54 protein-coding genes (1 of these 54 only partly in view) are annotated in these 55,412 nt (G+C 71.4%); 24 read left to right on the top strand and 30 right to left on the bottom strand.

Annotation, left to right across the window (positions count from 1 at the left end; all coding sequences use genetic code 11):
- The first annotated feature begins 501 nt into the window (after positions 1 to 501).
- The 3 genes from ITJ59_RS17090 (at position 502) to ITJ59_RS17100 (ending at position 5,574) form a co-directional block, all read left to right on the top strand.
- A complete protein-coding gene (locus tag ITJ59_RS17090; RefSeq protein ID WP_228511783.1) occupies positions 502 to 1,053 on the top strand; it encodes a hypothetical protein in 552 nt (183 codons plus the stop codon).
- A gap of 87 nt (positions 1,054 to 1,140) precedes the next feature.
- Positions 1,141 to 4,635, top strand: coding sequence for a TM0106 family RecB-like putative nuclease (locus ITJ59_RS17095; RefSeq protein WP_194652503.1), 3,495 nt, complete (start codon positions 1,141 to 1,143; stop codon positions 4,633 to 4,635).
- A gap of 198 nt (positions 4,636 to 4,833) precedes the next feature.
- Entirely contained in the window at positions 4,834 to 5,574 is a 741-nt protein-coding gene (locus ITJ59_RS17100; RefSeq protein WP_194652505.1) for a nuclease-related domain-containing protein, read from the top strand.
- Positions 5,575 to 5,678: 104 nt separating this feature from the next.
- On the opposite strand, the gene ITJ59_RS17105 is transcribed toward ITJ59_RS17100, so the two are convergent.
- The 3 genes from ITJ59_RS17105 to ITJ59_RS17115 form a co-directional block, all read right to left on the bottom strand.
- The gene (locus ITJ59_RS17105) at positions 5,679 to 6,101 is read right to left on the bottom strand and encodes an SseB family protein (protein WP_194652506.1); all 423 of its coding nucleotides are present in this window, start codon (positions 6,099 to 6,101) and stop codon (positions 5,679 to 5,681) included.
- Positions 6,102 to 6,205: 104 nt separating this feature from the next.
- A complete protein-coding gene (locus tag ITJ59_RS17110; protein ID WP_194652508.1) occupies positions 6,206 to 7,009 on the bottom strand; it encodes an SDR family oxidoreductase in 804 nt (267 codons plus the stop codon).
- A gap of 144 nt (positions 7,010 to 7,153) precedes the next feature.
- Entirely contained in the window at positions 7,154 to 7,933 is a 780-nt protein-coding gene (locus ITJ59_RS17115) for an HNH endonuclease family protein (RefSeq protein ID WP_194652510.1), read from the bottom strand.
- Positions 7,934 to 8,090: 157 nt separating this feature from the next.
- Here ITJ59_RS17115 and ITJ59_RS17120 point away from each other — a divergent pair, with 157 nt between their 5' ends.
- A complete protein-coding gene (locus ITJ59_RS17120) occupies positions 8,091 to 8,870 on the top strand; it encodes an aldo/keto reductase (RefSeq protein ID WP_228511785.1) in 780 nt (259 codons plus the stop codon).
- A gap of 68 nt (positions 8,871 to 8,938) precedes the next feature.
- Here ITJ59_RS17120 and ITJ59_RS17125 read toward each other — a convergent pair whose 3' ends face one another.
- Positions 8,939 to 12,355 (bottom strand): SNF2-related protein, encoded by a 3,417-nt coding sequence (locus ITJ59_RS17125; RefSeq protein WP_194652512.1) that lies wholly within the window; start codon positions 12,353 to 12,355, stop codon positions 8,939 to 8,941.
- Positions 12,356 to 12,482: 127 nt separating this feature from the next.
- On the opposite strand from ITJ59_RS17125, the gene ITJ59_RS17130 reads away from it, so the two are divergent.
- On the top strand, positions 12,483 to 12,680 hold the full coding sequence (locus tag ITJ59_RS17130) for a hypothetical protein (protein WP_194652513.1): 198 nt from the start codon (positions 12,483 to 12,485) through the stop codon (positions 12,678 to 12,680).
- Here the strand turns inward: ITJ59_RS17130 and ITJ59_RS17135 are convergent.
- Positions 12,677 to 14,110 carry an amino acid permease gene (locus tag ITJ59_RS17135; RefSeq protein ID WP_194652514.1) on the bottom strand — a complete coding sequence of 478 codons (1,434 nt, stop codon included), beginning with the start codon at positions 14,108 to 14,110 and terminating at the stop codon, positions 12,677 to 12,679. The two genes, ITJ59_RS17130 and ITJ59_RS17135, sit on opposite strands and share 4 nt — an antisense overlap.
- A 165-nt stretch (positions 14,111 to 14,275) precedes the next feature.
- Between ITJ59_RS17135 and ITJ59_RS17140 the strand changes: the two genes are divergently transcribed.
- Complete coding sequence (locus ITJ59_RS17140) at positions 14,276 to 14,767, top strand: DUF427 domain-containing protein (RefSeq protein WP_194652515.1); 492 nt, start codon at positions 14,276 to 14,278, stop codon at positions 14,765 to 14,767.
- Positions 14,768 to 14,863: 96 nt separating this feature from the next.
- Here the strand turns inward: ITJ59_RS17140 and ITJ59_RS17145 are convergent, their stop codons facing one another.
- Positions 14,864 to 15,199, bottom strand: coding sequence for a hypothetical protein (locus ITJ59_RS17145; RefSeq protein ID WP_194652517.1), 336 nt, complete (start codon positions 15,197 to 15,199; stop codon positions 14,864 to 14,866).
- A gap of 114 nt (positions 15,200 to 15,313) precedes the next feature.
- On the opposite strand from ITJ59_RS17145, the gene ITJ59_RS17150 reads away from it, so the two are divergent.
- The 3 genes from ITJ59_RS17150 to ITJ59_RS17160 all read left to right on the top strand — a co-directional run bounded on the left by ITJ59_RS17150 (position 15,314) and on the right by ITJ59_RS17160 (position 16,929).
- On the top strand, positions 15,314 to 15,694 hold the full coding sequence (locus ITJ59_RS17150; RefSeq protein ID WP_194652519.1) for a hypothetical protein: 381 nt from the start codon (positions 15,314 to 15,316) through the stop codon (positions 15,692 to 15,694).
- Positions 15,695 to 15,858: 164 nt separating this feature from the next.
- Complete coding sequence (locus tag ITJ59_RS17155; RefSeq protein ID WP_194652521.1) at positions 15,859 to 16,179, top strand: hypothetical protein; 321 nt, start codon at positions 15,859 to 15,861, stop codon at positions 16,177 to 16,179.
- Between the two features lie 324 nt (positions 16,180 to 16,503).
- Positions 16,504 to 16,929 carry a hypothetical protein gene (locus ITJ59_RS17160; RefSeq protein ID WP_194652522.1) on the top strand — a complete coding sequence of 142 codons (426 nt, stop codon included), beginning with the start codon at positions 16,504 to 16,506 and terminating at the stop codon, positions 16,927 to 16,929.
- 4 nt (positions 16,930 to 16,933) lie between these two features.
- Here ITJ59_RS17160 and ITJ59_RS17165 read toward each other — a convergent pair whose 3' ends face one another.
- The 5 genes from ITJ59_RS17165 to ITJ59_RS17185 all read right to left on the bottom strand — a co-directional run bounded on the left by ITJ59_RS17165 (position 16,934) and on the right by ITJ59_RS17185 (position 22,043).
- Positions 16,934 to 17,554, bottom strand: coding sequence for a hypothetical protein (locus tag ITJ59_RS17165; protein ID WP_194652524.1), 621 nt, complete (start codon positions 17,552 to 17,554; stop codon positions 16,934 to 16,936).
- Positions 17,555 to 17,812: 258 nt separating this feature from the next.
- Positions 17,813 to 19,267 (bottom strand): APC family permease, encoded by a 1,455-nt coding sequence (locus ITJ59_RS17170; protein WP_194652526.1) that lies wholly within the window; start codon positions 19,265 to 19,267, stop codon positions 17,813 to 17,815.
- Positions 19,268 to 19,363: 96 nt separating this feature from the next.
- On the bottom strand, positions 19,364 to 19,978 hold the full coding sequence (locus ITJ59_RS17175) for a uracil-DNA glycosylase (RefSeq protein WP_194652527.1): 615 nt from the start codon (positions 19,976 to 19,978) through the stop codon (positions 19,364 to 19,366).
- Position 19,979: 1 nt separating this feature from the next.
- Positions 19,980 to 21,197 (bottom strand): glycosyltransferase, encoded by a 1,218-nt coding sequence (locus ITJ59_RS17180; RefSeq protein WP_194652529.1) that lies wholly within the window; start codon positions 21,195 to 21,197, stop codon positions 19,980 to 19,982.
- A 9-nt stretch (positions 21,198 to 21,206) separates the two neighbouring features.
- Complete coding sequence (locus ITJ59_RS17185; RefSeq protein WP_194652530.1) at positions 21,207 to 22,043, bottom strand: DUF429 domain-containing protein; 837 nt, start codon at positions 22,041 to 22,043, stop codon at positions 21,207 to 21,209.
- Positions 22,044 to 22,075: 32 nt separating this feature from the next.
- Between ITJ59_RS17185 and ligD the strand changes: the two genes are divergently transcribed.
- Positions 22,076 to 23,095 carry a non-homologous end-joining DNA ligase gene (gene ligD, locus ITJ59_RS17190; RefSeq protein WP_194652532.1) on the top strand — a complete coding sequence of 340 codons (1,020 nt, stop codon included), beginning with the start codon at positions 22,076 to 22,078 and terminating at the stop codon, positions 23,093 to 23,095.
- A gap of 23 nt (positions 23,096 to 23,118) precedes the next feature.
- Here ligD and ITJ59_RS17195 read toward each other — a convergent pair whose 3' ends face one another.
- The 3 genes from ITJ59_RS17195 to ITJ59_RS17205 form a co-directional block, all read right to left on the bottom strand.
- The gene (locus ITJ59_RS17195) at positions 23,119 to 23,262 is read right to left on the bottom strand and encodes a hypothetical protein (RefSeq protein ID WP_194652533.1); all 144 of its coding nucleotides are present in this window, start codon (positions 23,260 to 23,262) and stop codon (positions 23,119 to 23,121) included.
- Positions 23,259 to 23,420 carry a hypothetical protein gene (locus ITJ59_RS17200; protein WP_159573681.1) on the bottom strand — a complete coding sequence of 54 codons (162 nt, stop codon included), beginning with the start codon at positions 23,418 to 23,420 and terminating at the stop codon, positions 23,259 to 23,261. Before ITJ59_RS17200 ends, ITJ59_RS17195 begins: the two co-directional genes overlap by 4 nt.
- Positions 23,421 to 23,558: 138 nt before the next feature.
- Positions 23,559 to 24,602, bottom strand: coding sequence for an ATP-dependent DNA ligase (locus ITJ59_RS17205; RefSeq protein ID WP_194652535.1), 1,044 nt, complete (start codon positions 24,600 to 24,602; stop codon positions 23,559 to 23,561).
- Positions 24,603 to 24,703: 101 nt separating this feature from the next.
- Between ITJ59_RS17205 and ITJ59_RS17210 the strand changes: the two genes are divergently transcribed.
- The gene (locus ITJ59_RS17210) at positions 24,704 to 25,762 is read left to right on the top strand and encodes an MBL fold metallo-hydrolase (protein ID WP_194652536.1); all 1,059 of its coding nucleotides are present in this window, start codon (positions 24,704 to 24,706) and stop codon (positions 25,760 to 25,762) included.
- A 4-nt stretch (positions 25,763 to 25,766) separates the two neighbouring features.
- Here the strand turns inward: ITJ59_RS17210 and ITJ59_RS17215 are convergent, their stop codons facing one another.
- The 4 genes from ITJ59_RS17215 to ITJ59_RS17230 all read right to left on the bottom strand — a co-directional run bounded on the left by ITJ59_RS17215 (position 25,767) and on the right by ITJ59_RS17230 (position 30,966).
- Complete coding sequence (locus tag ITJ59_RS17215) at positions 25,767 to 26,399, bottom strand: FMN-dependent NADH-azoreductase (RefSeq protein ID WP_194652537.1); 633 nt, start codon at positions 26,397 to 26,399, stop codon at positions 25,767 to 25,769.
- A gap of 142 nt (positions 26,400 to 26,541) precedes the next feature.
- Positions 26,542 to 28,125: a putative Ig domain-containing protein gene (locus ITJ59_RS17220; protein WP_194652538.1), complete on the bottom strand. Its 1,584-nt coding sequence runs from the start codon at positions 28,123 to 28,125 to the stop codon at positions 26,542 to 26,544.
- Between the two features lie 220 nt (positions 28,126 to 28,345).
- Complete coding sequence (locus ITJ59_RS17225) at positions 28,346 to 29,890, bottom strand: putative Ig domain-containing protein (RefSeq protein WP_194652539.1); 1,545 nt, start codon at positions 29,888 to 29,890, stop codon at positions 28,346 to 28,348.
- A gap of 173 nt (positions 29,891 to 30,063) precedes the next feature.
- Positions 30,064 to 30,966 (bottom strand): LysR substrate-binding domain-containing protein, encoded by a 903-nt coding sequence (locus ITJ59_RS17230; protein ID WP_194652540.1) that lies wholly within the window; start codon positions 30,964 to 30,966, stop codon positions 30,064 to 30,066.
- Positions 30,967 to 31,071: 105 nt separating this feature from the next.
- On the opposite strand from ITJ59_RS17230, the gene ITJ59_RS17235 reads away from it, so the two are divergent.
- The 3 genes from ITJ59_RS17235 to ITJ59_RS17245 all read left to right on the top strand — a co-directional run bounded on the left by ITJ59_RS17235 (position 31,072) and on the right by ITJ59_RS17245 (position 35,834).
- Positions 31,072 to 34,542, top strand: coding sequence for a proline dehydrogenase family protein (locus ITJ59_RS17235; protein WP_194652541.1), 3,471 nt, complete (start codon positions 31,072 to 31,074; stop codon positions 34,540 to 34,542).
- A gap of 654 nt (positions 34,543 to 35,196) precedes the next feature.
- On the top strand, positions 35,197 to 35,637 hold the full coding sequence (locus tag ITJ59_RS17240; RefSeq protein ID WP_194652542.1) for a VOC family protein: 441 nt from the start codon (positions 35,197 to 35,199) through the stop codon (positions 35,635 to 35,637).
- A 32-nt stretch (positions 35,638 to 35,669) separates the two neighbouring features.
- Positions 35,670 to 35,834, top strand: a complete 165-nt coding sequence (locus ITJ59_RS17245; RefSeq protein ID WP_194652543.1) for a hypothetical protein — start codon at positions 35,670 to 35,672, stop codon at positions 35,832 to 35,834.
- Positions 35,835 to 35,934: 100 nt separating this feature from the next.
- On the opposite strand, the gene ITJ59_RS17250 is transcribed toward ITJ59_RS17245, so the two are convergent.
- Both ITJ59_RS17250 and ITJ59_RS17255 read right to left on the bottom strand, forming a co-directional pair.
- Positions 35,935 to 36,378, bottom strand: coding sequence for an acyl-CoA thioesterase (locus ITJ59_RS17250; RefSeq protein WP_194652544.1), 444 nt, complete (start codon positions 36,376 to 36,378; stop codon positions 35,935 to 35,937).
- On the bottom strand, positions 36,375 to 36,983 hold the full coding sequence (locus tag ITJ59_RS17255; protein WP_194652545.1) for a QsdR family transcriptional regulator: 609 nt from the start codon (positions 36,981 to 36,983) through the stop codon (positions 36,375 to 36,377). Before ITJ59_RS17255 ends, ITJ59_RS17250 begins: the two co-directional genes overlap by 4 nt.
- 47 nt (positions 36,984 to 37,030) lie before the next feature.
- Here ITJ59_RS17255 and ITJ59_RS17260 point away from each other — a divergent pair, with 47 nt between their 5' ends.
- Positions 37,031 to 38,224 carry an acyl-CoA dehydrogenase family protein gene (locus ITJ59_RS17260; protein ID WP_194652546.1) on the top strand — a complete coding sequence of 398 codons (1,194 nt, stop codon included), beginning with the start codon at positions 37,031 to 37,033 and terminating at the stop codon, positions 38,222 to 38,224.
- Positions 38,225 to 38,331: 107 nt separating this feature from the next.
- On the opposite strand, the gene ITJ59_RS17265 is transcribed toward ITJ59_RS17260, so the two are convergent.
- Complete coding sequence (locus ITJ59_RS17265) at positions 38,332 to 40,398, bottom strand: S9 family peptidase (protein WP_194652547.1); 2,067 nt, start codon at positions 40,396 to 40,398, stop codon at positions 38,332 to 38,334.
- Entirely contained in the window at positions 40,395 to 41,291 is an 897-nt protein-coding gene (locus ITJ59_RS17270; RefSeq protein ID WP_194652548.1) for a patatin-like phospholipase family protein, read from the bottom strand. Before ITJ59_RS17270 ends, ITJ59_RS17265 begins: the two co-directional genes overlap by 4 nt.
- Before the next feature lie 113 nt (positions 41,292 to 41,404).
- Here ITJ59_RS17270 and ITJ59_RS17275 point away from each other — a divergent pair, with 113 nt between their 5' ends.
- Positions 41,405 to 42,214: a hypothetical protein gene (locus ITJ59_RS17275; protein WP_194652549.1), complete on the top strand. Its 810-nt coding sequence runs from the start codon at positions 41,405 to 41,407 to the stop codon at positions 42,212 to 42,214.
- 41 nt (positions 42,215 to 42,255) lie between these two features.
- A complete protein-coding gene (locus ITJ59_RS17280; protein WP_017886573.1) occupies positions 42,256 to 42,441 on the top strand; it encodes a hypothetical protein in 186 nt (61 codons plus the stop codon).
- 70 nt (positions 42,442 to 42,511) lie between these two features.
- Here ITJ59_RS17280 and ITJ59_RS17285 read toward each other — a convergent pair whose 3' ends face one another.
- Together ITJ59_RS17285 and ITJ59_RS17290 are read right to left on the bottom strand one after the other, a co-directional pair.
- Positions 42,512 to 43,543 carry an NADPH:quinone reductase gene (locus tag ITJ59_RS17285; RefSeq protein WP_194652550.1) on the bottom strand — a complete coding sequence of 344 codons (1,032 nt, stop codon included), beginning with the start codon at positions 43,541 to 43,543 and terminating at the stop codon, positions 42,512 to 42,514.
- A gap of 102 nt (positions 43,544 to 43,645) precedes the next feature.
- On the bottom strand, positions 43,646 to 44,008 hold the full coding sequence (locus ITJ59_RS17290) for a winged helix-turn-helix transcriptional regulator (protein ID WP_194652551.1): 363 nt from the start codon (positions 44,006 to 44,008) through the stop codon (positions 43,646 to 43,648).
- A gap of 106 nt (positions 44,009 to 44,114) precedes the next feature.
- On the opposite strand from ITJ59_RS17290, the gene ITJ59_RS17295 reads away from it, so the two are divergent.
- Positions 44,115 to 44,762, top strand: coding sequence for an NAD(P)-dependent oxidoreductase (locus tag ITJ59_RS17295; RefSeq protein WP_194652552.1), 648 nt, complete (start codon positions 44,115 to 44,117; stop codon positions 44,760 to 44,762).
- A 105-nt stretch (positions 44,763 to 44,867) separates the two neighbouring features.
- Here the strand turns inward: ITJ59_RS17295 and ITJ59_RS17300 are convergent, their stop codons facing one another.
- The gene (locus ITJ59_RS17300) at positions 44,868 to 46,190 is read right to left on the bottom strand and encodes an MFS transporter (protein WP_194652553.1); all 1,323 of its coding nucleotides are present in this window, start codon (positions 46,188 to 46,190) and stop codon (positions 44,868 to 44,870) included.
- 124 nt (positions 46,191 to 46,314) lie between these two features.
- On the opposite strand from ITJ59_RS17300, the gene ITJ59_RS17305 reads away from it, so the two are divergent.
- Complete coding sequence (locus tag ITJ59_RS17305) at positions 46,315 to 47,172, top strand: LysR substrate-binding domain-containing protein (protein WP_194652554.1); 858 nt, start codon at positions 46,315 to 46,317, stop codon at positions 47,170 to 47,172.
- 272 nt (positions 47,173 to 47,444) lie between these two features.
- Here the strand turns inward: ITJ59_RS17305 and ITJ59_RS17310 are convergent, their stop codons facing one another.
- Complete coding sequence (locus ITJ59_RS17310) at positions 47,445 to 48,491, bottom strand: hypothetical protein (protein ID WP_194652555.1); 1,047 nt, start codon at positions 48,489 to 48,491, stop codon at positions 47,445 to 47,447.
- Between the two features lie 155 nt (positions 48,492 to 48,646).
- Between ITJ59_RS17310 and ITJ59_RS17315 the strand changes: the two genes are divergently transcribed.
- The gene (locus ITJ59_RS17315; protein ID WP_194652556.1) at positions 48,647 to 49,615 is read left to right on the top strand and encodes an aldo/keto reductase; all 969 of its coding nucleotides are present in this window, start codon (positions 48,647 to 48,649) and stop codon (positions 49,613 to 49,615) included.
- Between the two features lie 83 nt (positions 49,616 to 49,698).
- Here ITJ59_RS17315 and ITJ59_RS17320 read toward each other — a convergent pair whose 3' ends face one another.
- Entirely contained in the window at positions 49,699 to 50,334 is a 636-nt protein-coding gene (locus ITJ59_RS17320) for an NADPH-dependent F420 reductase (RefSeq protein WP_194652557.1), read from the bottom strand.
- Positions 50,335 to 50,410: 76 nt separating this feature from the next.
- Here ITJ59_RS17320 and ITJ59_RS17325 point away from each other — a divergent pair, with 76 nt between their 5' ends.
- From ITJ59_RS17325 to ITJ59_RS17340, 4 genes are all read left to right on the top strand, one after another.
- A complete protein-coding gene (locus ITJ59_RS17325; protein ID WP_194652558.1) occupies positions 50,411 to 50,707 on the top strand; it encodes a GNAT family N-acetyltransferase in 297 nt (98 codons plus the stop codon).
- A gap of 22 nt (positions 50,708 to 50,729) precedes the next feature.
- Positions 50,730 to 51,191, top strand: a complete 462-nt coding sequence (locus ITJ59_RS17330; RefSeq protein ID WP_194652559.1) for a VOC family protein — start codon at positions 50,730 to 50,732, stop codon at positions 51,189 to 51,191.
- An 82-nt stretch (positions 51,192 to 51,273) separates the two neighbouring features.
- Positions 51,274 to 51,744 (top strand): MarR family winged helix-turn-helix transcriptional regulator, encoded by a 471-nt coding sequence (locus ITJ59_RS17335; protein WP_194652560.1) that lies wholly within the window; start codon positions 51,274 to 51,276, stop codon positions 51,742 to 51,744.
- Positions 51,741 to 52,250, top strand: a complete 510-nt coding sequence (locus ITJ59_RS17340; protein ID WP_194652561.1) for a metallophosphoesterase family protein — start codon at positions 51,741 to 51,743, stop codon at positions 52,248 to 52,250. The genes ITJ59_RS17335 and ITJ59_RS17340 overlap by 4 nt, the downstream gene beginning before the upstream one ends.
- Before the next feature lie 89 nt (positions 52,251 to 52,339).
- On the opposite strand, the gene thiD is transcribed toward ITJ59_RS17340, so the two are convergent.
- The 3 genes in view from thiD to thiM are tightly spaced (each overlapping or abutting the next) and all read right to left on the bottom strand, a layout consistent with a single transcriptional unit that may run on beyond the window.
- Complete coding sequence (gene thiD / locus ITJ59_RS17345) at positions 52,340 to 53,938, bottom strand: bifunctional hydroxymethylpyrimidine kinase/phosphomethylpyrimidine kinase (RefSeq protein ID WP_194652562.1); 1,599 nt, start codon at positions 53,936 to 53,938, stop codon at positions 52,340 to 52,342.
- Positions 53,935 to 54,666 (bottom strand): thiamine phosphate synthase, encoded by a 732-nt coding sequence (gene thiE, locus ITJ59_RS17350; protein ID WP_194652563.1) that lies wholly within the window; start codon positions 54,664 to 54,666, stop codon positions 53,935 to 53,937. The genes thiD and thiE overlap by 4 nt, the downstream gene beginning before the upstream one ends.
- Positions 54,663 to 55,412, bottom strand: the 3' portion of a protein-coding gene (gene thiM, locus ITJ59_RS17355) for a hydroxyethylthiazole kinase (RefSeq protein ID WP_194652564.1). 123 nt of this gene lie beyond the right edge of the window; only the last 750 of its 873 coding nucleotides appear in the window; its start codon lies beyond the right edge, outside the window — the gene reads right to left on this strand; the stop codon is at positions 54,663 to 54,665. The genes thiE and thiM overlap by 4 nt, the downstream gene beginning before the upstream one ends.

Below are 55,412 nucleotides of genomic sequence, written 5' to 3' on the forward strand. Positions count from 1 at the left end.
ACGGTCTCTGTTCGTGTGTACGGCAGCAGCCGGTCCGTCGACCAGATCCTCCCGTCATGGGCTGACGCTCTCGTGGATGGACGCGGAGCCCGGCGCGGCGTGAACTGGTTCGTCGTCGGACCGCGCGATCTGATCTCCCAGGTCGATCCGCCTCGCGAGGATCCCGAGGTGCGGTCGTCGTCGACATCCGCCCCTGCCCCCGACGGCGCAGCAGGAATTCCTGACCAACTGCTCCCAGTACACGTTCGACGAGGCCGTCCGTGCGATCCGCGGTGAGCGGGTGACGGAGACGGACGGTGCGTACTATGATCGGGCGTTCTCTGGCGTCGGCGAAGCCGTGCGAGCGTCGTTGGACCAGCGTGATCTCGCGCTCCTCCGTGCGGAGGACGACGAGGCGCGATGGCCATCGATGCTGTCCGAGCGCGGCCCCGCTTGGAAACAGGTTTGTCGAACAGCCATGTCACGGCACGACGACCTGCTCCGGTCTGGAGCGGAGGACTGATGCGCGTCGTGTCGATCGGACGAAGTGCCGGGGCGCTCGGGGCTCTCGGAGTGACGATCCAGGCAGCCGATGACTTCACGCGCATCTTCTTCGAGAGTCCGATGGCCGGCTCGTCCGCCGTGTTGGCGGGTACGAGCATCGTGCTGCTGCTGATCGGGGGCGTGCTCAGCTGGCATGGAGACCGGATCGTGTGCTGGACGCTCGGTGCCCTTGCTGTTCAGGTGGTTGGTCGCATGGCTGTCGATGTGGAACCAATGGCCGTGTACTGGTCGGTGTCGGTTGCGCACATGCTCGGGCCGGTCCTCGCGCTCGCCATCGGCGTGGTGATCGCCCGTCGGGCCGGTTTCACGGCACTGCGGCGTCTCGGGTGCATCATCGGGATCGCCGCGGGCTGCTGGATGCTCGCGAGTTGGACGCAGGTGCCGTTGCTGCTCGTTCCGCTGACGCGCGCCGTCACGGACGGCTGTCTGCTCGCCGTGGTCGCTTGGCCTGCCGTCCTCGAGGCCGGTCGGCTGGCGCGCCGCCTTTGGGACTCCGCGGAGGTGCGCTGACGCAGGCCGATGCCGTCTGACCGCGCGCGGCGCCGGTGTCGGCGGGCGGCCCTAGGCTCGCAGGGCACCAGAGAGACGGGGGAACACATGCAGATCGGCGTCGACGGGCACGTGCTGCTCAGCCCGAGTGACCTCAGCACGTGGTCGGCCTGCGAGTGGGCGTTCCTGCGCCGGCTCGACGTCAAACTCGGCCGCGGGGATGCCCTGGCCGAGCAGCACGACGACATGCTCGAGCGCACCGCCCGGCTGGGGGACCAGCACGAGCTCGACTACCTCGCGATCCTGAAGGACACGCGGAACGTCGTCGAGTTCGACCGGCCAGCCCCGCCAGACTACGCACGCGCCGCAGCCGAGGCGCGGGAGGCCTTCGCTGACGGTGCCGACGTCCTGTACCAGCCGACGTTCCACGCGGCTCCCTCTGCGGACAGCCCCGGCTTCATCGGCTTCGCGGACTTCATCATCCGCAACGACCGGGGCGAGTACGAGGTCTACGACACCAAGCTCGCCCGGCACGCCAAGATCAGCGCCCTGCTGCAGCTCGCCGCCTACGCCGAGCAGATGCAGGAACACGGCATCCCCACTGGGGCGCAGGTGCACCTGGTGCTCGGCGACCGGACGACGACCACGCACGACCTCGCCGACATCGCACCGGTGTACCGCACGCAGCGCGCCGAACTGCAGCGCGTGATCGCCGAGCGCATCGCCGCCGACGAACCACTGCGCTGGGGCGACCCGCGGTACTCCAGCTGCGGGCGCTGTGCGATCTGCTCGACCCAGGTGGCCGAGCACCGCGACCTCGTCCTCGTCGCGGGCATGCGCCTGGACCAGCGGGCGAAGCTCATCAAGCACGAGGTGCGGACGATCGACGACCTGGCGGTCCGCACCCGGGCAGTGCCGGGCTTGTCCCGCGCGACGCAGGATCGGCTGGTGCGTCAGGCGAGCCTCCAGATCGAGACGGAGACCGCCCGACGGACGGGCGCCGACGGGCCGCACCAGCCCGTGCAGCCGCGCTTCGAGGTCCTCGACGCCCGCGCACTCGACGCGATCCCGGCACCGGATCCGGGCGACGTCTTCTTCGACTTCGAAGGCGACCCGCTGCACACCGAGGACGGCGTGCACTGGGGCCTCGACTACCTGTTCGGCCTGGTCGACGACCGCGCGGAGTTCACCGCGTTCTGGGCGCACACGATCCGCGACGAGCGAATCGCGCTGGAGCAGTTCCTCGCGTTCATCGAGACCCGGCGGCAGCAGTACCCGGGCATGCACATCTACCACTACGCCGCCTACGAGCGGACGCACCTGCTGTCGCTCGCGGCCCGGCACGGGGTCGGCGAAGAGGCAGTCGACGACCTGCTGCGCGCCGGGGTCCTGGTCGACCTGTACCCGATCGTCCGCAAGGCCCTGGTCGTCGGCAGCCACAGCTACTCGATCAAGAAGCTCGAGCCGCTGTACATGGGCGACGACCTGCGCGAGAGCGACGTCACGAACGCCGCCGACAGCATCACCGCCTACGTCGACGCGATCGAGGAGCTCCGCAACGGGGATGCTGTTGCCGGCCAGCACATGCTCGACGAGGTCGCCGACTACAACGCCTACGACTGCCGCTCGACCCTGCGCTTGCGCGACTGGCTCCGCTCCCTGCGCACCGGCGACTCGGACGCAACCGACCCGGCACTCGAACTCGAGGTCCCGCCGATCCCCGTCGAGCGCGAACCCAACCCGGTGTCCGTCGCACTCGCGTCGCACCTGGAGGACGTCGACGCCCTCGACCGCACGCCCGACGAGACCGCGTTGGCGCTCGCCGCAGCCGCGATCGACTACCACCGGCGCGAGGCGAAGACCTTCTGGCAGGACCACTTCGACCGCCTGCGCAACCCGGTCGACGACTGGGCCGACACCCGCGACGTCTTCGTCGTGGAGCGTGCGTCCGTCGAGCGGGACTGGGACACGCTGCCGCGTGCCCGCTCGCAGTCGCGGGAACTCCGGTTGTCGGGGACGCTCGCGCCCGGTTCGCGGCTCCGGCCGGGAGGCACGCCCCACCTCGTCTACGACGACCCGCTTCCACCGTCGGTCATGTCTCCGGGCCCCGGGTCGAAGGGCGCGTCGTCGCGCGCCGTGATCGTGGACGTGTGGGACAACGGCGATGCCGTCGAGGTGCTCGTGAAAGAGGGACTGCCCGTCGGGGCGGAACCGCACCACGAGTTCCCGGTCGCGCTCTCGCCCTCGGCACCGCCCCGGGCGAAGCCGCAGCCCGAGGCGATCGCCGAGTGGGGCCAGGCGGTGCTCGACGCGCTGCCCTCGATGCTGCCGGACCCGGCACTCGATCTGCTCCGCCGTGTCCCGCCGCGGGGGCCGATCGTCCCGGTGCAGGGCGACGACACGGTGTCCGCCGTGGTGGCGACGCTGCTCGGCCTCGACCACTCGTACCTGGCGATCCAGGGGCCTCCCGGCACGGGCAAGACCTACGTCGGGTCGAACGTCGTCGCCCGGCTCGTCCGCGAGTACGGCTGGCGCGTCGGCGTCGTTGGGCAGTCGCACGCGACGTCGGAGAACTTCCTGTCGTCGGTCGTGAACGCCGGCGTGCCCGCGGATCGGGTCGTGAAGGTGCCGAAGTCCGGTGCGACGGAGGACGAACTCGACGCCGCCGCGTGGACTCCGGTGAAGAACGGCGCTGCCGTCGCCGCGTTCCTGTCCTCGTGCGAGGCGTCCGGCACCGGCGGCGTGGTCGGCGGGACCGCGTGGACGTTCGCGAACGCGTCGACGATCGAGCGCCGTTCCCTCGACCTGCTCGTCGTCGACGAAGCCGGACAGTTCTCGCTCGCCCCGACGATCGCTTCGTCGATCGCCGCGACCCGACTCCTGCTGCTCGGGGACCCGCAGCAGCTTCCGCAGGTGTCGCAGGGCTCGCACCCGGAGCCCGTCGACGAGTCGGCGCTGGGCTGGCTGGCGGACGGCGAGCACGTCCTGCCGCCGGAGTTCGGCTACTTCCTGGCCCGCACTCGGCGCATGGAGCCGGCGCTGACCGAGTCCGTCTCGGCGTTGTCCTACGACGGGCAGCTCGCCTCGATGGTGTCCGGTCGGCACCTCGACGGCATCGACGCGGGCGTGCACCCCGTGCCGGTCGTGCACGCGGGCAACACGACCTCGTCACCAGAGGAAGCCGCCCGCGTGGTGGCGCTCGTCGGCGACGTCGTCGGGCGGACCTGGACCGACGGCGACGGCACCAGGTCGCTGACCGACGAGGACGTCATCGTCGTCGCCCCGTACAACGCGCAGGGCACGCTGATCCGTCAGGAGCTCGACCGCGCTGGGTTCGCCGGCACCCAGGTCGGCACCGTCGACCTGTTCCAGGGCCGCGAGGCCGTGGTGTCGATCGTGTCCCTCGCAGCGTCGAGCGCGGCCGACATCCCGCGCGGTCTCGACTTCCTGCTGATGCCGAACCGGCTGAACGTGGCGATCTCGCGGGCGAAGTGGGCGGCGTACCTCGTGCACTCGCCGGCGCTCACCACGGGCTTGCCGCCGTCGATCGCCGGGTTGTCGCTGCTCTCTCGCTTCATCGAGCTCGTCGAGCCCGCTCGCTGACGACCGCGCCGGCCGCGCCGGCCGCTCCGCCGCCGCTCGGTGGCGGAGCCCGGCGTGCTGCCAGGCGAGTGACGGTCCTGGTTCAGGAAGTCCGGCGATCGTGAACCAGAACCGTCAGCGTGCCAGAGCGCCGAGCCGCACCGCCGCGGCCGTGACGCCAGAACGAGGGCTGGTCCCGACACGTGTCGTCCTGGGACGGTGGACACATGGGGGAGAACACCGCTGTTCTGGGGGCATGACCCGCTTCGTGACGAAGCACGCTCGTGGTTCAAGGGTGCCCTTGGAGAACGGCAGGTCGCTACCCAGCTCGATGCCCTCGGCTCGGAGTTCACGGTGCTGCACGCGGTACCGGTCGGGAAGAGCACGACGGACATCGACCACGTCGTCGTCGGACCGACCGGGGTGTTCTCGATCAACACGAAGAACCATTCCGGGCAGAAGGTAGGGGTCGGCGGCCGGATGCTGACGGTGAACGGGCAGCGGACACCGCACATGCATCGCGCTCTTGCCGAAGGCGAGCGAGCGACTCGCCTGTTGTCCGCCGCGGCCCGCGGACCGATCCTGGTGCAGCCCGTCCTGGTCGTCGCGGCGGCGTCGCTGAAGTTCGGCAAGACGGCCCCGGCTGTCGTGACGGTCGATCCGCGTCAGATCGGCGCCTGGATCAGGGATCTGCCACGAGTCCACTCCGACGAAGCCGTCCGGTTCCTGTCGATGCTGGCCGAGGAGCGTGGGACCTGGCATGTCGAGGCTGTCGTGGTGAACGACACCCTCCGTCACGTCCAGCGGTTCGAACGGCTCGGACGGGACATCGGTCAGGCCGCAGCACGGAAACGCCTGATGCGGCGCGCCGTCGTGGTCGCTGCGCTGGCACTTCCGGCGGGAGCGTTGCTGGGCTACTGGTGGGCGATCGCCGGTGCCGCCCTGAGCGCGAGTAGCTGAGCAGCGACCGACCTGCCGGCGCGCTTGATTGGTATGCCTATTCAAGCGTCCACCAGGTGGTGGCGGCGGCGGCCCGTGCCGTGCCGTGCCCGACGCTGCGCGAGTCAGCCGTCGCTGGTCGGGACGCTGCCCTGCACCTGCACCTGCGCCCGCATCTGGGCGAGCACGTCGGCGTGCAGGAAGTTCGCCGCCTCGGCACTCGTCGGGTCGACCACGATGCCGAAGTGCTCGGGCAGCGCCGTCACGAGCTCGGACATCGGAACCGGACGTCCTTCGGCGTCGGGCAGGCCGGCGGCGAGCTCGGCCGGGTCGGTGAACACCGGCACGAACGGCTTGTCACGGATCATGACGTGGGCGACGCTGCCGGCCTCCGGGGTGCCCGCCGGCTTCCAGGGGACCCAGGCCGCGCTGCGGAGGAACCCCGCCGGCGACGCTGCCATCCTCCGTCGCAGTTCGGCGGCCGCGGTCGGCGGGGTCTTGTCGACGCCTCTGCCGAAGGCGGATCCGTTCGTCTCGTCGTTGCTCACGCCAGCCATGCTGTCACGCTGGACGGACTCTGCGGGGCCGAACCGCGCCTCCAGGTCGACGCCCAGCGCACGCGGACGTGCGCCGGGTGTCGGAGGTGACGGACTCAGTATGCGGCCGACTGCCCACCGTCGATCGGGACGACCGTCGCGTTGACGTAGGACGCGTCGTCGGAGAGCAGGAAGGCGACGACCGCGGCGATCTCTGGAGCCTCGCCGTAGCGCTTGGAGGGGTTGACCTGGATGAACTCCTCGGCGGCCTTGCGGGGGTTCTCCGGGTCGAGCTGCTTCATCGAGTTCTCGACCATCGGGGTCCAGATGGCTCCGGGGGCGATGGCGTTGATGCGGATGCCGTACCGGCCGTACTCGACGGCGGAGTTGCGGGTCAGCCCGACGACACCGTGCTTGGCCGCGGCGTAGCCGGACTGGTTGCCGATGCCGCGGATGCCGCCGACGCTGGCGGTGTTCACGACCATGCCGCTGCCCTGCTCGCGCATGACCTTGAGCACCTTCTCGAGCCCGAGGAACACGCCCCGCAGGTTGATCGAGACGACCCTGTCGAACTCGGCGGCGGTGAACGACTCGGTCGGGTTCTGCTTGCCCTCGATGCCGGCGTTGTTGAAGAAGCCGTCGATGCGGCCGAAGTGCTCGGTGGTGGCTGCGACGTAGGCGTCGACCTGGGCCTCGTCGGACACGTCGGCGACGGTGGTCAGGACCTGGGCGTCGGGGGTGGCCTCGAGCACGGCGGCCTTCGATGCCTCGAGTCCCTGCTCGGAGACGTCGACGAGGGAGAGTGCGGCGCCCTCGGCGGCCAGGCGGACGGCAGTCGCGCGGCCGAGGCCGGAGCCGCCGCCGGTGATGAGGACGACGCGGTCGGTGAAGCGGGACGTGACGGAGTGGGTTTCGGGCATGTGGAGGCCTCCTGAGGTCTTCGACGGTGAAGGGCTCGGGGTCAGCGCGGCGCTCGTGGTGCGGCGCTGGGCAGCGAGTCCGAACGATGCGTTCGCATCGACACCCAATAGGCTACACCTGTTGCTTAGCGAAGCGTGCTCCGGTCAGCAGGCGCTCAGGATCCGCTCCATCGCGTCCCGTTCCGCCGGCGCGACCCACAGCCGGTACTTCGTCTTCACCGTGATCTGGTGCTCGACGTAGGTGCAGCGGAACGCCGTGTTCGCTGGCAGCCAGGTCGCGGCGTCACCCGAGCGCTTCTGCGAGTTCGACCGGCCGTCGACCGCGAACAGGTTCGACGGGTCGTTCGCCAACGCCTCGCGCTCGGACTGGCTCAGCTGCTGGGCGCCGGTGCGCCAGGCGTTCTCGAGCGCGACGACGTGGTCGATCTGCACGAGGGTCGAGGTCGTGTTGCCCCGCACGAAGTCGATCGTCGCCCCGGTGTACGGCGACACGAGCGTGCCCGTCATCACCTTGCACGACCCCTGGCGCACGATGTCGCTCAGATCCCGGGCGAGCACGTCGTTCCGGGTGTCGCAGTCGTTGTGGTCGACGTCGATCCACGCGCTGCCGAACTCGCCGGTGCGGTCGTACCCGGTGCCGGCGGCCTTGCCCTTGACGGGCAGCGTGGCCAGGAGCGCGCGGGCGTCCGCAGCGTCGGCGTCGGTCGACGTGCTGACGGTCGGACTGGAGGCCCGGCTCGGCTCCGGCGCGTCGCTCTCGGTGCCGATCGTGGTCGTGGCGACCGCCGTGGGCCCGGCGGCCGCGTCGGCGTCCGGTCCGAGGACGCCGCCGGCGTCGAGCGCGTAGCCGCCGACCGCGAGGGCCAGGACGACGAGGACAGAGGTGAGGCTGATGCGGGTGCGGCGGCGTCGGCGGGACGTCATGGGTGCGTGGGACTCCTGGTGGTGCGGCAGTGCGGTGGTGCGGCGCCCGGGTGGCCCGGACGATGGTGCCGGAGACCGATGATGCCGCAGACCTCGGACATCGGCGCAGACCGCCACGCTCTGAACGGTCGGACGCCGACGGCGTAGACAGGTCCGCATGACCGATTACGCGAATCCGTCCGTGTCCGTCACCGGTGGGCCGATGCCGCTCCTGGGCTTCGGCACCTGGCAGATCCCCGACGGCGAGGCACCCGCTGCCGTCGGCGAAGCACTGGCGGCCGGGTACCGCCACATCGACACCGCCACCGGCTACAGCAACCAGCGCGGTGTCGGCAAGGCCCTCGCCGGCTCCGGCCTGGCGCGCGACGACGTGTTCGTCACGACGAAGCTCCCGCCGGACAACGCCGACCGGGTGCGCGAGACGATCGAGGAGAGCCTGGACCAGCTCGGGCTCGACCACCTCGACCTGTGGCTCGTGCACTGGCCGCCGAACGGCGAGGCACGTCCCGACGTGTGGGAGCAGGTCGTCCAGGCGCAGGCCGACGGGCTCACCCGCGCCGTGGGCGTGAGCAACTACTCGCTCGCCCAGATCGACGAGCTCGTCACCGCGACCGACACCACTCCCGCCGTGAACCAGATCAAGTGGAGCCCGGTCGAGTACGACCAGACGATCGCGGACGGGCTGGCCGAGCGCGGCGTCGTCCTCGAGGGGTACAGCCCCTTCAAGGCGAGCAACCTGCAGGACCCGACGCTCCTCGACATCGCGACCGCACACGACGCCGACAGCGCCCAGGTCATCGTCGCCTGGCACGTCGCACACGGCTTCGTCGTGATCCCGAAGTCGTCGAACCCGGAGCGCATCCGGTCGAACGCCGCCGGTGCCCGCATCGAGCTGTCGGCGGACGAGGTTACGGCGATCGACGCGCTCGCCCGCTGACGCCCGTGATCGTGATCACGCTCGCCTGACCCGCAGCGCACGCCGTACTCCGCGTGCGCACCGCGGCGTCAGGCGAGCAACGAGCGGATGTCGTCGGCGGTCAGGTCGTCGGCGAACAGGGCGTCGTCGTCGATCATCGTGGCGAACAGCTCGGCCTTGCGGGCGGCGAGGGCCAGGACCTTCTCCTCGATGGTGTCCTCGGCGATGAACCGCTGCACGCTGACCGAACGGGTCTGCCCGATGCGGTGGGTCCGGTCGACGGCCTGCGACTCGGCGGCGGGGTTCCACCACGGGTCGAGCACGAACACGGTGTCCGCCTCGGTCAGGGTCAGCCCGAACCCGCCGGCCTTCAGCGAGATGAGGAACGCCGGCGCGGTGCCCTGCCGGAAGCGCTCGATCACCTGTGGGCGCTTGCGCGTCGACCCGTCGAGGTACTCGTAGCCGACGCCCCGCTCGTCCAGGGCATCGGAGACCATCCGCAGGAACGACGTGAACTGACTGAACACCAGGGCGCGTCGGCCCTCCGCCGCGAGCTGTTCGAGTTCGTCGAGCAGCAGGTCGAGCTTCGCCGAGGGGATCGGCGACGACGGCGAGCCGGCCGGACCCGACGAAGCAGACCCGACAGACACCAGCGCCGGTGACAGCGCGAGCATCCGCAGCAGCGTCAACGACCGGAACACGATCATGCGGTTCTTCGACAGGTTGTCGATCAGGTCGAGGACCTTGAGGCGCTCCCGGTTGAGCGTGCGCTCGTACAGCTCGCGGTGCGCGGGGTCGAGCGTGACGCGGACGACCTGCTCCTGCTTCGGGGGCAGGTCGGCGGCGACGGCCTGCTTCGTGCGTCGGAGCATGAGCGGACGGATCCGACGCCGGAGCTTCGCGGTGAGCTGCTGACGGGCCTCACCCCGCAGGTCGGGGGAGGCGAGCGGCTTCACGTAGTCGTCGCCGAACCGGGTCCAGGTGGACAGCAGTCCGGGCGCGACGATGTGGAACAGCGCCCAGAGGTCGGTCAGTCCGTTCTCGAGCGGGGTGCCGGTGATCGCGAACTTCACCGGTGCCTGCAGCTCGGACGCCACCCGGTGGGTCTGCGACTGCGGGTTCTTCACGAACTGCGCCTCGTCGAGCACGAGTGCCGACCACGGCAGGTCGGTCCACGCCTGCGAGTCGAGCCGGAGCAGCGCGTACGAGGTGACGACAACGTCGGCCTGTGAGGCCGTGCGGGCGACGAGGCCGGGGTCCTTCAAGGACGTCGAGGTGACGGCGGCCACCCGGAGCGACGGGGTGAACTTTGCCGCCTCGGCCACCCAGTTGCCGACGACCGAGGTCGGCGCGACGACGAGGAACGGCGGCGCGTCGGGGTCGGCTGCACGGCGGGCGGCCACCATCGCGAGGACCTGCAGGGTCTTGCCGAGCCCCATGTCGTCGGCGAGCACCCCGCCGATGCCGTGCGACGCCAGGAACGACAGCCACGCGTACCCGGCGTGCTGGTACGGCCGCAGCTCGGCGTGCACTGTCTCCGGCACCGGGACGTCGCCCGGGGGAGTCGCCCCCATCAGCGCCGCGGTGATCGCCTGCCAGCGTTCGTCGTGCGAGGTCTCGTCGGCGATCAGGTCGAACTCGGTCCACAGTCCGGCCTGCAGCGGCGTCACCTGGATCGGCTGGTCCGGCTCCCACTCGTCGAGCTCGCGGGCCTCGTCGATGAGCTCCTTGAGCCGGTCGAACGCGGGATCGGCGAGCGACAGGTACGAGTTGTCGATGAGCTTCAGGCGTCGCTGCCGGCCGGCCAGCGCCGTGAGCAGGGGCGTGAACGGGATCTGCTTGCCGTTCACACTCACGATGATGCCGAGGTCGAACCAGTCGTGCTTGTCCGACGGCATCGTCGTCACGCGGATGTGCGGCCGCCCGCTGAGCCGCTCGTAGTCGAGGCGCTCGCCCTGCACCACCGTGCGGACGCCGAGCGCTGGCAGCTCGGGCAGGAACTCGTTCGCGAACACCGCGACGTCGGCCCCGTCGATGGTGCCATCCTGGAACCAGTCCAGTCCGCCACCGGGCCCGGCAGGGCGGACGGGAGGCTCGCCCGACGTCGCGTCGGCGGCTCGCGCTGTCGACGTGGCGGGTTCCAGGGCCGCGGGCGCGTCGGCGGTCGCCGCCTCGGTGCCGGCTGGATCGTCCGCGGCGCGCAGCCCGGACAGGTCGGGGAGCGGGCCATGCAGCGAGACCGGGTCCTTGCGGCCGTCGACGTGCCAGCGCCAGTGCAGGTGCACCCGGTCGTCGGTGCGGGGCGCGCGGGCCGGCTCGAACGTCGCGGTGAGCACGAGCTCGGGCGGGGTGCGCTCGGGCAGTTCGACCGACCCGTCGGAGCTGACGAGCCCGAGGGCGCCGCGCAGCCGCAGTGACCAGTCGGCCAGGAACTCGTCGACCTCGGCCGTCGGCACGGTGATCCGAGTGCCCTCGAGGAGCATGCGGCGCTGGTCCTCGGGCACGGGCGCCGGGGTCGGTGCGAGCCCGACCATGAACTCCGGGCTCTCGCGGAACACGTACACGCCGTGGTCGCCGACCATCCGCGCAGCACCGGGGACGACGGGCCGGCCGTCGAGCACCACGCTCGCGCCGATCACCACGGCGTCGTCGTGCCGGGCGACGTCGAGCAGCACCTGGGCCTGTTCGCCGAGGATCGCCCCGCCCTCGCGCTTGCCGGTCACGAAGGCGATGTCGAGCCCTGCCGCCTGCCGGAGCAACGGCCAGAGCAGCGGGCTGCGGAAGTCGTCGAGGTGCAGCCAGTCGCTCTCACCGGGCAGCCCCGCGAGCTGGCCCGCACGGTGCAGGGCTGCGAGCTGCATGAACCACCCGTGCTGCTCGGCGCCGAGGCCCAGTCGGTTCTGCGAGTAGGGGAGCGTGCCCCAGGTCAGCTGCCCGCGTACCCAGTTGCCGGCGTCGCTCCGGGTCACGGGACGGACGCCGAGCCGCACGCTGCGGGACGGCGCCGGCAGGGACCGGCCGGCGGCGCGGGCACGAGCCGCGAGGGCCGCGGGGACCGCGTCACGCAACTCGAACTGCAGACCCATCCGCGTGCCCTGCGGGGCGACCGCCTGCTCGTCGTCACCGGCGAGGCGGGCGAGGTCGTGCCTCCAGTCCGAGGGCGGCGGAGCCGGCGCGTCCGGACGCGGGCCGGCGTTGGCGGCGAGGGCACGCGCGTTGATGGTGAGCAGCGCGGCGGCGACGTGCTTGCAATCGCCGCCCAGGGGACAGCTGCACGTGCTGCGGACCGGGCGGATGAAGTCGCCGCGGGCCATGGTCATGTCGATGCGGCACTCGTAGGGGTCGTCGGCGGTGCCGGAGACGGTCGCCGTGACGGTGCCGTCGTCGGCGTTCCAGACGGCGTCGTCCACCAAACCGGCGCGCACGACGTCGCGTGCGCGACCGAAGGTCTGCGGCCCGACGAAACGGATGACGTCGACGGCGTCGATCATCGGGGCTGCTGGCACGGGTCAATCGTGCCAGGTGCCACCGACGCTCGCTGCCGCTGGCCCGGACGGCTCACATCGGACAGGGCTACCGTCTGCGTGGACGGGCGACGACTGCTCGCCGCTCTCCACTCGATTGGACACGCTCATGCCGGACCGCTTGCGGTGGGTGCACGATTCTGCAGACCACTGGAACGTGTGGCTCGGCTCCGAGGTCGTCTGCGACGTCACCCGGACGGACCAGTTCACGGTGGACTCGCCGGACCACACGATCAACGGGGCGCACTCGTCGCTCGAGAGCGCTGCGGCGCAGGTGCAGGGCTGGGTGCGCTGGAGCGGACGCTAGGGCGTTGGTTCTTTTGTGATCCCGGGCTCGGACGTGGCCAGCTTGCTGTGCTTGCGTGAGTAGCCGAAGTAGACGCCCAGGCCGATCGCGAACCACACCGCGAACCGCACCCACGTCTCCCACTGCAGGAACGTCACGAGCCACAGCGACGCGATGACGCCGATGATCGGGATGACCGGCATGAACGGCAGCCGGAACTGCCGGTCGAGGTCGGGCTGGCGGTAGCGGAGCACGATCACCGCGGAGCAGACCACCACGAACGCGAGCAGGATCCCGATGTTCGTGAGCTCGGCGACGACGCCGATCGGCAGGACGCCGGCCAGGATCGCCGACGCGATGCCGAGGATCCAGGTCACGCGGGTCGGGACGTGGCGCTTCGGGTCGGTCTTCGAGAACCACTTCGGCATCAGGCCGTCGCGGCTCATCGAGAACCAGACGCGGCTGGCACCGAGCATGAACGTGACGAGCACCGTGACGATGCCGACGATGGCACCGATCGCGATGACGTTCGCGACGCCGCCCAGGCCGACCGAGGCGAACGCGGACGAGAACCCCGAGGCCGGGTCGATGTCGGTGTACTTCTGCATCCCGGTCAGCACCAGGGTCGCCAGCACGTACAGGACCATCGAGATGCCGAGGGACAGCAGGATCGCCTTCGGCATGTGCTTGCGGGCGTCGACCGATTCCTCGGCCGCGGTGGACATGGCGTCGTAGCCGAACACCGCGAAGAACACCGTCGCGGCGCCGGTCATCACGCCGCCGAAGCCGAACGGGAAGTACGGGGAGTAGTTCGCGCTGTTGATGTGGAACACCCCGAGCACGACGATCAGCACGACGAGCGCGACCTTGATGCCGACGGCGACGAACTCGAACCGGGCGGCGCTCCGGATGCCGCGGGTGAGCACGAACGCGGTGACCAGGCACAGGATGATCGCGAAGACGTCGACCACGTGGCCGTCGCCGGTGCCGGGGGCGCCGAGCATCCAGGCGGGCAGGTCGATGCCGAACTGGCCGACCAGGAACCCGACGTAGCCGGAGATGCCGATCGCGACCACCGCCACGATCGCCGTGTACTCGAGCAGCAGGTCCCAGCCGATGAACCACCCGACGATCTCGCCGAGGACCGCGTACCCGTAGGTGTACGCGCTGCCGGCCTTCGGGATCAGGCCGGCGAACTCGGCGTACGACAGCGCTGCGGCAGCACTCGCGACGCCGGCGACCAGGAAGCTGATGAGCACCGCGGGTCCGGCGACGCCGTTCGCGACGGTGCCGGCGAGGGTGAAGATCCCCGCGCCGATGATGCCGCCGATGCCGATCGCGGTGAGCTGCCAGAGGCCGAGGTGCCGTTTCAGGCCACCCTCGGCGCCGGTCTCGTCATCGATCGTCTCGATGGGCTTCCGTCGGAAGAGCGTTCGTGTCGTCGTCGTCACCCGCCCATGGTGCACCCTGCGGCGGCGCAGGGTTTTGCGCTCAGCGACAGTTCACGCGCCGCCGGGCCCGTGAAGTGTCGCCCACCCCGAAATGCGAGCACGCCCGCCCGCCCGCGCGTCCGCGCCCGCCAGGCCGGCCGCAGCCGTGCGGCGTAGAAAGGACCCATGCGCCATCCCACACGGATCGAACCCGGCCCCGGACAGGAATCCGTCTGGGACTACCCCCGTCCACCCGCGGTCGAACCAGTGACGGCCCGCGTGGTCGTCCGGCTCGGCGGCACGGTCGTGGCCGACACCACCGATGCCGTGCGGGTCCTCGAGACCTCGCACCCGCCGGTGTACTACCTGCCGATGGCCGATCTCGACCTCCGCCCAGCCCAGGGATCGAGCATGTGCGAGTTCAAGGGCCGGGCACGCTACTTCGACGTGGTCGGCGGGGACGGCACGGTCGCGAGCCGTGCCGCGTGGAACTACCCGACGCCCGAGCCCGGGTACGAGTCGCTGCGGGACCGCGTCGCGATCTACCCGTCGGCGATGGACTCGTGCGAGGTCGGCGGCGAGGTCGTGCAGTCGCAGGACGGCGACTTCTACGGCGGCTGGATCACGTCGGACCTCGTCGGGCCGTTCAAGGGCGCGCCCGGCACGCTCGGCTGGTGAGCCGGCCGGCGGCGCCGGGGAACGCGCTCTGCGTCGCGACCGCCCCGGCACGCGAGGGAGCGCGCGGGGCTGCCACGGGCCTCCCGGTCGACCGCGTCAGCGGTTCGCGTACGGCGACCAGAAGGGCGGTGGGAACGATCCACCGGTCGCGATCACGAGCAGCTGCCAGACGAGCATGACCAACCCGGCCGTCCCGATCACGATGCCGATCCACGACCACACCCGCACTGCGCGGCGACGACGGCCGGCGATCGTGATCGCGCGCCAGCCGCTCAGGACGCACACGACGCCGAACACCGCTCCGAGCAGCACGTGCCGGACCGTGCCCTGCGCCGGCACGATGAACCCGAGGTAGAACGCCACCGGGCTGAGCAGGACGGCGAAGGTCGCTGGGGCCGCTGGTGGTTCGTGGTCCCGAGAGGGTGCACCCATACGCCTGAATGTACCGAGCGGACCGGGTTCCGTACATGCCCGTCTGGCGGTGTCGTGCGGGTCCACCGCGCGGCGTCGCGAGCAGCAGCGTCCGGGAGCGGGCACGATGGACGCATGCGCTCCTTCGTCCGCGTCCTGCTCGGCCTGGCGCTCGTGTTCGCCGGCACGAGCCACCTCACCTTCGCGCGCGGGGAGTTCACGGCCCAGGTCCCCGACTTCGTGCCGCTGTCCGAGGACACGACCGTCCTGGCCTCGGGGGTCGCGGAGATCACCCTCGGGTCCGCGCTCGTGCTCGCGCCGAAGCCCGCTCGTCGGTTCGTCGGCACCGTCGCCGCGCTCTTCTTCACGGTGATCTTCCCGGGCAACCTGTCGCAGTGGGTGAACCGCCGCGATGCCTTCGGCCTGGACACCGACGAGAAGCGCGTCGCACGCCTGTTCGGTCAGCCGCTGCTCATCGCCGCGGCCCTCTGGTCCACGCGCGGGCGGCGGTCCTGATGGACACGTCCGCCCGGTCGGGTGCAGGGTCGGGTTCGGGTTCGGGTTCGGGTTCGGGTTCGGGTTCGGGTTCGGGTTCGGGTGTCGATCCGCTCGGGTCGGCTCCGGCACGTTTCGGACGGGAGGCCCGCCACCCCCTGGCAGACGGTCGTCGCGTCGCGGACATGGTCGCCTCCATCGCCCTGCTCCTGGTGCTCACGCTCGCCGCGCTGGCAGCGGGGTGGGGCATCAAGCTGAAGTCGCTCGCGTTCCTGTCGTGCGCGGCACCGGGGAACACGTGCAACGTCGGGCTCGGCGACTCGGTCGTGACGGTCGGGCCGATCCTGCTCGCGGTCGTGCTCGTCGCCTCGATCGTCGTGTGCGTCCTGCGGCTCGTGCGGCGGCGGGTGGCGTGGCCGGTGGTGCTCGTCGGGTTGGCCGCCGTGGTGGCCGTGTTCTTCGCGGCCGTTCTGCTCATCGAGAGCTCGGTGACGCGCGGCATCTGAGGGGCGCTGCCGTCCCGAGGTTCCGAAATCTCGGCATGTCGGCGCCCTGCTCGTCGAGATCTGGAACCTCGGCGATCAGCGTGCGGCATGTCGTGGAACCTCGCCGAGCCGGTCAGGTTCGGACTGGAGGCCCGTCCAGCGTCGTTCTCGCGCTGGTCGAACGCCAGCACGCGGTGCCCGGCGCGGACGGGGGCGCCGGGATCGCCGAAGTCGGACGGCTCGCGGCCTCAAGGCCGTCCTCCACAGGTGGCTGCGGTGGCGAGGTTGTCCACAGATGGACACGATGGCCGTCGGTGGGCGGGCCGGGTTCGCGACGCTGGAGGCATGCCTGACACCGAGATGCTCGACCGCCTGATCCAAACCCCCGTCCGAACCGACGACGACGTCGTCCAACTCGTCGCCGCCCTGGTCGACCGTCCCGTCCGACGGCAGTGCTGGGTCGTGTTCCTCGACGACCTCGGGATGTCCATCCCGTTCCTGATGCCCGTCGCCGACCTGCCCTACCAGCCGGACGAACACGTCAGCGACTTCGCGGCACTGATCTCCGACATCGTCGAGCAGCTCGGCGCCGTCGACGTCGTGTTGGCGTGGGAACGCCCGGGGATCGATCGGATGCACCCGGTCGACTGGGAGTGGGTCGACGCCTGCGCGTGCGCCCTCGACGAGCACTCGATCCGGCTCCGCGCCCAGGTCGTCGTCCACGACGGCGGAGCCGCGATGGTCGAGTTCGAGGAAGAGGTCGCCTCGTGACCGGTCAGCCCTGCGGGGCGGTGTCGGGCACGGTCTCGCCCGTCAGCCCCTCGACGACGGCCTTCGCGGCCGGCCAGGACTTCGCGTAGTGCTCCGGGTCCGAGTTGATCTGCACCGCGTGCGCCATCTGCGTCGGCGTCAACGTCTTCCAGCCGGGCACCTTGACGAGCTTCGCGTAGAACATCGACGCCGCCGTGTACGGGTCCATCCGCTGCTCGTACGTGCCCCACGCGCCGTTGTCGCGCTGCTGGAACAAGCCGCGGCTGTCCGGTCCCGCGGCGTCGCCGTGGTCCAGGTTGACCAGGCTCGACTCACCGATCGCGGTCATCACCCCGACGGCCTGCGTGTGCGGACCGATGCCGAGCGCCTTCGCCGCCCGGATCACCGCCGCGGCGTTGACCAGCCGGTCCTGACAGAACCCCGCGATCGGCCCGGCCGGCACGACCATGCCGTCGATGGTCTTCGAAGCGACCTTCGGGCACGTCGGGGTCGCATCGGCGGCGCTGGACTTCGCGATCCCCGCGATCGAGTTCACCGCGATGACGACGAGCACCACGACACCGATGCCGACGACCACGATGCCGGCGCCGAACACCGACGCGAGCGTGATGCCGACACGGCGCATGACGGGACCTCTCGACGGACGGGGCGGGGCAGGCGGAGCACGACGAGCGTACGGGCGCCGCCTGGGAACCGCACCCGCCCGATCGGGGGTCGCCACAGCGCCGTGACGGTTCCGGTTCACGAAACCCGGGGGTCGTGAACCAGAACCGTCAGCGCCCTCAGCGCTTGTTTCGTCGGCTCCTGCCCAATCCGCCGGCGGAGAGCGAGACCAGCGCGATGGCGGCGATGACGATCGTCCAGATGACGGCGGTGACGTCCATCAGGCGTCCCGGCTGTCCTGCGGCGGGTGCTGCACCTTCGTCGGTTCGGTGACCAGGCCGGTCGGCGCCTTCTCCGTCTGCTTGCGTCCGTGGGTGATCCAGGTGACGAACCAGAGGACCACGCCGAGCGCCAGCAGCGCACCGGCGATCTGGTACTGCTGCGGGTCACGGCCGGACGAGAACGGCAGCACGAGCCACAGACACGTGACGATGCCGATGACGGGGATGACCACACCGGCACGGAAGTGCTTGTGGTCGACCTTGTCGCGGCGCAGCACGAGCACCGTCAGGTTCACGACCGCGAACACGGTGAGCAGCAGGAGCGAGGTGGTGCCACCGAGGACGACCACGATCGGGGAGTCCGGGTCCAGGGACACCCAGCCGATGAGCAGGAGCGAGATGGCGGTGGTGAAGACGATCGCGTTCGAGGGGGTGCGACGGGTGGGGGAGATACGGGCCAGGAACCCGGGCAGCACGCCCTGCTTGCTCATGCCGTACAGCAGTCGCGACGCCATCATCATGTTGATCAGGGCGGTGTTGGCCACGGCGAACATCGAGATGAACGGCAGCAGGTCCGCGATCGGGAAGTCCGGCGCAGCGGTCTGCACGACGGTGACGAGCGGCGTCTCGTTGCCGGCGAGCTCACCGATCGGCACGACGGCCACGGCACAGATCGACACGAGCGTGTAGATCACCGCGGTGATGCCGAGGCCGGTGAGCATGACCTTCGGGAAGATGCGCGAGGGATCCTTCGTCTCCTCGGCCATGTTCACCGAGTCCTCGAAGCCGACCATCGCGAAGAACGCCAACGAGGTCGCCGTGGAGATCGACATGAGCAGGGTCTTGTCCTCGGGTGTCTCGAACATCACCACGCGCGAGAAGTCCGCGTTGCCGCCCGCGATCGCCCAGAAGCCGATCAGGATCACCATGACGAGACCGGACAGTTCGACCAGGGTGAGGACGACGTTCGTCTTCACGCTCTCGCTGACGCCCCGGAAGTTGATCGCCATGACCGCGAGCATGAAGCCCATCGCGATGAGCATCACCACCGTGTTCGGCAGCTCCAACCCGAAGCCGACCCCGAGGTTCGCCGCGAACGCCCGCGATGCCGTCGACGCCGACGTGATCCCGGAACACATCACGATGAAGGTGACGATGAAGGTGACGAAGTGGATGCCGAACGCCTTGTGGACGTAGAGCGCAGCACCCGCGGTCTGCGGGTACTTCGTGACGAGTTCGAGGTACGAGAACGCCGTCAGCAAGGCGACCGCGAACGCGATGAGGAAGGGGAGCCACGCCGCTCCTCCGACCTCGGCCGCGACCTGACCGGTGAGCGCGTAGACACCCGTGCCGAGGATGTCGCCGACGATGAACAGCAGCAGGAGCTTGGGACCGATGACCCTGCGGAGCTCAGGCTGCTCCTGCTTCGGGCGGTCCGTGTTGGTGGTGGTCATGCATCACCCTCTTCCGGGGGACACCACACTGTCCGCTTTCACAGGAAGCTCCCCGGTGATCGCAACATGCCCGTGAAGTGGCGGAGACGCCACCGATCACCGCGACAGGGCGTGCAGCTGCTCGGTGAACTGCTTCGCGCCGCCCTGCGCCGGGTGCCGCACCGCGGTCGCGTCGATGCCGGCCAGCGCGAGGGCTCCCTGCGCCTTCCGACCGACGGCGACGACCCGGACCCGGTCGACACCGCCGAGCGCCTCGAGCAGTGCGAGGGCGACGGGTGCTCCCGAGCGAACCTCGGCCGGACGTGGCGTGCGGTTCGTCAGCCGATCCGGTGCCGCGAACGGGTGGTGCGGGAAGATCGCCCACGCCACCGGCAGCGGGCCGCTCCAGTCGGACAGGGCCGCCTGCACGACACGCGACGAGGCCTCCCACGGGGCGGTCGGCTCCGGCGGCACGAGGTAGTCCGCGCCGAACCGTTCCGTCTCGAGCTCACGCATGCTCGTGAACGGGATCCCCGTGTTCGTCATGCCCCGCCACCCGGGTGCCTCGGCGACGAGCAGCGTGTCCGCCGTCGGCCCGAGCCGCTCCAGGTAGCGCTGCAGGTTCGCCCGTCGCAGTCGTCCCTCGGCCGACCTGACGTCGTACAGGGCCTCGGCGTCGGACTCGACGGGCACGGCGTCGAGCGCGGCCCAGAACGCGTCGAACGCCGTCACCTCACGATCCGACCCGCGACCCGCGGCCGAGCACCCGGCGGTACACGTCCTCGAGCCCCGACGCCGACCGCTCCCAGCTCAGACGCTCCGCGTGCTCCCGCCCGGCGGACGCCAGCCCGGCGGCGTACCCGGTGTCCGTCAGGATCCGCTCGATCTCGGCAGCCCACACCGACGGTTCGCGGGACTCGAGCACGACGCCCGTCTCACCGTCGACCACCGCCTCGCGGAGCCCCCCGGCAGCCGCGGCCACGACCGGCACCCCGGACGCGGAGCCCTCCAGCGCGACGAGCCCGTACGTCTCGGAGTGCGACGGCACGAGCACGGCTGCCGAGCCACGGAACAGGAACGCCAGGTCGGCGCGCGACTGCGGACCGATGAAGGTGACGCGGTCGGCGATGCCACGCGCGGCGGCGAGCCGACGCAGTTCGTCCACGTAGTCGCCTGCCTCGCTCGAGGCGTCCCCGGCGATGACCAACGTGGGACGGGCCTCGTGGCTGATGCCGGCGATCGCCTCGATGGCCAGGTCGAGCCCCTTCAACGGCTGCACGCGAGCCGCAGCGACGACGTAGGGGACGGACGCGCGACGCGCGCCGACGGCGGCGGGGCGGAAGACCGACCCGTCGACCCCCGGCGGCACGATCCAGATGTGGGAGTCGGGTCCGCCGAGCCGGGTGCGGACGGTCGAGGCCTCGGCTTCGGAGACCACGACGACCGCGTCGGACTCCCGTGCCAGCAGTTGCTCGCCCGCGATGCGCCCGGCGGACTCGGGGCGCTCGCCCTCGGACAACGGGGTCGTGGGGTCGGCGGCGATCGAGTGGAACGACTGCACGTGCGGGATGCCACGCTCACGGGCGACCGGCAGGGCCGCGGCACCGGAGAACCAGTGGTGCGAGTGCAGCACGTCGAACGGGCCGAGCTGCTCGAGCTCGTGGCGGAACGGCTCGATGAACGCGTCGTGTTCGCCCTTCGGCACCGGCTCGGCCGGACCCGCCGACAGGAACCGCAGGCACACGCCCGGCACCAGCGAGACCGAGTCCGGCTGCGTCGGCGCCGACCGTCGCGTGATGATGTCGACGTGGTGACCGCGGTCGGCGAGGGCCTCGGCCTGGTGGCGGACGACGACGTTCATGCCGCCGACCTCGCCCGAGCCGGGTTCGTCGCCGGGGGAGGTGTGCAGCGACACCAGCCCGATGTGCAGGGGTTCGCTCGTCGTGCTCACCGGTCAACCCTAGCCGCGCGTGCCCCGCTGCGACGGGCGCGCGGGCGCCACCACGACGGGCCGGCGGCCCGCCTCGTCCACCGGGTCGGACGGGAGGCTCGGGTCCGCTCCCAGGATCTGCACACGCTGGTCGCCGTGTCGCTCCCAGAACGCCGCCGTCCAGGCACACAAGGCGCCGTCGAGCAGGTCCTCGCGGTGCTTGTGCGTCGGACCGTGCAGCACCGACGGGTCGGCGAGCCGCTGTGTCAGGGGATGGGAGTCGAGCTGCAGCGGCGGGTCGAGCGGGGTCTCGCGCAGCCGACGGACCAGCTCGTCGAACGCCTCGGCGCGGCGAGCCCGGGCCTCGGCGGCGGGGATCCGGAGGTCGAGTCGCTTGTACCGGGGCCGCTCGACGTCGTACCCGAGCTCCTCCACGCCGACGAGTGTCGTGTACGGGTAGCACTCGAACATCGCCGGACCGGTCCTGGCGTGCATCGACGCCGTGTCGGACACGTACTCGACACCGAGCGCGGTGAGCCGGTCCAGCAGGCGGGCGCCGGCGCTCGCCGCAGAGGCCTGGTTCGTCGGGTTCGCCGCGACCTTCCACCGGCCGTAGCGCTGCCCGACCTGCCGTTCCGATTCGCGGATGCCGGTCGGGTTCGTCACGACGAGCGAGGCGTCGACGGCGATGAGCGACCGCGGCCCGAGGTGTTCCGCGATCCAGGTCGTGACGTCGTCGACCCCGCGGGCCCAGCCGGCGTCGGTGATCGTGCCGTCGGCCTCCATCGCGACCAGCCCGGTCTCGTTCGGGGCGCGGCTCGCGGTGCCGAGCCCCCACGCCAGGTCCACTCCGAGGTACGTGCTCACCCGTCCATCGTGCACCGAGTACCTTCCGGGGCATGGCGAGCGAGGCGACGACGGTGCGGGTACCAGGGCCCGACGGCGACCGCGAGGTCCGGATCAGCAGCCCGTCGCGGGTGCTCTGGCCTGACGCCGGTATCACCAAGCTCGACCTCGCCGAGTACCTCGTGACGGTGGGTGACGCCTTCGTCCGGGCCAACGGCGACCGGCCGATCTCGCTGCAGCGGTTCCCCGGCGGTGTCGACGGCGAGCAGTTCTTCTCGAAGAACCCGCCGAAGGGCGCTCCCGACTACGTGCGCTCGGTCACGGTGACCTACCCGAGCGGCCGGAAGCACCCGCAGCTCGTGGTCGACGAACCGGCCGTCGCGGTGTGGGCGGCGCAGATGAACACGGTGGTCTTCCACCCGTGGGCCTCACGGGCGGAGGACAGCGACCACCCGGACCAGCTCCGCATCGATCTCGACCCGCAGCCCGGCACGGACTTCTCGGACACGGTGCCGGTCGCGCAGGAGCTCCGCAAGGTGCTCGACGAAGCCGGTCTGACGACCTGGATCAAGACGAGCGGCAACCGCGGGCTGCACGTGTTCGCACCGATCGCTCCCGAACACGAGTTCCTCGACGTCCGGCATGCCGTGATCGCCGCCGCCCGCGAACTCGAGCGGCAGATGCCCGACCGGGTCACGACGGCGTGGTGGAAGGAGGAGCGGGGCCAGCGGGTCTTCGTCGACTTCAACCAGGCGAACCGCGACCGCACGATGGCGGGGGCCTACAGTCCGCGGGCGTTGGCGCACGCCTCGGTGTCGACGCCGATCACCTGGGACGAGCTGCCGACGGCAGACCCGACGACCTTCACGATCCGGACGGTTCCGGAACGCCTGGCGACGATCGGCGATCCATGGGAAGCCATGCACGACGAGCAGGGGAGCATCGCTCGGCTGCTGGACTGGTGGGAGCGCGACGTGGCGAACGGCGACGGTGAGCTGCCGTTCCCGCCGGACTTCCCGAAGATGCCCGGCGAGCCGCCGCGCGTCCAACCGTCACGCGCGAAGAAGCGCTGACCGAGGCCAGCCCGGTCCGAGGCTCAGACCGCGGGCAGGGCGTCCGTCGAGCGGTCCGGGTCGTCGACGCGCGAGGTCTGCATCGGCAGGCCGATCGTCGCGGTTCGCAGGCGGGTGAGACGCGACCACGTGGTGCGGTGCGCGTCGCTGATGCCGTCGACGATCACGAGCCGAGGCCGATCGTGACGAGGGCGAGCGCCGTGGCGGTGACGCCGGCGATGGCGCTGATGACCGCGCTCAGCTGCAGGGTGCGCTGGCGACGTGCCTCGCGCACCTCGGTGAAGGGGTTCCGCTGCGAGTGGCGGACAAGCGTGCTGGTGCTCATGTCGATCCGCTTTCGGTCCTGGGGCTCCCGGGATGGGTGCTCCGTGCTGCTGATCACCATGCTGGCAGCGTTTCGCTAGTTCGGCTAACTACTTTCCGTGGAATGCCGTGAAGACGTCGAAAAACGGACAATCCCGCGTCAGGAGAGGACATCACGCAGGTCGTACGCCGACGGCACCTCGAGCTGGTCGAACCCGCACGACGATGCGTCGCGATCCGGTCGCCACCGCTCGAACTGCACCGTGTGCCGGAACCGGTCGCCCTCCATCTGGTCGTACCGGACCTCGAGGACCACCTCCGGCGCCAGCCGGACGAACGACGTGTCGCGACCCGACGAGAACCGCGACCGTTCCCCGTCACCGGTGACGGGCCTCCCGTCCGCATCGCGCAGCACGACGGGCTCGAGCTCGTCGACCAGGGCGAGCCGACGCTTGTCGGAGAAGGCGGAGACGCCGCCGACCTGGCGGAGCTCGCCGTCGTCGCCGTACAGCCCGACGAGCAGCGAGCCGACGCCCGAGCCGCTCTTGTGCACGCGGTACCCGATCGCGACGACGTCGGCGGTCCGGTGGTGCTTGATCTTGAGCATCGTGCGTCTGCCCGGTTCGTACGGCTTCGCCCGCGGTTTGGCGACCACGCCGTCGAGGCCGGCGCCCTCGAAGGTCGTGAGCCACTCGCGGGCCCGGTCGACGTCGAGCGTGGTGCGGGTGACGAACAGGGGGTCGGCGAGGTCGGCGGCGAGCGACTCGAGGCGCGACCGTCGCTCGTCGAACGGCAGGCCGACCAGCTCGTCGCCGTCCAGCGCGAGCAGGTCGAAGGCGACGAACTGCGCGGGCGTCTCGGTGCTGAGCTTCGCGATCCGCGAGGCCGCCGGGTGGATGCGTTGCGACAGCGCCTCCCAGTCGAGCCGTTCGGCCCCCGGCTCGCCGGAGCGCAGGATCACCTCGCCGTCGAGGACCACGGGGTGGTCGCGGCCGCCGAACTGCGCGCGGAAGGCGTCGACGAGTTCGGGGAAGTAGCGCGTGAGTGGCTTCGCGCCGCGGCTGCCGATCTCGACGTCGTCGCCGTCGATCGTCACGATGCCGCGGAAGCCGTCCCACTTCGGCTCGTAGCGCAGCCCACCCGTCACGCTGTCGGGGTCGGGCACGTCGGCGACGGCCTTGGCGAGCATCGGTGCGATCTCCATGCGTCGTGTCTACTCGGGCGCGGATGCGCAGCGCCGCGCGCTTCGGACGGGAGGCCCGGATCGCGCTGGGCGGGTCGGCGCGCGTCAGTAGGGTGGTGCGGGTGACGACCGTGCCCCCGTCGGCAGCGCCGGCCCCGGAACCGATCAGGCCGGAACCGATCAGCCCCGTGCAGGCCGCCGCGCTCCGCGACGGCGTCCTGCCGCCCGTGGAACAGGTGCGGCCGGGCATCTGGACCTTCGCGGTGCCGTTCCGGTTCGGCGTGCCCGATGCGACCCTGGTCTACGTGGTGGAGGGGTCGGACGGCTCCCTCGCGCTGATCGACCCCGGGTGGTCGGCCGACGGCGGGCTCGACGAGGTCCGCGCCGCACTGTCGGCGATCGGACGGTCGCTCGACGACGTGTCCCTCGTCGCCGTCACGCACCTGCACGCCGACCACCTCGGTGCCGCCGCCGCGATCCGCCGATCGACCGGGGCCCGGGTCGCGATGCACGGACTCGAGGTCGACGCCCTCGACCGCGAGCGCTCCGACGCCGCGCGGAACGACGCCGACATCGCCACGTGGGGCCTGCCGCCCGAGCTGCACGACGGCGTCGTCGCGGCCTGGGGGAGCGGGCGGCGCATCGGCCTCGGGCGGAGCGAGGAGCCGTACGCTGACCTGCTGCTGGCCGACGGCGACGTGCTCCCGATCCCCGGCCGCACCATCCGGACGCTCTGGACGCCCGGGCACACCGCCGGCCACGTGTGCTTCGTCGACGAGGCGGACGGGCTGCTCTTCACCGGCGACCACGTGTTGCCACGGATCAACCCCGGCATCGGACTCGGCGGACGCACCGACACGAACCCGCTCGGCGACTACCTGGCGTCGCTCGGACTCCTCGACCCGTACGCCGGTCTCGAGGTCTGCCCCGGCCACGAGTACCGGTTCGCCGACGTCGTCACCCGCGCGCAGACGCTGGTGCGGCACCGCGAGGAGCGTTCTCGGCACGTCGCCGACGCCCTGGACGGGCTCGACCGGCCGACGCTGTTCGAGGTCGCCGCACGCGTGCCGTTCAGTGGCGGGATCGAGTCGATGACCGGGTTCCTGCTCGCGAGCGCCCTGACGCAGACGGCGTTCCACGCGGAGCTGCTCGGTCGTTCCGACGAGATCCGTCCCGCCTGACCGTTCAGCCGAGCGTGGTGGCCAAGCGCTCGATCGTGGTCTTCGCGTCGGCGAACTCGGCGGATGCGTGCTCGGCGAGCGGCGCCAGGTCGGGCAGCCGGTCGGCCAGGGTCGCACTGACCGTGATCGGGTAGAGCTTCATGCCGAGCGCGGTGCCGAGGATCAGGTGCAGCACGGGGGAGCCGTGGTCCCAGTCCTCGGTCGGGGTGCCGGCATCGTAGGTCGCACCGCGGCTGACCACGGTGACGACCGGTCGGCCGGCCAGGGGCTGCACGTCACCCGCCAGCACGCCGGGGACGTGGATGCGGTCGATCCAGGCCTTGAGCGTCGACGGCACCGTGTAGTTGTACAGCGGCGCACCGACGACCACGACGTCGGCACCGAGGAGCTCGTCGATGACCGCTTGGCGGAGCGCCTCGGCCTCGGGTGCCACGGACTCGTCGGCGGTGCGGTCCGCTGCTGCCCAGTGCAGCGCCGAGGTCTCGAGGTGCGGGAGCTGGTCGACGTGCAGGTCGCGCCGGACCACCGTGTACTCCGGGCCGCGGGCACGCCAGGCATCGGCGAACGCGGCGGTGAGCGCGCGCGAGCGGGAGTGGGCGAGGTCGGCGGACGAGTCGATGTGCAGCAGCGTGGGCATGGTGCCCACGCTACCGACGGTGGAACGGAAACGGCCCCGCCGCCCCGGTGCGGGGTCAGGCGGGGCCGAGCCGGGCCTCCCGTCCGTCACGCGGGCACGCGACGGACGAGAGACGAGGGAGGCCGTCAGCGCTGGTCGAACGTCAGCGCTGTGCGCGGCGACGACGCAGGGTGCGGGCGCCGATGAGGCCGGCGCCGGCGACGAGCAGGCCGAGGGCCCAGGGCAGGGCGCCGGTGGCGTCCGAGCCCGTGTAGGCGAGCTGCCCGCCGCGGTTGGTCGGGGTGACCGGGGCGGCTGCGACCGGGGTCGTCGGGGTGACGACGGTGGCGGCGGTCGGCTGGACCTCGACGGGGAACGACGTGCTGAACGCGCCGGCGGCGACGGTCAGGTTGTGCGTCGACGCGTGCGGGAACGTGACGTTCACGAGCCCGTACTCACCGAAGTCGGGGTCCGGAGCGATGACGTCACTGGCGATGTCCGACGTGACGGTCGGCAGCAGGACCGGAGCGTCCTCGTCGTCGTCGACGATCGGGTTGCCGTAGCGGTCGACGAGACCACCAGCGACGACGAGCGTGCCGCCCTGCTCGATGGTCGGGCGACCACCCTCGATGAACTCTTCGGGGCTCAGGGTGATGACGCTGCCGTCAGGCTCGATGATCCAGGTCGTCCGGTCGTCGCTGTCGTCGTCGTCGAACAGGCCTGCGCGGTCGGTCGTGTAGACCATGATGCCGGCCGGGGCACCGGCCTCGACGTTCAGCGCGACGTACTGCGTCACCGATGCGGTGCCGCTGGTCGCGGTGACGGCGAAGTCCCACTCGGAGACCCACGTCGTGACGCCGCTCAGCTCACCGGTCGACGCGTCGAAGGTCAGGCCGTCCGGCAGCTGATCGGAGGGGAAGTAGCCCTCTTCTTCGTTCTCCGCGGCGTTCTCGGCGTCGTACGACTCGAACCAGTCGAGCTTGTACGTCGGCTCGGGCGAACCCTGCGCACGGAACGTGTACGAGAACGTGTCGCCGGCGGCGGTGCTCAGTGCGAGCGGGTGGTCGGCGTCGGCGCCGGCCTTCGTGGGCTTGCCGTCGGTGCCGAGGAACGCGGGGTCCTGGGTGACCGGGGCGGTCGCCTCGGACGTCACCGCGGTGGTGTCGGTCGCGTCGGGCAGCATGCCGGTCACCGTGACGGTGATCGTCTTGCGCACGTCGGTGGGGTCGATGCGGTAGGTCGCTGTCTTCGACAGGACCGCGCCGTTCTGGTCAGCCCAGACGTACTTGTACGAGGAGTCCTCGTCGAAGCCGGTCACGACGGCGCTCAGGAGCGAACCGACCTTGGCCGCACCGTCGATGGTGACGGTCGCGTCGGCGGCCTTCGCCGTGACGTCCGGGGTCGGCGTCGCGGTCGGCGCCGGGGTCTCGGCGGCCGGAGCCGTCGTCTCGGGCGCGGCCGGCTCGTCGTCGGGGGTGGTCGCCTCGTCGGTCGGCGCCGGGGTCTCCTCGGCGGGGGCCGGGGCGTCGGTCGAGGCGTCCGAGGGGACCTCGGTCGGAGCGGGCGTCTCGGTCGTGTCAGCGGGGGCCGGGGTCTCGGCCGAGGTGACGGGCTGCGTGGAGTCGATCGGCTCGACGGCGCTGGCTGCGGTCGCGGACATGATGCCGAGCCCGGTGGTCAGGCCGACGAGTGCGACGGTGGTGCCGACGGCGCATGCGCGACGGACGGCGGAGGTGCTGCGGTGCACGGGTTCCCCCCAGGGTGAGGTCCGGCTGGGTGGCCGGATCGTGAGAATCTGCCGAGAATTTCGGCGCTCTCGGATCGTAGCGGTGCTGCACGCCCGTACAGGCGACGGTGACCGGAATGTGACCATGCTTGGGGGTCCGTGCGGGAACCCGCGACGGACGGGAGGCCCGTGGCGGATCCGCCACGGGCCTCCCGTCCGTCATCCGGCGCGGTGCACCGCGTCAGGCGCGTCGGCGACGCAGCCGGTGGACGAGCAGGCCGCCGCCGGCGGCCAGCAAGCCGAGCGCCCAGGCGAGCGGGCCGGACGTCTCGGCGCCCGTGTAGGCGAGGGTGCCGGTTCCCGAGCCGACTGTCGGGGTCGTGGTGCCGACGGTCGCTGCCGCCGGCTGCACGTCCACGTCGAACGAGGTCGAGACCCCGTCGAGAGCGACCGTGATCGTGTGCGGCGACGCGTGCGGGAACCGGACGCGAGCGTTCCAGGGATCGGTCGGGAACGAGACCTCGTCCGAGGAGACGCTGCTCGTCACCTTCGGCGTCGCGCCGTCGTGGTCCTCGGTCGGGTTGCCGTACGCGTCGAGTGGCGTGACCCGGACCGACATCGTCGCGCCCTGCGCTGCCGGCACAGCGTCGACCGGGTTCGCATCGGGGCTCTCGGCGAAGATCTCGCGCAGCCCGTGTTCGCCCGTCTGCCAGGCCTGGCCCGTCCCGATGACTCCGATGAGCAGCTCGAGGTGGGCCGTGGCGGCCGGACGGATGGACAAGTGGACGTACTGCGTCGCCGCTCGGGAGCCGTTCAGCGCCATGACCTGGAAGTCGTACTCACCGGCCACCGTCGGGGCGCCGCTGAGTCGGCCGGTCGCCTCGTCCACGGACAGGCCCGACGGAGCCGTCGGGTACGCATTGCCCGGCACCGGGAACGCAGTCGGACCGCTGAGCAGGATGTAGTGCAGCTCGCTCGACGACCCCGTCGCGGTGAAGGTCCGGTCGACCGTGTCACCGGCCGTGGTCTCGATGCGGATCGGGGACTCGGGCGTCGACTGCTCGCCGAACGTGATCACGTCCGGCGTCGCGGCGGGGGAGACGGTGAGCTCGACGTACTCGGTGATCTGGGTCGAGCCGCTCAGGGCGACGACCTCGAAGCGGAACGTGCCGGCCTCGGTCGGGGTGCCGCTCAGCACGCCCGTCTCGACGTTGACGCTGTAGTCGGTCGGCCCGGCTTCGGACGACGGGGCGTCCTGGATGGCGTAGCCCACGGTGCCGTTGCCGCCGGTGGTCTCGAACGTGTGCGAGAACGGAGTCCCGACGGTGGCGGTGAGGGCGAGCGGGGCGTCCTCGGTCGACGGCTCCGTGAACGCGAGGTCGCTGCCGTCCTCGGCGGCGGGTGCGTCCGACTGGGCTGCTGCTTCCGTGGGTGTGGGTGTGGGTGTGGGTGTCGGCGTGGCGTCGTCGGCGGGAGCCGCTGGCAGTGGGGTCTCCGACTCGTCGGCGGGAGCCGGCGTCGGGTCGGTGGTCGGGCCTCCCGGCTGCTCGTCGGCTGCGTCGGTCGGGACGGGCGTCTCGGGTGCGGCAGATGCGGCGGGTGCGTCGGTGGCGACGGGTGCGGCCGGTGTCGCGGTGCTCGTCGCCGCCGGTTCCTCGGCGGCGACGGCGGTCGATGCGCCGATGCCGAAGGCGGACGACGCGGCGACGATGGCGACCGCGGCGCCGATCGCGGCGACGCGACGCGTGGTGGACGTGCAGGGCTGGGACGTGCTGGGCCTGTTCATGGGATCCCCCTCGGATGCCGGACGGGGCACCGAAACGTGCCCTCATCCAGGAGATGTCGTCGATCCCACGATCCTGACAGTCGGTCAGGTCTCGGTTTGGTCACGGCACGGCGGCGTCCGGCTGCTTGCGTGTCCGTCGGTGTGCGTCCGTGTGTGTTGTTCTGCGTCGGGGGTCAGTCGCCGACGGCCGCCGCGGCGCGTTCGAGCGCAGCCCGGAGCGCACGGACCGCGGGCGATGAAGCGCCGGCCGCGCGCACGACGGTGAAGATCGTGCGGCGGGGCTGCTCGGGCAGCTCGAGCAGCCGGCAGGTGGTCGTCCGCCCGGTCCACATCAGGTCGGGCATCAGGCTGACCGCGTTGCCCGACTCGACCAGGCGGATCTGGGTCTGCAGGTCGGCGGTCTCGTAGCGGACGTCCGGCTCGAAGCCCCAGCGCCGGCAGACCTGCTCGGCGAAGTGCCGCGAGGCCGTCCCACGGGGTTCCATCACCCACGGCAGGGCCTGGGCGTCCTCGAGCGACGACACCGGCAGCAGCGCGGTGTCGAGCGGGGGCAGGGCCAACCGGACGGCATCCGTCGTCAGGTCCGAGCGGTCGAGGCCGGACAGGTGCGGTGCGGCGTGCGCGGGGTACTGCTCCGCGATGACCATGTCGAAGTCGCGCGCCCAGGTCTCGTTCAGTGCGGTCTCCGGCTCGCGCTGCACCATCTCGACCCGGACGTCGGGGTGCTCGGTGGCCATCTCGTGCAGGGCGTTGGGCATCAGCGCGAGGGCCGCGGACTGGAACACGGCGACCCGCACCCGCCCCTGCACCGACGGCAGGGTGTCCTCGACCTGTGCCTGGGCCTGCTCGAGCACGTCCTGCACGTGGCCGGCGGCGGCGACCAGCACCTCGGCCTGCGGGGTGAGCTGCAGCCGTCGTCCGGCCTTGCGCAGGAGCTGCACCCCGGCCTCGCGTTCCAGGGCACTGAGCTGCTGCGACACCGCCGACGGGGTGAAGTTCATCGCCTCGGCGACGGCCGCGATCGTGCCACGGATCGACAGCTCACGGAGGAGCACGAGACGGCGGACATCGAGCATGGTTCGACGGTAGTGGAGTCGCGGCGGATTCGGTAGCGCAACTGAACGGTACCCATCAGGAACGGTCGCTTCCGCTACCGTATCCCGGACCTCCACACTGATCCCATGACGACCCTGCACGAGCACCCCGCCACCGACCACGACGCGCTGGCGGACCAGTCCGTCGCACTCGTCCGACAGTGGCTGGCCGAAGCCGAGTCCTTCCCGGTCGACGGCTCCGCCAAGCAGCTCGCCGGGGTGCTGGCCGACCCCGCCGGCCTGGACTTCGCGGTCGGCTTCGTGGACGGCGTCGTCCGCCCCGAAGACCTCGCCGTCGCTGCCCGCAAACTCCGGCAGATCGCGCCGAACGCCCCCGGGTTCCTGCCCGCGGCGATGCGCGGACTCGTGCGTCTCGGCGGCGGCATGGCCCCGGCCCTGCCGACCGTCGTCGTCCCCATCGCCCGCCGCGTGCTCCGGAACATGGTCGGCCACCTGATCGTCGACGCCACCGACTCGAAGCTCGGCCCCGCCATCGCGAAGATCAAGCAGGACGGCGTCCGGCTCAACGTCAACCTGCTCGGCGAGGCCGTCCTGGGCGAGCGCGAGGCCGCCCGCCGGCTCGAGGGCACGCACAAGCTCCTCGCCCGCGACGACGTGGACTACGTCTCCATCAAGGTCTCTTCGACCGTGCACCCGCACTCGCCGTGGGCGTTCGACCACGCCGTCGACGACATCGTCGAACAGCTCCGCCCGCTGTTCGAGCGCGCCGCCGCAGCGACCCCGGCGAAGTTCATCAACCTCGACATGGAGGAGTACAAGGACCTCGACCTGACGATCGCGGTCTTCACGAAGCTCCTCGACGAGCCCGCGTTCCTCGGCCTCGAAGCCGGCATCGTGCTGCAGGCGTACCTGCCCGACGCGCTCGCCGCGATGGAGCAGCTGCAGGAGTGGTCCGCCGCCCGCCGTGCCCGCGGTGGTGCCGGCATCAAGGTCCGCCTGGTCAAGGGCGCGAACCTGCCGATGGAACAGGTCGAGGCCTCGGTGCACGGCTGGCCGCTCGCCACCTGGCACACCAAGCAGGACTCCGACACCAACTACAAGCGCGTGCTCGACTGGGCGCTCACCCCGTCGCGTGTCGAGAACGTCCGCGTCGGCGTCGCCGGGCACAACCTGTTCGACGTCGCGCACGCCTGGCTGCTCGCCGGAGAGCGCGGCGTGCGGGACGGCATCGAGTTCGAGATGCTGCTCGGCATGGCGCAGGGCCAGGCCGAAGCCGTCCGCCGCACCGTCGGTTCGCTCCTGCTCTACACGCCGGTCGTGCACCCCGGTGAGTTCGACGTCGCGATCGCGTACCTGATCCGCCGGCTCGAAGAGGGCGCCTCGCAGGACAACTTCATGTCCGCGGTCTTCTCGCTGGTGACGTCGCCGCCGCTGTTCGCTCGCGAAGAAGAGCGGTTCCGTGCCTCGCTCGTGCCGCTCGCCACGCCCGAGGGCCTCGCCGCTCCCGCGTCGCATCGCGTCGCCGACCGCTACGCAGCCGTCGGCCGCCCCGGACCGGGCCGGTTCGAGAACACCCCGGACAGCGACCCGTCGGTCGCCACGGTGCGCCAGTGGGGTTCGGCCATCACGGACCGGATCGCGTCGTCGACGCTCGGCGTCCGCGCCGTCCAGGAGGCCCGGGTCGACTCCGCCGCGCACCTCGACTCCGCGCTCGGTCGCGCCCAGGCCGCCGGTGCGGTCTGGGGGACCTGGTCCGGTGCCGCGCGCGGCGCGGTGCTGCACGCCGTCGGCGACGCGCTCGAGGCGAACCGTGCCGCCCTCATCGAGGTCATGGCCTCCGAGACCGGCAAGACCATCGACCAGGCCGACCCCGAGGTGTCCGAAGCAATCGACTTCGCGCACTTCTACGGCTCGCTCGCGTCCCAGCTCGACGAGGTCGACGGTGCGACGTTCACGCCGGCGACGCTGACCCTCGTCGCGCCGCCGTGGAACTTCCCCGTCGCGATCCCCGCCGGGTCGACCCTCGCCGCACTCGCTGCCGGGTCCGCCGTCGTGCTCAAGCCCGCTCCGCCCGCCGAGCGGTCCGGTGCCGTGCTCGCCTCGATCATCGAGACCGCGCTCGACGCCCACGGCGCCCCGGCCGACGTACTCGCGTTCCTGCAGGTGTCCGAGAACGAACTCGGCGAGCAGCTCATCGCCTCGCCGCTGGTCGACCAGGTCATCCTCACCGGGGCCTACGAGACCGCCGAGCTGTTCCGCTCGTTCCGCTCTGACCTGCCGCTGCTCGCCGAGACCTCGGGCAAGAACGCCGTCATCGTCACGCCGTCGTCGGACCTCGACCTCGCGGTGAAGGACGTCGTCGCCTCGGCCTTCGGACACGCCGGCCAGAAGTGCTCGGCCGCGTCGCTCGTGGTGATGGTCGGTTCGGTCGCGAAGTCGAAGCGCTTCCGCAACCAGTTGCTCGACGCCGTGTCCTCGCTCACCGTCGGCTACCCGACCGATCCGACCACCCAGATGGGACCGATCATCGAGCCGGCGTCGGGCAAGCTGCTCGCCGGTCTGACGACGCTCGGCGCGGGGGAGACCTGGGCCGTCGAGCCGAAGCAGCTCGACGAGACCGGCAAGCTCTGGAGCCCCGGTGTCCGTCAGGGCGTCCGCCGCGGCTCGGAGTTCCACCGCACGGAGTACTTCGGGCCGATCCTCGGCATGATGACCGCCGACACCCTCGACGAGGCGATCGACATCGTCAACGAGGTCGACTACGGCCTGACCTCGGGCCTGCACTCCCTCGACCCGGCCGAGATCGGGCAGTGGCTGTCGCGCATCGAGGCGGGCAACCTCTACGTCAACCGCGGCATCACGGGAGCCATCGTCCGTCGGCAGCCGTTCGGTGGGTGGAAGAAGTCGGCCGTCGGTGCGGGTACGAAGGCCGGTGGGCTGAACTACTTGCTCGGACTGGGGTCCTGGTCGACTGCTGCGTCGACTGCTGCGTCCGTTCCTTCCGCTCCGGTCAGCGCCTTCGTCCGTGCGGCAGGGGTCACCTCGCCGGTGCTCGACCGGTCGCTGGCGTCGGACGAGCAGGCCTGGTCGACGCTGTTCGGCACCGCCACCGACGTGTCGGCCCTGAGCGCCGAGCGGAACATCGCCCGGTACCTGCCGTTCCCGTCGGTGCAGGTGCGGTTGGCTGCGGTTGCCAGCGCTTCCGCCGATGACTCGGTCGTCGAGCTCGTCCGGGTCGTCGCCGCCGCACTCCGGGCCGGCACCACGATCGACGTCTCGACCGCCGGCGCCCTGCCCGCTGCCGTCGCCTCGGCTCTCCGCTCGCTGTCCATCGTCCGCTCGTTGTCCGAGTCGGTCTCCGATGAGTCCTTCGCGTCGAAGATCGCGTCCGGCTCGTCGACCCGTGTCCGGCTCATCGGCGGCGACACTTCGGCGCTGTACTCGGCGATCGGCGGGCGTCCCGACGTCGCGGTGTACGGCGGCCCCGTCACCGAGGCCGGTCGGCTCGAGATCCTGCCGTTCGTCCGGGAGCAGGCGGTCTCGATCACCGCGCACCGCTTCGGCACTGCGAATTACCTAACCGTCGGACTGATCTAGCGCGTTACGCAGCCTGCAGCCGCTTGCGCGAGGCGGGCGGTCGGCTCAATCGAATAGGTTGAGCGAGTGGATCAAGGAACACTCCCAGATGAACCCCGGGAGCAACGAGTCCAGGTCGCAGACCGGGTAGGCGCTGCCCTGCTTCTACCAGCACAGGGTGGGTGGCTTGCTCTCGCTCTGGCGTACGGCGGAGCCTGGTGGGCAACCTGGGCGATACTCCTTGCTGCACTTTTGGCCGTTGTGATCTGGACGTTCGCGATGGCGCGGCGCTCAGACCGAGCACCTCGATCGCTTCTCCTGATCACTGTCCTGGTGCTGATGCTCGGGTGGGTTGTCGCTGCTGTCGTTGTTCAGAGCGCACTATGACCGGTTCGGCACGCCCAACCACCTGACCGACGACCTGATCTGACCGGACCGCGGCGCTGGCGTTCGGGTCCAGCGCCGCTTGCACAACCAAAGTGCCCCCGAACCGCGGCTTCCCGCAGTTCGGGGGCACTTTGGTTGTTCGGCGTGCGGACCGTCGTGCTCCGGGTTGTCCGGTCGCCGCACGGCCTCGGGCGCTTCGGAGGGGCGGAGCGTTGCCTCGGGTGCGCGTCGCAACCACGGCGCGCACCCGACGGCCCTGCGTCGGATCGAACCCCGAGGAGCTCCACCATGACCGAACCGTTCGCCCGCCCGACCGCCCTGGCCCACGTCCGCGTCACCGTGACCGACATCCACCGCAGCAAGGCGTTCTACCAGCAGCTGCTCGGCACCGACCCGGCGATCGACTTCAGCGACCAGGTCGACGAGCCTGGCGTCCGCGAGGACCGTGAGCGCTTCTACGGCGGATCGGTGTTCCGGCTCGGTGACCAGGTGTTCGGGCTCCGTCCGGTCGCTCCCGCGGGGCAGACGTTCAACCCGGACACCGTCGGCCTCGACCACGTCAGCTTCGTCGTGGGCTCGGTCGACGAGCTGCACGAGGCGGCTGCCCGGCTCGACGCAGCGGGGGTCGAGCACGGCGAGGTCACCGACCTCGGCGACGCCGGCATGGTGATCCTGTCCGTGCAGGACCCCGACGACATCAACCTCGAGCTCGCTGCACTCAAGTCCTGAGCAGCCCTCGAGCAGCGGGCTAGCATGGAGCGATGAAGGGGGACGTCATGCGCATCGTGCTCGTCATCGGCCGGGGGATCGGCTTCGTGCTGACCGCAGCTGCGAAGGCCATCGGGACCATGGGTGGCGGAAAGCCTGCGGGCGACGACCTCGCTGCGCGGCTGTACCAGCCTCGCCGCGACGACTACCGCCCCTGACCCGTGCTCGGTGTCGGCGACCTGGTTCCGATCCGCGCGCGGCAGGGAGGATCCGCGCCCGAACGGCGGCGCTGAGTCGGCGCTGGGCGCGTCGCCGGGGTCAGTCGGCGACGGCGGGCTCCTGGGCGACCATCGTGCCGGTCACGAGCGCGCGCAGCGACTCCGGCAGGGGGATCGGTCGGCGGGCGCCCTCGCGGTCGATGATGACGTGCACGAACTCGCCGGTCGCGAGCAGCGCCCCGTCGGACTGCCGGAACAGCCCGAACTCCCACGACAGGCTCGTGTTGCCCAGGTGCTTCGAGCGCATCCCGACCTCGATGACGTCCGGCCACACGGCTGACTCGACGAACCGGCAGCTCGACGACACCAGCACGGCGATCCACTCCGACGAGAACGGGTCGAGGCCCGCTTGCTCGCGGAACCAGTACGTCGACGCGTTGTCCATCGCCGAGTAGTAGATCGTGTTGTTGACGTGTCCGAACATGTCGTTGTCGTTCCACCGCGTGGGGTAGTCGCGTCGGAACGGGTACTCGTCGATGGTCATCGGTCTCCGATCGGAGGTGCGGGTGTGGCGTGATCGGCGGCGGGGCGCAACACGTACTCGAACGCGGCGCGTGCCCGGACGGGGTCGGGGGCCTCACCGGAGATGAACTCAGCGTAGGTGAACGACTCTGAGATCCGGACGAGCAGCCGGGCGAGCTCCTCGGCGGACAACGGGGCCGGATCGAACTCGCCGGAGGACTGCTCCTCGACCACGAGCGCGGTGACCCGTTCGACGAACCGGCTCTGCACGTCGCTGTCCGAGGTGGTCAGCAGGCGCATCGCCCGCGCGGGCTCGCGGGTCAGGAAGGCTCGGAAGTAGGTGGCCTCGATGAGGTCGGCGGTGAACCGGTCGAGCACGTCGACGATGCGCGCCGCTCCGGAGGATCCGATCGTGTCGGCAGCGCGAGACGCCCGATCGAGCGTGGGGACTGCGAGGGACCACAGGATCTCGGACAGCAACCGGTCACGGTTGCCCACCCACCGGAACAGCGACGTGCGGTCCACGCCGAGTGCGGCAGCCAACGCGCCCATGTCGATGCGGGAGCCGTCGATGAACGTGTGGCGGGCCTCCCGGAAAGCGCGCAGCGCAGAATCCGATGTGTACACGCGAGCCTCCCTTGCAACGTTTTCGAGAATGATGCATCGTTGGTTCCATGTCAACGCTGACGCCCACGACGGGCCTCCTCGAATCGGACTTCTACGGCTTCCAACAGCAGCTGACCGAGCCGGAGCGTGCGTCGATCGGGCGACTCCGGGAGTACCTCGAGCGCGAGGTGCGGCCCATCGCCGACGAGTACTGGGCGCGGGCCGAGTTCCCGATGCAGGTGATCGCGCCCCTCGCCGAGCTCGGCATGTACGGGCCGGGCATCCCGCTCGTGCGCCAGTTCGAGAACTCGGCCGTGTTCCGCGGGTGGGCGGCACTCGAGCTCGGCCGCGTCGACGCCAGCGTCGCGACGTTCATCGGCGTGCAGTCCGGCCTCGCGATGAACTCGATCGCCGTCGCCGGCAGCGAGGAGCAGCAGCGCGAGTGGCTGCCTCGCATGGCCGCCGGCGAGATCGTCGGTGCCTTCGGGCTCACCGAGCCGTACTCGGGCAGCGACTCCGCGAAGGGGCTGCGCACCACCGCTCGACGCGAGGGCGACGAGTGGATCCTCGACGGCGAGAAGCGCTGGATCGGCAACGCCACCTTCGCCGACGTCGTCGTCATCTGGGCGAAGGACGTCGCTGACGGTCAGGTCAAGGGCTTCCTCGTCACGACGGACACCGCCGGCTTCAGCGCCACGAAGATCGAGGACAAGATCGCGCTGCGCGGTGTGCAGAACGCCGACATCGTCATGCAGGGCGTCCGGGTGCCCGAGACGCGTCGGCTGCAGAACGCGACGTCGTTCCGATCCACCGCCGAGGTGCTCCGGCTGACCCGCACCGAGGTCGCGTGGCAGGCCGTCGGCATCGCGGTCGGCGCGTACGAGGCCGCCCTGTCCTACGCGCGTGAGCGCATCCAGTTCGGCAAGCCGATCGCTGCGCACCAGCTCGTGCAGGACCTACTCGTCAAGTCGCTGTCGAACATCACCGCCTCTATCGCCCTCTGCACGCAGGCCTCGGCCATGCAGGACGCCGGCGTCGGGGGCGACGAGCACTCCGCGATGGCGAAGGCGTTCGCGACGGCGAAGATGCGCGAGACGGTGGCCTGGTGCCGCGAGGTGCAGGGCGGCAACGGCATCGTGCTCGACAAGGGTGTCGCGCGGTTCTTCGCGGATGCCGAGGCGATCTACTCGTACGAGGGCACGCGCGAGGTGAACACGCTCATCGTGGGTCGGGCGATCACGGGGCAGGCTGCGTTCGTCTAGCGCGGGTCGGACCGGGTCGGGTCGGTCGGGTGGATCCGACCCGGAACGACGTTCTCGATGTCGTGCGACGTCGATCGTGTCGTTCCGGGTCGACCGCCACGCCCGCGCTACCCGAGCAACTCCGGCCGCTCCCACTTGTCACCGAGCACGTGCTGCCCGAGGAACGCGAACACCGTCTCGTACCAGACCACGGCGTGCTGCGGCGAGAGCACCCAGTGGTTCTCGTCCGGGAAGTACAGGAACCGGTGCGGCATCGTGCCGTCGTCGGCCGCGTGGTGCTCGGCGAGCTCCGACCACAGCCGGAGCCCCTCGCCGATCGGCACCCGGTAGTCCTTATCGCCGTGGATGACGAGCATCGGTGACGCGATCTCGGCCGCGAACCGGCGCGGGTCGTTCGCCTCGATGCCGGTGGCGTCGAAGATCGACGACCAGTACTGCGACGAGTCCGTGGTGCCGTTGAACTGGTCGAGCGCCCACAGGCTGGCGTGCGTGACGATCGCCCGGAACCGGTCGGTGTGGCCGGCGATCCAGTTCGCCATGTACCCGCCGAACGACCCACCCATGGCAGCCGTGCGGGTCTCGTCGACGTCAGCCCGGGCTTCGACCACGTCGGTGATCGCCATCAGGTCGGTGTACGGCGCCTGCCCCCACGCGTTCCATCCGCGGTTCACGAAGTCGAGCCCGTAGCCGGTCGACAACGCGGGATCGGGCAGCAGCACCGCGTACCCGCGCGCCGCCATCAGCATCGGGTTCCACCGCCACGACCACTGGTTCCACGAGTTCAGCGGCCCGCCGTGGATCCAGAGCAGCAGCGGGTGCGGACCGTCGCCCTCCGGCACGACCAGCCAGCCGCGCACGCGCGCGCCGTCGGCCGCGGTCGTCTCGACCTCTTCCAGGTGCGCGGGCGCCTCCGGCAGGGGTGCCGGGGTCGCGAGCGGGGTCACCGCCCCGTCCGTCGCGATCCGCACGGGGTGCAGTGGCGCCGCCCAGGATGCCCGGAGCGCGACGACCGCGCCGGTCGCCTCCGCCACGCGCAGGCTCGAGTACGCCCAGTCGTCGTGCGTCAGCTGCTCGACGGCTGCGCCGTCGAGCGGGATGCGGAACACCGGAGCCCGGCCGTCCTGGTCGGCCACGGCGAGCAGGGCGTGGTCGCCGTGCTCGAACACGAGCTCGCTCGGCCAGTGGTCCCAGTCGGTCGCGATGCGGTGCGGGTCCGAGCCGTTGATGCCGGCGGTCCAGACCTCTTGCTGGTTCGCCCCGGCCGGGGTGGAGCGAACCGTCCGGACCCACGCGATCGTGCGGCCGTCGTGGCTCAGGGCGGGCATCTCGTGGTCGACGTCGACGTCGCTGAACAGCACCGTGCGGTGGCCGGTGGTGCAGTCGATCGTGACGATCGTCGAGCGGTGTCCACGGGCCTCCCGGACACCCACGGCTGCCAACAGGACGGATCCGTCGGGCGTGAGCGCCCCGGCGACGTGGTCCAGCGATCGGCCGGGAGCCGGCGTGCGGTCGGTGAGGCGGGGGAGCGCGGCTGCGTCCTCGGCGTGGTCTTCGGTCAGGCCTTCGGCCAGGTCGAGCGTCAGGACGTGCGTCTGGGCCGGACCGAGGTCGTGGTCCCAGTACCGGACCGGGTAGGTCTCGTGCAGGATCGCACGGACCTTCTTGTCCTTGCGGGCCTTCCGGAGCACCGCGTCGGCCTCGAGCACGGTCGCCAGATCGGAGCCGGCACTCGGCAGCAGGTCGGCGGTGAGCGCGACGACGTCCGACGACGCCGCGGTGGCCAGGACGCCGCCGACGCCCCCGGCGAGCCGGGTGAGGGGCCGGGCCTCGCCGCCGGTCGCCGGGAGCACCCAGAGCTGGGCGGTCTCGAGGTCTGCGGCGTCGGCATCGGGTCGGGCGGAGACGAAGAGCAGGTCGCCCGTGCGGGAGAAGGCGATGCCGCTCTCGCCCTTGGCGGAACGGGTGAGGCGGACAGCGGTACCGGCTGCGTCGCTGCCGGCCGCGTCGGTGTCGTCGCCTGCGGGCACCTGCCAGATCGACCGGCGGTACCCGGTACGGTCCGGGTCGAGCGCACTGACCGTCAGCGCGACGCGGGTGCCGTCCGGGCTGATCGCGATGCCGTCGACACGGGGGAGCGCGATGTACTGGTCGAGGTCGGAGAACGGTGTCGTCATGCGTGCACGCCCCCGAGGTCGTCGGCCCAGAAAACGGCGATCTGCTCGGCCACGGCGGCGCCCTGAGCACGGCCGGCCTCGGCCGACGGCGCCTGGGTGGACAAGGAGAGCGAGTTCGTCCCGAAGGCTTCCTGCGCCGTGCTGTCGGCCACGATGACCTCGACCGAGCTGCCGCCGGCACGGAGTGACTCGACCGCGATGTCGAGCCACGGCCCGACGGGCGACGGACCCTCTGGGCCGCAGGCGATCACGAGGACGCGTTCGTGTCCGGCTGCGGCGTCGGCGTTCGTGCCGGAGCGGACACCGCCGTCGACGTACGGGTGGCCCTCGATGCCCACGGGAGACCAGACGAACGGCACCGAACAGCTCGCGGCGACCGCCCGGGGGAGCGGGACGCCGTCGGCCGCCGTCAGCAGCCGGAACGCGCCGTCGGTGGCGTCGACCGCCGTGACGGCGAACGGCCGGGCCGGCCACTCGGTCGACGGCAGGGTCTCGGCGAACGTCGCCGTGCGCTCGTCGTCGGACTGGCCGTCGGTGACCTGCTGAGCCGCGAGACCGAGGCGGGCGCGGGCGTCCTGCTCACCGGTCGCTCCCTCGAGTGCGGCGCCGATGCGCTGCTGGACGGCGTCGGTGTCGATCGCGGCCGGCTCGACGTAGGTCGTGGGCGCGGGGGTGTGCTGCTGGTCGTACGCCTGCTGCACCGTGCCGTTCCGGACGAACGCCCCGACGACGCTGCCGGCGCTCGTGCCGACGACGAGGTCCGCGGCGTCGAGGTCGACGCCGGCGTCCTGCAGTGCGGACAGCACGCCGACCTCCCACGCGATGCCGGCGACACCTCCGCCACCCAGGACGAGGGCTCTGGATCCGGGAACGGGCGTGCTGGCATCGGTCATGGGTCTTGCTTACCAGGTGCGTGCGACGGGCTGGTGGAGGACGACAGTTCCTGTGGAGAACCGGCCTGTGGACAACTCCGTCTGCGTCGGTGGCGTGACCTAACGTCGTGGTCATGGGGCATCAGCGTTCAAGACGGGTCGGCACGGTCGTGTGGCCGATCGTGGTGGCTGCTGCGCCGACCGCGGCGTTGCAGTTGCCGAACCTGTTCGTCACCCCGGCGGTCCGGCTGTCGCTCGTCGCGTTCGGGCTCGTCGTGCTCGTCGGAGCCGTGACGGTGCAGGTGGTCCGGACCCGGCGCAGTGACGCTGCACGGTCGGTGGCCGAGGACAACGCCACCGCAGCAGAGCTCGAGCAGTCGACGGCGGTCCGGTACGCGTTCGGCCAGATCGCCACCCGGCTCGTCCGGTTCACCGAACTGCCCCGGTCCGAGCGCCACGGCGAACTGTCCGTCGTCGCCGACCGCGTCGCCGTGGCCCTGGCGTTCTACCTGCTGCCGAAGGTGCCCGACGTGCGCGCCAACGTGTACCAGCTGTCCACCGATCTGCGTGCGCTCGAGCCGATCGGTCACGGGGGCGCCGGCGACACCGCCGGGGTCTTCCGCGCGGGCACGCCCTACGGCGACCGCAACCTCGAGTGGGTGCTGATCGGGGGAGCACCCCGGATCGTCGGCGACCGCTCCGCCGATGTCGACGTCGACCAGGACGTGCCGGGCTTCGAACCGCGGTACTCCTCGTACGTCTCGGTGGTGATCCGGTCCGACCAGTACTCGTTCGGCATGCTCACCGTCGACTCCCCGGTCGCCGACGCCTTCACCGAACTCGACGCCAAGAACATCGCGATGATGGCGTCGTTCATGGCCGTGGCGTTCTCGTTGACCTACTCGTTCCCCGAGCGCGACCGCAATCAAAGGAAAGGCCCGTGATGCTCACACGCTCTGTCGGACGCTCGACGTACGATGCCCTCATGACGACCGTGAACCCTGCTCCGCCGTCGTTCGGGCGTGCCCGGATCTCATCGCCGAACTGGAACGACACCACCACCGACGCCGACTACGAGGACCTCGACGTCATCGCCGCCAACATCGAGCGCGAGCGCGCAGCAGCCCGGATCCGGGTCACTGCAGCCATCGCCGCGCGCCTGGGTCGCTGACCCTTCCCGCATCGTCCACGACGAACGGCTCCCACGTGTGTGGGAGCCGTTCGTCGTCCGGACGTCGCGGCTACGGTGCCGCGGTCACGTCGATGAGCACCTTGCCGACTGCGTCCTGCTCGACGGCGTCGTGCGCGTCCGCGGTGCTGGCCAGGTCGAAGCGGACGAGCGGCAAACCCGCGTCGTCGCCGACCGGCAGCACACCGTCGTGCAGCGCCTCGGTGACGTCCTCGGCCGCTGCCGCCAGCGCTTCGTCGCCGATCGTGTAGAGCAGCAGGAACTGGTAGCGCGCGTTGACGCTCATGTTCGGGCGGATCGGCAGCGTGGCCTCGTCGCCGCCGTTGTTCGCGTAGATCGACACGACGCCGTGGTTCGCCAGCACGTCGGCGACCAGCGCGGCGTTCTGCGGGATCGACACCTCGACGACGATGTCGACGCCGTCCGCCGCGATCGACCGGATGCGCTCGGCGGCGTCCTCCTCGCGGTAGTTCACGATGTGGTGCGCGCCGGCTGACGTGGCGAGTGCGGCCTTGGCGTCCGAGCTGATCGTCGTGATCACGGTCGCACCGGCCCAGCGGGCGAGCTGGATCGCGGCGTGGCCGACGGCGCCCGCACCGCCGGCGACGAGCACGGTGACGCCGTCGAGGGCTCCGGGACCGAGCCGCGACGGGCCGTCCTCGTGGGTGGTCAGTGCTCGGTGTGCCGTCATCGCCGGCACCCCCAGTGAGGCGCCGACGTCGAAGCTGGTCTGCTCGGGCAGGCGGACCGCACGGGTCTCCGGCACGACGGTGTACTCCTGCGCGGTGCCGGTCGGGCGCGAGGCGGCGGCCATGAAGAGCCAGACCCGGTCGCCCACGGCGAGTCCCTCGACACCGGGACCGACCGCGTCGACGACGCCGGCGCCGTCCTGGTTCGGGGTGATCTCGGGGAAGGGCAGGCCGTCGCCGTAGGTCCCACCGGCCCGGGCCTTCCAGTCCGTCGGGTTCACGCCGGAGACGACGACGCGGACGCGGACCTCGCCGGCACCGGGTTCGGGGACGTCCCGCTCGACGAGTTCGAGGACGCTGCTGTCACCGGGCTTCGTGTAGACGATCGATCGCATGTCCCCAGGCAACCACTCGGCGCCGTCGGGGATTCCGAGTGTCGGCACGAAGGCCCCCGCCGCGCGCCCCGCCGCGCGCCCCGCCGCGCGCCCCGCCGCCGCTCAGCGTGCGTCGTACTCCACGCGCGAGACCGCGACGTCGTCCATGTGGGACGTCGCCCAGGCTTCGAGCGGTTCGAGCACGCCGCGCAGCGATCGCCCACGGTCGGTCAGCTCGTACTCGACGTGCGGCGGGATCTCGGGGAACACCGTGCGGGTGACGAGTCCGTCCCGTTCGAGCGCGCGGAGCGTCTGCGTGAGCATCTTCTGCGACACGCCCTGCACCCGGTTCGCGATCACCGTGTACCGCTGCGGGCCGTCGGCGAGGGTGCCGATCGTGAGCACGCTCCAGCGGTCGCCGATGCGGTCGAGAAGCTGCCGGCTGGGGCAGTCAGCGGCGTAGGGCGTGTACTCGAGTGCTGACATGGTTGCCTCCGTGGCGAACGTGCTCCGTAACGCACCATGAGGTGCCTACTTTCTCAAAGAGAGTAACTCTTGTACGGTGAGCTGACCAGCCCACGAAAGGAACAGCATGACCAGCATCGTCGTCTTCGGAGGCACCGGCTACGCCGGGTCCGCCATCACCCGCGAAGCCCTGTCCCGCGGCATCGCCGTCACCGCCGTCGCCCGCGACACGAGCAAGCTCGACGCCGCCGAGGGACTGACCCTGGCGCAGGGCGACGCCTTCGACGCCGACTTCGTGGCCGAGGTCACCAAGGGCGCGGACGTCATCGTCGTCTCGCTGCACGCGGTCCAGGCCGACGGCAGCGAGCTCGCGGACAAGTTCCAGCACTTCGTCGACGCGGCTGCCGCAGCCGGAGCGCGCCTCGGCATCGTGGGCGGTGCCGGTTCGCTGCTCGTTTCCGAGGGTGGACCCCGCGCCTTCGACGCCGTCGAGTTCCCGGACGCGTTCAAGCCCGAGGCGAAGAGCCACGCGAAGATCCTCGACGCGCTCCGGGCCTCGGACACCGACGTCGACTGGTTCTACGTCAGCCCGGCCGCAGCGTTCGGCAGCTACAACCCGGGCGAGCGTCGTGGCACCTACCGCACGACCGACGAGGTCATGATCGCCGACGCCGATGGCAACTCGGACATCTCCGGTGCGGACTTCGCCCTGGCCTTCGTCGACGAGATCGCGAACCCGGCGCACCACCAGACCCGTTTCGGCGTCGCCTACTGAGGCAAGCCCCGCCCGGGAACCAGGTTCCGGACACAACACCGCGGATTTGCGTGGTTCAGTGTCCGGAACCTGGTTCCGGCGGGCAAACTCGCCACCGTGCGCCGGTCAGTGCGCGACGATCGCCGGCAGGGGCACGTGGTGGCGCATGCGCACCGCCAGGTGCAGGCCTCCGCGGCGGGCGAGCACGAGCGCGATCACGGCGGCGGCCGCAGCCGGCACGCCACCGGCGACCATCATCCCCACGTGCGCACCGAAGTGGTCGACGACCTGCCCCATGAGCGGCCCGCCGATGGCCTGGCCGCCGAGCAGCACGAGCACGTAGAGCGACATCACCCGGCCGCGGATCGCCACGTTCGACGACAGCTGCACGAGCGAGTTCGACGCGGTCTGGAACAGCAGCTGCGACATGCCGACGGCGACGAGCGCCACGGTGAACGGTGCGATCACGGGGATCGACCCCGACACGACGAGCAGCACCCCGGTCCAGAACACCCCGCCGACGATGGTCCGCAACCGCACGACCGCCCGTCGCGTGGAGAGCAGCGCCCCGACGAGGGCGCCGACCGCGACGGCGGAGTTGAACACGCCGTAGCCGCCGGCTCCGACGTCGTACACCTGTGACGCGAAGGCCGACAGCAGCACCGGCATCGTCAGCGCGAACACCGAGAAGAACGCCACGAGGATCACCGGCACGATGATGGTCGGCTTGTTGACGGCGTAGCGGAGACCCTCCATCAGCTGACCCTTCCCGCGGGGTGCCGGGGGAGTCCGGTGCAGTTCCGAGACCTTCAGGAAGCCGAGGGTCACGACGACCGCGACGCAAGCGATCGCGTTCACGCCGAACGACCACCCGGCCCCGACCGCGACGAGCAGCGCCCCGGACAGCGCCGGTCCGATCATGCCGCCGAGCTGGAAGACCGACGAGTTCACGCTGATCGCGTTGCGGAGGTGCTGGTGCCCGACGATCTCGGTGACGAACACCTGGCGGGCGGGGTTGTCGATCACGGTGACCATGCCGACCAGGAACGCGATCACCCAGATGTGCCAGGCCTCGACCACCCCGGCCAGCGTCAGCACGGCGAGCAGCGCGGAGAGCACCGCGAAGGCGCCCTGCGTGATCATCATCAGCGCGCGCTTGGAGAACCGGTCGACGAGCACGCCGCCGAGCAGCCCGAACAGCAGCATCGGCGCGAACTGGCACGCCACGGTGATGCCGACCTGCGCGACCGAGCCGGTCAGCTGCAGGACGAGCCAGTCCTGGGCGATGCGCTGCATCCAACCGGCGGTCATCGCGACGAGGTTGGTGGCCGTGAACAGCCGGAAGTTCGGCACGGACAGGGCGATCAGCGTGTGCCGCCATGGCGGGCGGGTGGCCTGGATCGGAAGTGGTTCGGTGGGCGGGGGGAGGGTCGTCGGTGACGCGCTCACGGTGGTGGGAACTCCGGACGTCGTTGCGGATCTGGTACCCCATCGAAACTACGTGGCGGCCGCCCATTCGATACCCCTATGGTGACTATCAATCCATTGCGATGTCGAATGAACGGGGTGCGCCGTGCTCGATCCGGTCCTGCTGCAGACCTTCCTGGCCGTCGCCGAGACCGGCAGCTTCACGCAGGCCGGTGCCCGCCTCGGCATCAGTCAGCCGACGGTGTCCCAGCACGTCCGGCGCCTCGAGACCGCGGTGTCGCGGACCCTCGTCGCCCGTGACACCCGGGGCGTCGCGCTCACCGACAACGGCGACGCCATGGCCGGCTTCGCGCGCACGATCCTGGCCGCGCACGCCACCGCGGACGCGTACTTCTCCGGGTCGGCGACGCGTGGGCGGCTCCGGTTCGGGGCGGCCGACGACCTCGCGATCACCCAGTTGCCGCGCATCCTCCGCGACTTCCGGCGGCTGCACCCACAGGTGAACCTCGAGCTGACGGTGAACCAGTCGTCGCCGCTGCTCCGGCGCGTGCACGCCGGCCAGCTCGACCTGGTGTTCATCAAGCAGACCGCCGGCGAGTCCGCCGAGGGCACCCGGGTCGCGACGGACCAGATGGTGTGGATGGCGCAGGACGGCATCACGGTCGAACGCGACGAGCCCGTGCCGCTCATCGCGTACCAGGCGCCGAGCATCAGCCGGCAGATGGCGATCGATGCCCTCGAGGCCGCCGGCCGCACCTGGCGGATCACCTGCAACACCCGCGACGTGAACGGCGTGCTGGCCGCGGTGCGTGCGGGGATCGGCGTCGCGGTGTTCCCGCACTCGCTCATCCCGGCGGACCTGGTGAAGGTGTCGCAGCGGCTCGGACTGCCGGACCTGCCGGCGGTCGACTACGTGCTCATCGCCAACCCGACGGTGCAGCGCGAGCCGATCGACGCCCTGACGAACGCGATCTTGTCCCGCGGGGTCGTCCGCGCCGTCTGACTCTCGTGGAGCCGCTAGCGGTCGGTGGTGCGAGACGCCGTCGTGTTGTTCGGGGTGGTGGTGCGAGACGCCGTCGTGTTGTTCGGGGTGGTGGTGCGAGACGCCGGCGTGTTGCCGAGACGCCTCGGAGTTCGTGAGACACCGCCGGATTCGGGGGCGTCTCGCTGGCCTGGGGGCGTCTTGCGGACACGACGGCGTGTTTCAGAGACGACGGCGTGTTTTCCGGACGACGGCGGGTTGTCACGACGCCGCAGACGACGGCGTCGCACGGACTACGGCGCGAGCATCGGCAGCGTCCCGGTCCCGGTCACGTCGGGCAGCGTCACCCCGGCTGCCGGCAGCAGCGCCGACGCGACGGCCCACAGCAGCACGAGCGTCCCGACCGCGCCGAGCACGCCGCCGAGCAGCCCGACGGGCCGCTGCCACGTCGCCGCCCGGTCACGCAGGGTCACGATCGACAGCAGCAGCGCGAGCAGTCCGAGCACGACACCGACGCCGTGCACGGTCGCCGGCGCGGTGAACCACCACGCCGCGAGCCCGAGCGTGGCGATGCCCGCCACGGCGCTCAGGACGGCACCGGGCGTCGCGCCGAGTGCGCGGCGCGGCTCCGGCCCGGCGGCTGCGGTCACGGGCTGGTCCAGCAGTTCGGTCGGGAGGCCCGGTGCGGCCTCGGCAGACACGCCGGCTTCCGCCAGGGGTGCGGTCGACGGCACGGCGGGGTCGGGTGCAGCGGTCGCGGCGGGGTGCAGGACGGCCTCGAAGGACCGTCCGCGGTCGGTCACCGGCGACGGAGTGGGAGCTGCGGATGCCGCCGCGGACTGCTGGTGGGCGAAGCGGCGGGGCGTGCGGAAGCCGATCGGGCCGACGGGCTCCGGTTCGGTGCCCTCGACGACGACGTGCTCCAGGCCGGGCACGGAGAACCGCGGCTGCCCGGCAACGGGCACGGGCGACGGCGCGGGAGCCGGAGCGGTGCGGGGAGCGGCATCGATCGGCGAGACCGGGGTCGCGGCGGCGGTCGGGGACACGGAAGCGGTGTCGAAGGGCACCGTGTGCACACTCGGCGACGTCGGAGCCGGCGGCAGGAGGTCCTGCTGCGGCGGGTAGTCGGGCGCGGTGACGTCGTCCTCGACGAGGGTCTGGATGGACGCGGGCTCCAGCGTCGGCTGCGGGGCGGACCCGGGCACGGTGGTGGGAGCCGGCGCACCGTGGGCGGCGCGCGACGGGGCGGCGGTGGGGCGGGCCTCCCGGACGGTGGTCGCTGCGGCGACGGGGGCGACCCGCGGGCCGGACGCGGCCGGTTCGACGACCGGTGCGGTCACCCAGGACGGGACGGGACGGCGCGGCCGGTCCGAATCCTGCATGCGATGCGACGCCACTGCGGTGCTCCCTTCGTCGACTGATCCATCGTCAGTTCTAGCGGCAACGGTCGCGGATGTCGCAGCCCCAGTTCCGGGGTCGCCGGTACGTTCGGGGCATGACCGGAATCGAACACCGCCCACTGGGTCCTTCGGGGCTCGTCGTCTCCACCGTCGGCCTCGGCTGCAACAACTTCGGGCGGCCGGGGACCGCCTCCGAGTCGCAGGAGGGCACCGACGCCGTCGTGCGGGCTGCGCTCGACGCCGGCGTCACGCTCTTCGACACCGCCGACATCTACGGCGGCACGCCCGGCATGTCCGAGGAGATGCTCGGCAGGTCGATCGCGGGTCGGCGTGACGAGATCGTCCTCGCGACGAAGTTCGGCATGGACATGCAGGGCGCGAACGGGCCGGACTGGGGCGTTCGCGGGTCGCGGCGGTACGTGCGGCTGGCCGTCGAGTCGTCGCTCCGTCGTCTCGGCACGGACTGGATCGACCTGTACCAGATGCACCGCCCGGACGACGTGACCCCGATCGAGGAGACGCTGTCGGTCCTCGACGACCTGGTCCGCGAGGGCAAGATCCGCTACGTCGGGCACTCGAACTTCGCGGGGTGGCAGATCGCCGAGGCCGAGCTGACCGCGTCGATCGCGGGCACCACGGCGTTCGTGTCCGCGCAGAACGAGTACAGCCCGCTCGCCCGGGCCGCCGAGGTCGAGGTGCTGCCGGCCGTCCGGGCCTACGCGCTCGGGTTCCTGCCGTTCTTCCCGCTGTACAACGGGCTGTTGACCGGCAAGTACACGAAGGCCGGCGGCCCGGCCGACGGACGCCTGTCGACCTCGAAGCCGCAGCTGCTCGAGGACGCCCCGTGGGAGGTGCTCGACGAGTACCAGCGGTTCTGCGACGACCGCGGCGTGACGATGCTGCAGGCGACGTTCGCGTGGCTGCTGGCACAGCCGGGGCTCTCGAGCGTCATCGCGGGGGCGACGAAGCCGGAGCAGATCACCCAGAACGTCGAGGCCGGCACCACGTGGGAGCCGTCCGAGGACGACCTGGCCGACATGACGGTGATCTTCGACCGGGTGTAGCGGGCGCCTGGTCACGCGCTGGGCGACAGTTCACGGGCTCCGCAGTCCGTGACGCGTCGCTCAGCGCGAAACGGCACCGGCGGTCAGCGGGTGGCGGCCTGCAGGGCTTCGCGCAGCTGGTCGGCGGTCAGGCGTGGGCCGTAGCCGGGGGTGTCGCGCTGGATGCGCCATCCCTCGGCGAGGGGACCGGCATCGACGACGTCGAAGCCGAACTGGTCGATGAGGTCCGCCGTCACCCGCTTCGCCTCGGCGTCGTCGCCCGCGACCACCAGGGCACGGCGGTCGGGCGTGCCGGCCGGTGTGGCGTGGCCGGTCAGGTCCGCGGCACCGATGTGGTTGAACGCCTTGACGACCCGGGCACCGGGCAGGTGGTCCTGCAGCAGCTCGGCGGTCGTCGTCGACTGGTCGTCGAGCGCAGCGATGTGTCCGTCGCGCTCCCAGTAGTAGTTGTTCGTGTCGATGACGACCTTGCCGACGAGCGGCTCGGCCGGGATCGTCTCGATGGCGGCGAGCGGCACCGTCACGACGACGAGCTCGCCGGCTGCAGCGACCTCGTCACGGGTCGCCGCGCGGGCCTGGTCGCCGAGTTCCGCGACCAGATCGCTCAGGGTCTCGGGGCCGCGCGAGTTCGCGATCACCACCTGGTGACCGTGCTGCACCGCGAGCCGTGCGAGCTGGGATCCGATGTTGCCTGCGCCGATGATGCCGATCGTTGTCATGGTGTCCATCCAACGCTCGGCGGCCGCAGGCATTCCCGGTGGGGCACGTGCGCCCCGTGCGGAGCATGATGGCGGCATGGACCACGAGTTCCGCGACGAGACCGACCAGGACCGCTACGCCATGTACGTCGGCGGCGAGCTCGTGAGCGTGCTCGACTACCGCGAGAACGGCGACGCGATCGCGTTCCCGCACACGTACACGGTGCCGAAGCACCGTGGGCACGGCTACGCGGCCGAACTCGTGGCGTACGCGGTCACCGACGTCGAGACGCACTCGACGAAGCGGGTCGTGCCGATGTGCTGGTTCGTCGGCAAGTGGTTCGACGAACACCCCGAGAAGTCCGAGTTGCTCAGCCGCAGTGCCGCGGACTGAGCCCACCCGAGAAGAGCGTCCCATGCCCACCATCACCCCCTTCCTCTGGTACGACGACCAAGCCGAGCAGGCCGCCCGGTACTACGTCGACCTGTTCCCCGGCAGTTCGATCGACAGCGTGGCCAAGGCACCGGACGGCACGACCCTGGTCGTCGAGTTCACGTTGCTCGGCCAGCCCTACCGGGCGATGAACGGCGGCCCCGGGCACCCGCACACCGACGCCGTGTCGTTCCAGGTCGACGTCGACACCCAGGACGAGCTCGACCGGATCTGGGACGCCCTGCTGGCGGACGGCGGCTCGCCGAGCATGTGCGGGTGGCTGTTCGACCGCTGGGGTCTCGCGTGGCAGGTGACCCCGTCGATGATGGGCGAACTGATGACCGGCTCCGGCGACCCCGAGGCGAACGCGCGGGTCTTCCAGGCGATGATGACGATGCAGAAGCTGGACATCCCCGCGCTCCAGGCCGCCGCTGCGGGTCACTGAGCCCGATTCCCGCGTACCGGCCGGTATGGTGTCGGCACAGAAGACCGCCGGCCGGCGCCGGCAACGACAGGCTGGAGCCACGATGGACCACCCGAGCTCCGAGGTCCGGAACAGTGAGGTCGGCCGGGCGTACACCGAGCTCGCCCGGATCACCCGACGTGCGAGCATCCGTGCCCGGGGTTCCGACCAGGCGCTGAGCGTCGTCGACCAGTCCCTCGTCGACTTCGTCGTGCAGCACCCCGGCTGCATGGCCATCGACATCGCCCGGTACCTGCGGCTGAACCGATCGACCATCTCCCGCCAGCTCTCCGGTCTCCTCGCCACGAAGCTGATCGCGACCACCGACGGCGGGACCGGCAACGCGAAGCCCCTGGTGGCGACGGACGCCGGCCGAGCCGCACTCGAACGCTCCGTACAACTGCACCGCGATGCGCTCGAAGAACGGCTCGCCAGCTGGTCCGACGACGACATCGCCCTGCTCGCCGGCCTGCTCGAACGGCTCGGCGCGTCGGACGAGGCCGGCCTGCCGATGCCCGGACGCTCCACGACGTGACGACCTCGTTCGTCCTGCTCTCCGACACGCACCTGCCGAAACGGGCGAAGGACCTGCCCGCGGCGCTCTGGACCGACATCGACGCCGCGGACCTCGTGGTGCACGCGGGGGACTGGGTCGACCTCGCCACCCTGAACGCCGTGCAGCAGCGCTCACAGCGGTTCGCGGGGGTGCGCGGCAACAACGACGGCCCCGAGTTCGACGACCGGCTGCCGCTCGTCACGCGGTTCGCGGTCGAGGACCTGCGGTTCGCCCTGGTGCACGAGACCGGAGCCGCGACCGGTCGCGAACGCCGGATGGCCGCCGACTACCCGGACGTCGACGTGCTCGTCTTCGGCCACTCGCACATCCCGTGGGACACCGTCGCGCCGTCCGGCCTGCGGCTGCTCAACCCCGGATCACCGACCGACCGCCGTCGCCAGCCCGACTTCACGTGGATGCGCGGCACGGTGGACGGCGCCGACCTGTCCGTCGAGCTCGTGCGCCTGCCGCCGCCCGCCCGCTGAGGCCGCCGTCCTGGCTCGTCCGCGAAAGCGACAGATCCCCGCGGAACATCGGCGGAAATCTGTCGCTTTCGCGGTGTGGTCAGCGGTCGTCAGCGCAGGAGTGTCGCTTCCGCGGCAGTGACCCCGGTACTGGTACCAGCGCCAGCGCCGGTACCAGCGCCGGCAGTCCCCGCCAGCGGCATGCGGAAGAACGCGAGCTCCCACTCGGTCGAGCGGCGGAACGCCCGCGCCATCCGGCCTCGCTCGGACGGGGTCGCGGCGGCCGCCATCGCCTCGACCAGACGCGTCGCCTCGGCACTCGACGCCGCGAAACCCGGGTCCCCGTAGGCCGTGATCCAGTCCGCGAACGCGTGCCCGTCCGGCGCCGCGCCGAGCTGTGACCCCACCCAGGCGTAGACCCGGAAGCAGGGGAGCACCGCCGCGGCGAGGACGGCCGCCGACCCGGAGTCGGCCGCCCGCTGCAGGTGTGCGAGGTACCCGGCGCACGTCGGGTGGACGGGGTCGTCGGCGTGGGTGCCGGCGAGGCGTCGGTGGTGCAGGTCGCGGGCCTCGGTGGCGCACCCCTCGGCCGCCGCAGCCCAGAAGGCGGCCGCCGCAGCACCAGCACCGCCAGCACCGTCAGCACCAGCACCAGCAGCAGCAGCGCTCGCCGCCAACGCCGCCAAGTGCCGCTCGTACGCCCGCAGGTAGTGCACGTCCTGCGCGAGGTACCCGGCGAACACGTCCGCGTCGAGCGTCCCGTTCCGCAGCCCGACCAGGAACCCGCACTCGATCGTGGCCCGCAGCACGGCGGAGACGTCGGACCACCACACCTCGGTGAACCGGACCGGCGGCAGTGCGTCGCGGATCACGGCACCGTGGTCGATCGGCCCGTTCCCGGACCCGACCCGCAGCGCATCCGCCCCCTGCAACGCCGTCGTCAGCCAGGGCTTCGCCACCCCGACCGCGAGCTCCCAGTCACCGTGCCGGGCCGCGAGCGTCGCGATCGCACTCGACAGCGAGCATCCGGTGCCGTGCGTGTTGTCCGTCGCGACTCGCGGAGCCGTGAAGACCCGTGCGGACCCCGAGGGCGACACGAGCACGTCGTCGGCGGTCGGCCCCTCGTCGTGCCCGCCCTTCGCCAGCACGAGGACGTCCCAGGTCGACGCCACGAGCCGCGCAGCGTCCAGCGACGACAGCGACGACAGCGACGAAGCGGAAGCACCAGCACCAGCACCAGCACCACCAGCGCCACCAGCACCTGCCAGCGCCGCCAACACCTGCAGCTCGGCCCGGTTCGGCGTGACGAGGTCGGCCAGCCCGAACAACGCGACCATCGCCGAGGCGGCGTCCTCGTCGAGCAACCGGTCACCACTCGTCGCCACCATCACCGGGTCCACCACGACCACGGGCGGCCGGTGCTCCCGCAGCCAGTCCGTCACGACGCGGACGACCGGTGCGGTGCCGAGCATCCCGATCTTCACGGCGTCGATCGTGACGTCGTCCGACACCGCGTCGAGCTGCTCCCGCAGGAACGCGACGTCCGGCACGTGCACCGACCGCACCCCGTGCGTGTTCTGCGCCACGAGTGCGGTCACGACGCCCATGCCGTACCCGTCGTGTGCCGCGATCGCCTTGAGGTCGGCCTGCAGCCCGGCACCGCCCGTCGGATCGGTGCCGGCGATGGCCAGGACGCGCGGGACGCTCACGACCGGACCCCGACCGGGAGGAACGGATCACCCTGCGCGAACCGCCCCGGCTCCGCCCCGCGGCCGGGTCCAGGGCCCCACGCGGCCACGTACGCGGCCGCTGCGGACCCAGGATCGGCCGCGGCGCAGATGCCCGACACGATCGCGACCCCGGCTGCGCCCGCTGCCCGGAGCGGCCCGACGTCGTCGAGCGTCACACCGCCGATCGCCACGCACGGCAGGTCCGTCGCCGCCGCGAGCCGGGCGAACCCGTCGTACCCGAGCGCCGGCGGGTGGTCGGCCTTCGTCGTCGTGGGGTGCACGACCCCGACGCCGAGCAGGTCGACGGTGCCGCGGGACAGCCGTGCGACGACCGCCAGGTGCTCCGCTGTGTTCGCGGTCAACCCGACGTGCGCGTCCGGCCCGAGCAGTGCGCGGGCAGCGGTCACGGGGACGTCCGACTGCCCGAGGTGCACCCCGGCGACCCGGTGCCCGGCGTGCCGTGCCGCGAGGGCGACGTCGAGCCGGTCGTCGACCACCACGGCGGCACGGTCGGCCACGGCGTCGGCCACGGCAGCGGTCAGGGCCAGGAGGTCCCGTGCCGAAGCGTCCTTGTCGCGCACCTGCACGATCCGGACGCCGGCGTGCACCGCGGCACGCACGACCCCGAGCACACCGACACCGTGCCGGTCGGCCAGGGCACCGTCGGTGACCAGGTAGACGCCGAAGTCCTGCCGGAGCCCGCTCATGCCGGCACCACCAGGGACGCAGCATCGGCCTCGACCGTGATCCGGGCCTCGCGGACGACGTCCTCGGGAGTGAGCGACGCCAGCCGGTCGAGGAACAGCGGCTGGAAGGTGCCGGGCCCGCCGGCCTCGCGGGCGGCGAGCTCCGCCGCGATCGTGTGCACCGCGGTCGCGGCGACGGCGGCCGCCCCGGCGTCGCCGGGCGCGACCGACGTGAACGCGGCGACGACCGCACCGAGGGCGCACCCGCCCCCGGTGATCCGCGTCAACAGCTCGGTGCCGTTCGCGACCCGGACCACACCGGTGCCCGGCGCGACCAGCAGGTCGACGGGACCCGACACGGCCACCGCAGCCACGAGCCTCCCGGCCGCCTGACCGGACACGGCGTCGACCGCAGCGTCACGGGCGTCCTCGGTGCCCACCGTGCTGTCGACGCCGCGGCCACCGGCCGACGTGCCGAGCAGGGCGAGGACCTCGGACGCGTTGCCGCGCAGCACCGTCGGGTGCAGCGCCAGCAGGTCGCGGGCCAGAGCGGTGCGCACCGGCAGCGACCCGACGGCGACGGGGTCGAGCACCCACGGGGTGCCGGTGTCGACCGCGGCGGTGGCGGCCTCGAGCGAAGCGATCCGGGGCTCGGCGTGCGGGGTGCCGGTGTTCACCAGCAGGGCGTCGGCGACCCGGGCGAACGGCCCCGCCTCGGTCGGCACGTCGACCATCGCGGGCGACGCCCCGAGCGCGAGCAGCACGTT

The organism is Curtobacterium sp. VKM Ac-1393, from assembly GCF_015350995.1.
Classification (GTDB): domain Bacteria; phylum Actinomycetota; class Actinomycetes; order Actinomycetales; family Microbacteriaceae; genus Curtobacterium.

Coding starts and splice junctions, on each gene's coding strand:
- ITJ59_RS17090 (WP_228511783.1), top strand. CDS start 502: ATGCGCGTCGTGTCGATCGGACGAAGTGCCGGGGCGCTCGGGGCTCTC.
- ITJ59_RS17095 (WP_194652503.1), top strand. CDS start 1,141: ATGCAGATCGGCGTCGACGGGCACGTGCTGCTCAGCCCGAGTGACCTC.
- ITJ59_RS17110 (WP_194652508.1), bottom strand. CDS start 7,009: ATGCCCGAAACCCACTCCGTCACGTCCCGCTTCACCGACCGCGTCGTC.
- ITJ59_RS17115 (WP_194652510.1), bottom strand. CDS start 7,933: ATGACGTCCCGCCGACGCCGCCGCACCCGCATCAGCCTCACCTCTGTC.
- ITJ59_RS17120 (WP_228511785.1), top strand. CDS start 8,091: ATGACCGATTACGCGAATCCGTCCGTGTCCGTCACCGGTGGGCCGATG.
- ITJ59_RS17130 (WP_194652513.1), top strand. CDS start 12,483: ATGCCGGACCGCTTGCGGTGGGTGCACGATTCTGCAGACCACTGGAAC.
- ITJ59_RS17140 (WP_194652515.1), top strand. CDS start 14,276: ATGCGCCATCCCACACGGATCGAACCCGGCCCCGGACAGGAATCCGTC.
- ITJ59_RS17145 (WP_194652517.1), bottom strand. CDS start 15,199: ATGGGTGCACCCTCTCGGGACCACGAACCACCAGCGGCCCCAGCGACC.
- ITJ59_RS17150 (WP_194652519.1), top strand. CDS start 15,314: ATGCGCTCCTTCGTCCGCGTCCTGCTCGGCCTGGCGCTCGTGTTCGCC.
- ITJ59_RS17155 (WP_194652521.1), top strand. CDS start 15,859: ATGGTCGCCTCCATCGCCCTGCTCCTGGTGCTCACGCTCGCCGCGCTG.
- ITJ59_RS17160 (WP_194652522.1), top strand. CDS start 16,504: ATGCCTGACACCGAGATGCTCGACCGCCTGATCCAAACCCCCGTCCGA.
- ITJ59_RS17165 (WP_194652524.1), bottom strand. CDS start 17,554: ATGCGCCGTGTCGGCATCACGCTCGCGTCGGTGTTCGGCGCCGGCATC.
- ITJ59_RS17170 (WP_194652526.1), bottom strand. CDS start 19,267: ATGACCACCACCAACACGGACCGCCCGAAGCAGGAGCAGCCTGAGCTC.
- ligD (WP_194652532.1), top strand. CDS start 22,076: ATGGCGAGCGAGGCGACGACGGTGCGGGTACCAGGGCCCGACGGCGAC.
- ITJ59_RS17200 (WP_159573681.1), bottom strand. CDS start 23,420: ATGAGCACCAGCACGCTTGTCCGCCACTCGCAGCGGAACCCCTTCACC.
- ITJ59_RS17205 (WP_194652535.1), bottom strand. CDS start 24,602: ATGGAGATCGCACCGATGCTCGCCAAGGCCGTCGCCGACGTGCCCGAC.
- ITJ59_RS17215 (WP_194652537.1), bottom strand. CDS start 26,399: ATGCCCACGCTGCTGCACATCGACTCGTCCGCCGACCTCGCCCACTCC.
- ITJ59_RS17225 (WP_194652539.1), bottom strand. CDS start 29,890: ATGAACAGGCCCAGCACGTCCCAGCCCTGCACGTCCACCACGCGTCGC.
- ITJ59_RS17230 (WP_194652540.1), bottom strand. CDS start 30,966: ATGCTCGATGTCCGCCGTCTCGTGCTCCTCCGTGAGCTGTCGATCCGT.
- ITJ59_RS17235 (WP_194652541.1), top strand. CDS start 31,072: ATGACGACCCTGCACGAGCACCCCGCCACCGACCACGACGCGCTGGCG.
- ITJ59_RS17240 (WP_194652542.1), top strand. CDS start 35,197: ATGACCGAACCGTTCGCCCGCCCGACCGCCCTGGCCCACGTCCGCGTC.
- ITJ59_RS17245 (WP_194652543.1), top strand. CDS start 35,670: ATGAAGGGGGACGTCATGCGCATCGTGCTCGTCATCGGCCGGGGGATC.
- ITJ59_RS17250 (WP_194652544.1), bottom strand. CDS start 36,378: ATGACCATCGACGAGTACCCGTTCCGACGCGACTACCCCACGCGGTGG.
- ITJ59_RS17260 (WP_194652546.1), top strand. CDS start 37,031: ATGTCAACGCTGACGCCCACGACGGGCCTCCTCGAATCGGACTTCTAC.
- ITJ59_RS17265 (WP_194652547.1), bottom strand. CDS start 40,398: ATGACGACACCGTTCTCCGACCTCGACCAGTACATCGCGCTCCCCCGT.
- ITJ59_RS17270 (WP_194652548.1), bottom strand. CDS start 41,291: ATGACCGATGCCAGCACGCCCGTTCCCGGATCCAGAGCCCTCGTCCTG.
- ITJ59_RS17275 (WP_194652549.1), top strand. CDS start 41,405: ATGGGGCATCAGCGTTCAAGACGGGTCGGCACGGTCGTGTGGCCGATC.
- ITJ59_RS17280 (WP_017886573.1), top strand. CDS start 42,256: ATGACGACCGTGAACCCTGCTCCGCCGTCGTTCGGGCGTGCCCGGATC.
- ITJ59_RS17285 (WP_194652550.1), bottom strand. CDS start 43,543: ATGCGATCGATCGTCTACACGAAGCCCGGTGACAGCAGCGTCCTCGAA.
- ITJ59_RS17290 (WP_194652551.1), bottom strand. CDS start 44,008: ATGTCAGCACTCGAGTACACGCCCTACGCCGCTGACTGCCCCAGCCGG.
- ITJ59_RS17295 (WP_194652552.1), top strand. CDS start 44,115: ATGACCAGCATCGTCGTCTTCGGAGGCACCGGCTACGCCGGGTCCGCC.
- ITJ59_RS17315 (WP_194652556.1), top strand. CDS start 48,647: ATGACCGGAATCGAACACCGCCCACTGGGTCCTTCGGGGCTCGTCGTC.
- ITJ59_RS17320 (WP_194652557.1), bottom strand. CDS start 50,334: ATGACAACGATCGGCATCATCGGCGCAGGCAACATCGGATCCCAGCTC.
- ITJ59_RS17325 (WP_194652558.1), top strand. CDS start 50,411: ATGGACCACGAGTTCCGCGACGAGACCGACCAGGACCGCTACGCCATG.
- ITJ59_RS17330 (WP_194652559.1), top strand. CDS start 50,730: ATGCCCACCATCACCCCCTTCCTCTGGTACGACGACCAAGCCGAGCAG.
- ITJ59_RS17335 (WP_194652560.1), top strand. CDS start 51,274: ATGGACCACCCGAGCTCCGAGGTCCGGAACAGTGAGGTCGGCCGGGCG.
- thiE (WP_194652563.1), bottom strand. CDS start 54,666: ATGAGCGGGCTCCGGCAGGACTTCGGCGTCTACCTGGTCACCGACGGT.